The organism is Rhizobium sp. B21/90, from assembly GCF_019355815.1.
In the GTDB taxonomy this organism is placed as follows: Bacteria; Pseudomonadota; Alphaproteobacteria; order Rhizobiales; family Rhizobiaceae; genus Rhizobium; species Rhizobium rhododendri.
In genome coordinates this window covers 681,694-736,699 of the sequence record NZ_CP072162.1, presented here as the reverse complement: position 1 = coordinate 736,699, position 55,006 = coordinate 681,694, and the positions used below count along the sequence as shown (strand labels likewise).

Here is a 55,006-nt window from a genome sequence, read left to right as displayed (position 1 = left end):
CAGCTGCGTCTCGCTGCTCTATGCGAGGAACACGACCGGTCGAAGGCGCCGGCAGCGTTGCTGCTGGTCGACCTCGACGGCTTCGAGGCGGTCAACGATACCTATGGCCATGCCACTGGCGACGCCTGCCTGATCGAGGCGGCTGACCGGCTTCGCGCCGTCTGCAATTGTGCCCATCTGATTGCCCGCATCGGCGGCGACGAGTTTGCGGTTCTGCTGCTGCAGGACGCCGAACGCGGGACGGTGACCGATATCGCGAGCGACATCGTCCAGATCGTCCGCCGGCCGATGATCCTCGGCGATCTCCTCCTGAACATCGGCGCCTCCGTCGGCGTAGCACTTGCCGACGGGTCCAGCCCGTCCGAATTGTTCCAGCGGGCCGACACGGCGCTCTATGCCGCCAAAGCCGCCGGCCGCAACACCTTCAGCATCTTCGAGCCATCAGAGCGCCAGACGCTCTGCGCACCGCGCAGCGCCGCCTGAACCAGCCGAGACCAGATAGGCTAGGCGAGGAACCCGCCCTTGCGCAGCCAGGCTTCATACCAGGCCGGCCAGGCGGCGGATGGCGTACCGGCCTTGCCCATGCCGAAGCCGTGGCCGCCGGTCGCGAGGCGGTGCATATCGACAGGCACACCGGCGCTCTTGCAGGCAGCAGCCATGATCAGCGTGTTGTGCGGATCGGAAACAGTATCGTCCTCCGCCTGGACGAGGAACATCGACGGGCAATGGGACCGCACATGCGGCTGCACCGACCATTCGGCGCTTTCCTCGTCATTCGGATGCCGGCCGATCAGCACGGTCTTTGTCGAGGTGTGGTCGTAGGGCGGCTCGAGCGTGATGATCGGATAGATCAGCGCTGCAGCATTCGGCCGCGCCGATTGCTTGTCGGCCTCGTCGACGGCGCGATACGACCGGTAGGCCGAGCGCGCCGACGCCAGTCCCATCAGATGGCCGCCGGATGAAAAACCGAGCACGCCGATGCGATCGGGATGAACGTCGTATTCGACGCTTCTCGCCCGGATCAGCCGCAGGGCGCGCTGTGCATCCTGAAGCGGTGCCCGGGGACCTTCCCGCCAGCCCTCCGACGGCAGCCGGTAGGACAGCACGAAGGCGGTGATGCCGCGATCGTTCAGCCAAAGCGCTGCCGGATGCGCCTCGCTTTCCATCTCGATCCGCTTGTAGCCGCCGCCCGCCGCCACCAGCATGGCCGCGCCGTTGGGCTTGGCCGGGCGGAAGACCTCGATGGATGGCGTGGCGATATTGCTGACGGCGCCCTTGGCGTTGGTCTCGACCGGCCCTTTCGGACCACGCCCGCCCGGGGCTCCTGCTGGCCAGAGCGGGATGACCGCATTGGCCGCGCTTGCCTGCCGCGATGCCGCGAGCAGCAGGGCCGCGCCGCCGGCCATAAGCAATGTTCTGCGATCGATCATGACGGTAATTTCCCATTGGAGTGGCGTTCAGACAGGTGCGGCAAGGTAAGGGCAAAACTGAGGCAGAACAGCCTCAAAGTGCCGTCCGCAAGCCATCCGGTGACGTAAAACTGCAAATAATGATGATCATGTCATCATACCAGTTGACGACGTCAGCTCAATTTGACAGGTTCCGGCGACTTAAACGGGAGGAAATGCGGCACCACGGCGCGGGGAAAGCCTGTTTGCAGCGTGCAGACAGACAACGCACGCCGTCGCCCGCATCGGATGAGATCAACAGGAGCCATCTCCGTGAGGGAGGGCTTCGCGGGACAGGCGGCAGACCCTCTGCGGTGACAGCCCCTGCACTCGTCTTGGGAGGAAGACATGGACGCCACGACACATTCACAGAGCGCCGAACAGCAGGTGGAGGCATCGACGATCCGGAAGATCTCGTTCCGCATCGTGCCGTTTATCGCGCTGATGTTCTTCATCAATTTCCTTGACCGGACGGCCATCTCGTTTGCCGGGCCGAACGGCATGACCCAGGATCTCGGCATGACGGCCGCCCAGTTCGGCCTTGCCGCCGGCATTTTCTTCTTCGGCTACATCGTGCTCGAGATTCCGAGCAACCTGGCGCTTCACCAGTACGGCGCACGCCGTTGGCTGTCGCGCATCATGGTCACCTGGGGCATCGTCGCCATGCTGTTCACCTGGGTCAGCAGCATCAACGGGCTCTACGCCCTGCGCTTCTTCCTCGGCGTCGCAGAAGCCGGCTTCTTTCCGGGGGCCATCCTCTATCTCAGCACCTGGGTGCCCGGCCGCCACCGCGCCAAGATCCTGGCACTCTTCTATCTCGCACAGCCGCTGACCACCGTGATCGGCGCGCCACTGGCCTCCGCCCTTATCCAGGCCCATGGAGTCTTCGGCCTCGAGGGCTGGCGGGTGATGTTCCTCGGCGTGTCCATCCCGGCCATCGTCGTCGGCATCATCACCTGGTTCTACCTGCCGGACACCCCCGTGGGCGCCAAGTGGCTCACCCCGGCGGAAAAGTCCTGGCTCAACAGTGCGCTGGCAAAAGAAGAGTCGGAGAAGGTGACGGGACGCCGCCACATGACGCTGCAGGCGCTGAAGGACGGCCGCGTCTGGCTCCTCTCGATTATCTATTTCGGCCTGATCTACGGTCTCTATGCGCTTGCCTTCTTCCTGCCGACGATCATTGGCGGCTTCGAGGCCAAGTTCGGCACCAAATTCGATGTCTTCGAAAAGGGCATGATAATAGCCATCCCCTATCTGCCTGCCGCCTTCGCGCTCTACTTCTGGAGCCGGGATGCAAGCAAGCGTGGCGTCCGTCTCTGGCATGTCGGCATTCCGGCGCTGGTCGGCGCCATCAGCATCCCGCTGGCACTGCTGATGTCATCGCCCGAGACGACGGTCCTCGTCGTCACCGTGACCGCCTGTGCGATCTTTGCAGCCCTGCCGAACTTCTGGTCGCTGCCGACAAGGTTCCTGACCGGCGCCGGCGCTGCGGCAGGCATTGCGCTCATCAACACGGTCGGCAACATAGCCGGCTTTGCAGCGCCCTACATCACCGGCGCCGTCAAGGATGCGACAGGCCTCTACGAGATGCCGATGTTCATCGTCGGGGGCTTCATGCTGGTCTCGGCTATCGTCGCTTTCTCCCTCGGCAAGACCCTCAGGGACCCCGCCGCAACCTGAAACCCGCCCTCCCCGTCGCAGCCAATAGACCGCGACGGGGAGGGCTACGACGACGCGTTAACCCTTATTTAACTATAGAGTTGCAACTGCCGCTCGGACGGGCAACAACACGGGGCATGCCCCTCGTAGCTCAACGGTAGAGCAGCTGCCTCGTTTGCAGAAGACCCAGGTTCAAGTCCTCGGCAGGGGCTCCCGCCACAATCACCCGGCTGTCCGGCGGCTGCACGACTAAATTTACTTCGATTTAACGAAATACAACTACAGATCATCCCATGGCCTCGTGGCGGAGTGGAGACGCAAGGGGAGTGAATTCCCCACAGCTTGGTTCGAATCCAGGCGAGGCCTCCATATGAGCGCATGGCCGATCACCACCGCCTGCACCCGTTTTCCCGCCCTCAGCGTGTCTAGCGATACCCCTATTCCCCGCAGTGGGCGAGAATGACGTCAACAAGGGCCGACAGCGGCGCGGTGGCATCGATCGGCGTCGCATTGTGCGTATTGTATGGAATGTCTTCCTTTGTCGCATGCATTTGCATGACAAGTCTCCGTTCCGCCGGCTTGCCACCGAACTCGTCCGCGGGTCTGCTCGCCAGCCGCCTTTCTAGCGTGGCTCTATCGACATCGAGAACAAAGACCCCGTCGAACAGATCGATAAATTGATGGAAATTCCTCGAGCCGCCACAGAAGAAGGTGATGGGGTGGCTTAGATCGGCGATCAGATGTTTGACTTTGCCGACATCCCAGACATGGTGGCGGTGTCCGAAGGCAACATCCACTGGCCCTCCATACGTTGTCATATCGAGTGGCTCGCCGGTCTGTGGATCGCCTTTATAGGCCAATTCACGGTCGCCGTGGACGGTGTGATAGCCGCGCCGCTCCAACTCCGTGGCAACCGACGTCTTGCCGGTACCGGAAACGCCCTCGATCAGATAATTTTTCACGCCCATCCGGTTCTCCTGCGGTAGTCGCCGTGCACCGGCTTGGCAATTCGCTCATAGCGCCAGCGCGCCGGCAATGCTCATACCCTTTTGCCAGTGAACGGCGTTCCAACCGGAGGCACGCGCGGCCTGCACATTTTCCTCGGTGTCATCGATCAGGACGATACTTTCCGGAGCGACAGAAGTGGCTTGCGTGACGAGGGAGTAGAATTCGGGGCTCGGCTTCTGGTACCCAAGCGATGCGGAGTAGAAAATGCCATCGACTTTCTCCCGGAGCCCCATGTCTTCCATCAGGTATGCGGCGCGCATATGCTCCTGGTTTGTCGCGAGATAGACACGATCGCCGCGACATCTGATCTCCGAAACAGCATCGAGCACCGCGCTGTCGATCCGCGAGTCGTTGGCGAACCAGTAGTCGATAAAAGCATCGACGCTGACATCGGGCGCGATCTCGGCCAGAACTTCGGCAAGCTCCGGCACCAGAGGCTTGCGCCTGCTGACGATATCCTGCCAGCGCGGCACAAAAAACGCGCTTCGCAACGCATCGCGCGAAATCCCGAGGTCGGCACCGAGGTCAGTCCACCACTGCGCGCCATCCCCCGGACGACCGCACACCAACACTCCATCGACATCCAGCATGATAGTCCGCATTGCGTGATGCCTTTCGCCAAGCCTGCACAGGGTATTTTCCACAAGACTGTGACGGCTTCATTGCAGCGCATGGCGCGAGGAGAAGGCCGTTCGACAAAGGCGCATATTGGGGTGGGCGCCCCTGTCAGCAGCGCCTTTTCCGCACCACTCAAAATCCCCCTTCTGCCGAGCACCCACCGAGACCTCGGTAGCGGCCGTCTTCCGGAAGGAGGCAAGTGGTAAAGTAATCAAGATTGCAAACGCAACCAGATTACGGCAACCTTCACATTGAAAAACCTGTTACTTACTGCCACACCCTCTAAGGTCAAACCTCGCCTGGGACGCCCCCAAAACCCTCATTCCTGTGCCTGTCACAGGAATCCAGTCACGGCGCGTCTGCGACGTGGGAGGACTTTCTGTTGGCGAGGAAAGTATTTATCGCCCAAGGACTTGGGCGGCTGGATTCCTGTGACGAGCACAGGAATGAGGGAAGTTGGGGTCGCTTTTGACCTTCTCGCTGACCTCAGACTCACACCATCCACACACGCTCTCTCCTCTCTGGTTCCCTCATCCCCGCAGCACCTCATGGGGTAAACCGTTGGGATTTCCGTTTGGAAACAATGCCGGCATCATATTTTCATCCCCGTGCTTTCATCCCGATCTATAATCACCCCGTTCCGCCATTGGATACACCGGTCTGCGTTGCCGGCGAGGTGGGGTCGGGTCTTGGAGGGGTTGCCGTCTACGCAGGCACGTCTTCAAGGGTCCGCAGAAAGTGGATCCCTTCGGGCCCCTAGGCTCGGCGTGCCTGTGTGGCATAACTCCGGCAGCTTTTCCCCTCAAAGGGACCTGGGTCGGAAACAGAGGATCCGGAGTTGCGGATAAAAACTGTCGAACGGGGCACATCGCGTGTCACTTCACTAAAAAATCATCAGGCACACGATGTGCCCCGGCCATCAGAATTGTCATGATACGGACCGAACAGGCCGCGTGAACGGGGACATGTGACGGCGCGACAAGGCAAGCCTGCGGACAGGGGCAGAGAGACGATCCTGCTGCGGTCGAATGACGCGGGGCGGCCGGCGTGGTCGTCTCCCGCGTGCAAACGAAGACCTCTCGCCCTTGACTTCCAGCACCGATCGTCCGACTTCACTGAGACAGGACAAGGAACCCGACGATGACCGAAGCGGCTCAGAACACCACGGCAAAGACCACCATCGACCAGAGCGAAGTCGACCGCTTTTCGGCAATGGCGGCGGAATGGTGGAGCCCGACCGGCAAGTTCAAGCCACTGCACAAATTCAATCCCGTCCGGCTCGCCTACATCCGCGACCGCGCCGCCGAGAATTTTGGCCGCGACCCACGCAGCGCCCGCCCGCTGGAAGGCCTGCGCGTGCTCGATATCGGCTGTGGCGGCGGGCTTCTTTCCGAACCCATGGCCCGCATGGGCGCCGAAGTGGTGGGCGCAGATCCGTCCGAAAAGAACATCGGCATCGCCTCCACCCATGCCCGCCAGTCGGGCGTCGAGGTCGACTATCGCCCGGTCACCGCCGAACAACTGGCTGAGGCCGGCGAGACTTTCGACATCATCCTCAACATGGAGGTCGTCGAGCACGTTTCCGACGTTGAGTTCTTCCTGTCGACCTGCGCGAAGATGGTGCGGCCCGGCGGCATGATGTTCGTCGCCACCATCAACCGCACGATGAAGGCCGCTGCTCTTGCCATCTTTGCCGCCGAAAACGTTCTGCGCTGGCTGCCGCGCGGCACCCATCAATATGAAAAGCTGGTACGACCGGAAGAAGTGGAAAAGCCGCTGATCGCCAATGGCCTGATCTTCACCGCCCGCACCGGCGTGTTCTTCTCGCCGCTGCAGAACCAGTGGAACCTGTCGAAGGACATGGACGTGAATTACATGATGGTGGCAAAACGGCCGGCCTGAGCCGCGACGCGTCATCCTATGGCATTTCATGCTGCGCGGGAGGCGCGGGGTTATTAGACCGGTCGATGGGTCGGCGGAAAGGACAGCGTCAGTTGGCGTCGTCCGGCAATGTCGGAAGCGGGGCGATCTCGATGCCTTCCTCGATCAGCGAGCGTGCTTCGGCAGGCGTTGCCTGGCCGATGATGCCACGGGCGTCGGCCTCTCCGTAATGGATCTTGCGGGCCTCCTCCGGAAACTTGGGCCCGACATCTTCCGAATTCGCCTTGATGGCGGCAACGGCGTCCTTCAGCGTGGCGATTGCCTGCTTGCGGGCCGTGTCCATCGCCAGCGTCGTCAGCGCTTCCCGGGTCCGGGCCGTCGAAACGGACGGTGCCATCAGCATCTTGCCGATGGCCGAGGATCCGCAGGTCGGGCAGCTCAGCAACCCGCTTTCGACCTGTCGCTCGAAGTCGGCGCTTTGCGAAAACCAGCCCTCGAACTCGTGGCCGTGGTCGCAGCTGAGCGAATAGCGGATCACGCAGCGACACCCCCGGCCGTTGCGGCCTCGATCGTCTCCAGCGTAAACGCACGGCCGTTTTTCAGATTGGGGATCTTTTCGCGGGCAGCCTTGACTGCGGCAACGTCGATATCAGCCACCAGCACGGCCTCGCCGCTGCCGCCGGCAGAGGCCAGAACCTTTCCCCAGGGATCGACGATCATCGAATGGCCATATGTCTCGCGGCCGTCCTGATGGACGCCGGCCTGGGCTGCGGCGATGACGAACATGCCGTTCTCGATGGCCCGTGCCCTCAGGAGGATTTCCCAGTGAGCCTCGCCAGTCTGGCGGGTAAAGGCGGCAGGAATGCTCATCACTTCGGCGCCGGCAACGGCCTGGCTGCGGAAAAGCTCGGGAAAGCGGACATCGTAGCAGATCGAGAAGCCGAGTTTTGCAAACGGCAGCGACACCACCCGAGCCTCGGAGCCTGGACGATAGACGGCACTCTCGCGCCAGCTTTCGCCATTGTCGAGATCGACGTCGAACATGTGGATCTTGTCGTAGCGCGTCACCAGGCTGCCATCCGGACCGAACAGGAAACCGCGATTGGCGATCTTTCCATCGTCCAGCGAGATGGCCGTCGAGCCGATGTGCAGGTGGATGCCGAGTTCCGCCGCTATCCGCGACGCTGCGGCAACGACGAGATCATCGGCCTCGTTGCACAGGATAGCCCTCAGGCCGGGTCGGTCGCGCTGGATGGCACCGGTCATTTCAGGCGTCTGGATATAGACCGCACCACTCGACGCGGCGTCGCGCACCAGGCGCACCATATCGGCGACGTTCTTCTCCGGGTCGGTGCCCGAGCACATCTGGATAGCGGCGGCCTTGAAGCTCATGATTTATCCTCAGGCGGCAAGAAGCGGATCGAGCTTGCCCGCCCTGTCGAGCGCGTGCAGGTCGTCGCAGCCTCCGACATGCAGGCCGTCGATGAAGATTTGCGGAAAGGTCGTGCCGCCGTTCGATTTGGCGATCATTTCCTCGCGCATCTCGGGCGAATAGGTGGCATTGTGCTCGACAAAGGCGACGCCCTTGGCCCCAAGCAGCGATTTTGCCTTGGCGCAGTAGCCGCAGAACTCACGCGTGTAAATAACGACGGATGCCATGGTCACTCCGGGTTTGAACAGCTTTCCTGTCATATAGGCATGGCGAGCGCCCGCGCAAAGGTCAAGACGGTGACATCGGCGGCGCCCGCCTTTTTCAGCACCCGCGTCGCCGCCGCGACGGTCGCTCCCGTCGTGTAGACGTCGTCGATGAGCACGATGCGCCGGCCGAAGACATCGTTGTCGCGGTGGCGTGCGATTGCAAAGGCGCCCCGGACATTGTCTTGCCGGGCCCGGGCACCAAGCCCGACCTGCTGGCTGGTCCGCTTGATCCGGACAAGCGTCGCCGGCAGCAGCGGCTTGCCGGAGAGTGACGCCAGATGACGGGCAAGTTCGGCTGCCTGGTTGAACTTACGCGAAAACAGACGGGTGCGGTGGAGCGGCACCGGGATCAGCGCATCGCAACCGGCAACCGCACCGTCGCTGGCGCGCAGCATCCATTCGGCCATCATCCGCGCAAGGTCGATGCGGTCGCGATATTTGAGGCCGTGGACGAGATCGCGCACCACCCCGTCATGGATCGCTGCCGAGCGCAGCCGGTCGAACGGCGGAGGATCGGCAATCGCCTCGGCGCTGAGGATGCCGGCGCCGAGATCGTGGGTAAACGGGCTACCCATCACCTCGCAATAGGGCCGCTCGACGAAACGGATCGTCGACCAGCAGCGCGGGCAAAGGCTGCGATGGCTGCCGGTCGAGGCGCCACAGGCAGCACAGCCGGGCGGATAGAGCAGATCGGCCAGCATAAACCACGGCCGCAGCAGCCCGCGTCCGATGAGCGCAGCGGTGATTTCCGGTCGGCTTGTCCCCATATGCCCCATATGATTGACAATAGCCCGTTCCTCGCGCCATTGCGAAAGGAAAGTGCGGCAGGCTCTGGTGCCGCAACAGGACATGGAGTGCAGGAATAACGTATGGATATCGTATTCGACCAGGAGCTCATCTCCGCCAACCGCCGCCGCGCGCTGGCAAAGGGCGACGCCAAGGCCGCCTTCCTGCTCGACATCGCCGCCAACGAACTGGCCGAGCGATTGTCGCTGGTGGAACGCCGTTTCGAGGAGGCGGTGGAGATGCACGGCGCGACCGGCATCGCGGCACGTCTGGCGATGGCGTCCGGCAAGATCGGCCATATGACGCGCATCGAGACTGACGAACGGCCGGCCGTCGCCGGTGAGACCATCGTCGTCGCGCCGCCCGAACAGCTGCCGCTGGTTCCGGCCTCCGTCAATCTCGTGCTCTCGCCGCTGGGGCTGCACCTCACCAACGACACGCCGGGCGTTTTCATCCAGGTGCATCGCGCATTGCAGCCGGACGGGCTGTTCCTGGCAGCGATACCCGGCAACGGCACGCTGCAGGAATTGCGCGAGGTATTGCTGGCGACCGAGATCGAGATGTTCGGCGGCGCCAGTCCGCGCGTCATCCCCTTCCCCGATGTGCGCGATGTCGGGGGGCTGTTGCAGCGGGCGGGCTTTGCGCTGCCGGTCGTCGATGCCGAAAGCTATACGGTGCGATACGCCTCGCTGTTTCCGCTGATGCAGGACCTGCGCGCCATGGGCATGGGCAACCCGCTGGTCGACCGCAGCCGCCGACCGGTCGGACGCAGCTTCTTCCTGCGTGCCGCGGAATTATATGCCGAGCGCTTCGCCGATGCCGACGGACGGATTCGGGCGACATTCTCGATCATCTATGCATCGGGCTGGAAGCCGCATGAAAGCCAGCAGAAGCCATTGCGTCCGGGCTCCGCCAAGACGCGGCTGGCCGACGCGCTGAAGGTCGAGGAGCAGACCCTGAAGCCGTGATTACGGCGTGCTGACCTTGTTGGCAAAGAAGTTGAACATGTTCGAGAGATTGCTGCCGAGAAGACCGAGGCTGACGATCAGCGCAACGGCGATAAGGCCGGCAATCAGGCCGTATTCGATCGCTGTCGCGCCGATCTTGTCGTCAATGAGTTTCCGGACCACATGCATCGAAAATATCCTCTGATCTATACCGAAATCAGCGAACCCGATGCCCCCGGCACAGATCGGCTGCAAGCTGTTCAGCAGTTGCTATCGCTGCCATACCCCTGCACGACACAGACTGAACCGGGTTCGTTCTGCAGCACGCTGCGGCGGATCGTAAAGCGCTTGCCGCTTTCCGTCTTCGGAATGGAGCCCGTGGTGATGTTATCGAATTCGGGCGCGCTCGCAAGCACACTCGATTTCGACTTATCGGCCAGCATCGGCGTCAGGATCAGCGACAATGCAACTGCCGCCGTGCCGAAAAGCAGGGCAATATTCAGTGCGCCGGTCTTGCGAGACTGTGAAGTTGCCTGTTCTTTCTCGCGAACGGCCTTCCAGAAATCGTCGTCCATTGTGTCAAGCCTCGTTATGACCATGCCCATCGCTTGATTGAGGTCGATCTTTGCCAGAAGGTCTTAAACGATCTCTTAATATCCACAGGCAAAATGATCATAAAATCTTAAGTGAAGAAGTATTCACTAAATTAATGGCCTGTCACAGCAGGTCTTGCAGAAACGGGATCAGCGGTTCATCTGCAGGAGGCATGGGATAATCGCGAAGGGCCTGCGGCCGAACCCATTTCAGCCCCTGGCCCTCGCGGCCCTCGGGCGTGCCTTCGTAGCGGCGGCAGACATAGAGCGGCATCAGCAGGTGAAAACTGTCGTAGGTGTGGCTGGCAAAGGTTAACGGCGCGAGGCAGGCAATGCGCGTCGTGACGCCGAGCTCTTCCTCGAGTTCACGAATGAGACACTCTTCCGGCGTCTCGCCCGGCTCGACCTTGCCGCCCGGAAATTCCCACAGCCCGGCAAGGCTCTTGCCCTCGGGACGCTGCGCCAGGAGAATTCGGCCATCGGCATCGATCAGCGCGCATGCGGCCACCAGCAGGATCTTGCGCCCGACCGCGACGCTCACGACTGCGGCCTCCAGTAACGGTAACGGTAGGCCTCGCGAAATCCGATGCCGTCATAGAGCGCCAGCGCGGCATCGTTGCTGGCGGCGACCTGCAGCCAGGCAGTTTTTGCGCTGCGAGTCCGGGCCCAGCGGAGCGCCGAGGCGACGATCTCGATACCGAAGCCCTTGCGACGAAATGCCGGTGCCACCGACAACGACATCAGGCCCGCGAGGTCGTTGTCCTGCACACAAAGCGTCGTCGCCACCGGCCCGAGCTCCGGATCCTCGATGACGAAGAGGCCTGATGGCGGTTTGATGGAACTGACGACTTCGGCCAGCGCCGGCTTCAGCGCGGAATCGGAACCGTCGACCGAGAGGCTGGCATCGACATAGCGGCCGACATCGTGGCTCGGCAAATGGTCGAGCGTGTCGGGGAGGACGATATCCGCTAGATCGCAGGTCATTACGATCGTCTCTTCGAAGGCCTCCCAGTTTGTCTCGCGCAACAGCGTCATCAACACCGGTGGCGCCAGCGGCGTTTCACGCACCACCAGGGGGCGGCCATAGGCCTCGAACTTGCGCTGAGCCTTTTCCAGCCGGATCTCGACGTCGCGATGGTCGGAGGGGTCGAGCGGCACGATCGAGTTCAGTCGCTTCGAGGGATGCCCGGCCGTCAGTCGCACCTGCCAGCTGCCGTCGTATTGGATAGACGACGCCGGCCAGGCCCGAAAGCCAACGGCTTCGAGCCTGCGCACCAGCGGCAGGGGATTGGACAGGAATTGCAAGGGCATCAGACGCTATCAGCTCCGGTAGTCGCCGTTGATGGCAACATATTCCTTGGTGAGGTCGCAGGTCCAGACCGTGGCCCGGCCTTCCCCAAGTCCGAGCTCGACTTTGACCGGAATATCCTGGCGCTTCATGACTGCGGTCGCCGCATCTTCCGAATAGCCGGCATCGCGCTCGCCGTTGACGGCAACCCGGACATCGCCGAACCAGATGGCGAGCTTGTCGCGGTCTGCCATCTCGCCGGCCTTGCCGACGGCCATGACGATGCGGCCCCAGTTGGCATCTTCGCCGGCCGCAGCGGTCTTGACCAGTGGCGAGTTGGCGATGGACAGCGCAATGGTCTTGGCAGCGGCATCGCTCTCGGCACCGGTCACGGTGATTTCGAGCATCTTGGTTGCACCCTCGCCGTCCCGCACGACTTGCAGCGCGAGGTCCTTGAGCAGCGCATTCAGTGCCGTGCGGAAAGAGACGAGCCGCGGATCGCTGGCGGTCTCGACCCGCTTCTGGCCGTCGGCCGCAGTGGCGCCGGTCGCAAACAGCATCAGCGTATCGGAGGTCGACGTATCGCTGTCGACGGTCATCGAATTGAAGGTCGGGCCGACGCCATCTGACAGCAGTGCCTGCAGCGCCACCGGCGCGATATCTGCATCGGTGACGAGGAAGGACAGCATCGTCGCCATGTCGGGTGCGATCATCCCGGCGCCCTTGGCGATTCCGTTGATCGTGACCGCGATGCCGTCGATCTCGGCGCTCCGGGTAGCGACCTTCGGATAGGTATCGGTGGTCATGATCGCCTTGGCGGCTTCGAACCAGAAATCGCCCTTGGCATCGGACTGCATCTGGTCCAGCACGCCGGCAAATTTCGTGGCGTCCAGCGGTTCGCCGATGACGCCGGTCGAGGCCAGATAGACCTCGTTTTCGCTGCAGCCGACGGCGGATGCGGCCGATTTCGCGGTCAGCTCCGTCGCCTGGCGGCCCTTGACGCCGGTGAAGGCATTGGCGTTGCCGGAATTGACCACCACCGCGCGGGCGGTGCCGTGCGAGAGATTTTTACGGCAGAAATCGACGGGAGCAGACGGGCACTTCGACTTGGTGAAGACGCCGGCAACAGCGGCCGGTGCATCGAACACCATCATCAGCACATCGGTGCGGTTCTTGTACTTTATGCCGGCGGAGGCAGTCGCCATGCGCAGGCCGCGCAGCGCCGGCAGCGTGGCAAAGGTTGTCGGGGCAAGCGGGGATACGGAACCGGACATGGTGCACCTTTTTAGAATGGAAGACCCGGAATTACCGGGGCCATATGGATCGAGAGCTGCACTGCGTCCCGCCCGAAACACCCCTCATTCCTGTGCTTGTCACAGGAATCCAGCCATCGCGCGTCTGCGCGGTGAAAGGAGTCTTCTGCGTTCACGGACGTGAACGCACTGGATCCCCGCCACGAGGGCGAGGGTGAGGGAATGAGAACTCCCGTCACAATCACCCTTTGAACGAAGGTTAGCACGGCTTCGCTCTTTCATCAAAAATCAGGGCCCGGATGAACCGGGCCCTGATCGCAATGTATGTGTCTTACTGCTTGGGCGCGTCAGCGGCCGGCGCATCAGCTGCAGGTGCGTCGGGAGTGGCAGGTGCCGCATCCGGCTGCTGCTGCTGCTTGTCCGCATCGGCATAGGCCTTGGCCAGCGCCGGATCGGAGATCTCGACCTTGGAAGCTGCCTTGGCAGTCTTCAGCAGTTCGAGATACTTGTCACGCATGACCAGCTGCTTGACCTGGTCCTTCACCTGGTCGAAGGGCGGAGGAGGCGCATCGCGCTTGTCTTCAACCTTGATGACGTGATAGCCGAAATCGGTCTTCACAGGTGTCTTCGAATAGGTGCCGACCGGCATCGAGAAGGCTGCGTCGTCAAATTCCTTGACCATGCGGCCGCGCTGGAAATAGCCAAGATCGCCGCCGTCCGACTTGTTCGGATCGGTCGACTTTTCCTTCGCCACTTCAGCGAAATCCTTACCGGCGTCGAGTTCCTTGATGACTTCCTTGGCCTCGTCCTCGGTCTTCACCAGGATGTGGCGGGCGTGCACTTCTTCCTGCTTCGGCAGGGCAGCGACTTCCTTGTCGTAGCGCGCCTTGACTTCGGCATCCGTCACGACGTCGACGACGTGCTTCTTGAAGTAGGCATTATGCAGTTCGCGGTCCTGGAGATAGGCCATGCGGGTCTTGAAGTCAGGAGTGTCCTGCAGCTTCTCGGCAAGCGCATCCTTGGCCAGCAGCTTGACGTCGATGGCGGCCGAAAGTGCGGCGACCTTCTTCTGGTCGTCTGGCAACTGGGCCAGCTGCGGGTCGAGGTTGGAGATGGCAAGGTCGAGTTCGGACTGGTGGATCTCGAGGTCGCCTACCTTGGCAACGACGGCGTCTGCAGCAAAGGCCGGGGCCTGGAAAGCAACGATCGCAGCAAAGGCGACAGCTGCAGCAAGTTTATGGTATCGCGACATGAAATTACCCTTTTGAAGTTCCCACCGGCTTCAGCATGCGCGAATCCGGCCTGAAAGTAGCCTTCACCATCAGAATGTGGCCTTTGTGTATCGGCCAATCCCGTTGACATCAATCGACCCCCCTCTTATCTGTCACGCAACCTTGCGTCCAGAACAGTTTCCGGCCGTTTCGGGTCAATCGGCCGATTTTTTTGGGACGGCGATTGCAGAAACGGCGGGATGTAAATTCAGAAAGGGCCAGTCATATGGTCAGCTTTGGTGGAATTGCCCGAAAGTTGTTTGGCTCGTCGAACGAGCGGCGTGTCCGCGTGTTCACGCCAAATGTTGCGGCGATCAACGCGCTCGAAGAGGGCATGCGCAAGCTGTCCGACGAAGAGCTTGCCGCCAAGACGGTGGAGTTCCGCCAACAACTCGCAAATGGCAAGACGCTCGATGATCTCCTCGTTCCGGCATTCGCCGTTGCCCGCGAAGCATCGCGCCGCGTGCTCGGCATGCGCCCGTTCGACGTCCAGCTGATCGGCGGCATGATCCTGCATTCCAACGCCATCGCCGAGATGAAGACGGGCGAAGGCAAGACGCTCGTCGGCACGTTGCCGGTCTATCTGAATGCGTTGCTCGGCAAGGGCGTGCATGTCGTCACCGTCAACGACTACCTCGCCCAGCGCGATAGCGCGACCATGGCGCGGCTCTACAGCTTCCTCGGCCTCACCACCGGCGTGATCGTTCACGGCATGTCGGATGAGGAACGCAAGGAAGCTTACGCCTGCGACATCACCTACGCCACCAACAATGAGCTCGGCTTCGACTATCTGCGCGACAACATGAAGTACGAGCGCGCCCAGATGGTCCAGCGCGAACATTATTACGCCATCGTCGACGAAGTCGACTCGATTCTGGTTGATGAAGCGCGCACCCCGCTGATCATCTCCGGACCGCTCGACGACCGCTCGGACCTCTACACCACCATCGACGCCTTCATTCCGCAGCTCTCCGAAGAAGACTACGAAATCGACGAGAAGCAGCGCTCGGCCAATTTCTCCGAAGTCGGCACAGAGAAGCTCGAAAATCTCCTTCGCGAAGCCGGCCTGCTGAAGGGCAATGCGCTTTACGACATCGAAAACGTGGCGATCGTCCACCACATCAACAATGCGCTGAAAGCCTACAAGCTGTTCAGCCGCGACAAGGACTACATCGTCCGCAACGACGAAGTTGTCATCATCGACGAATTCACCGGCCGCATGATGCCGGGCCGCCGCTATTCGGACGGCCAGCACCAGGCGCTCGAAGCCAAGGAACGGGTCAAGATCCAGCCTGAAAACCAGACGCTGGCGCAGATCACCTTCCAGAACTATTTCCGCATGTACGACAAGCTCGCCGGCATGACCGGTACGGCGCAGACGGAAGCCGAGGAATTCGGCAACATCTACAACCTCGAAGTCATCGAAGTCCCGACCAACCTGCCGATCAAGCGCATCGACCAGGACGACGAGGTCTACCGGACGTTCGAGGAAAAGTTCAACGCCATCACCGCCGATATCATCGAGGCGCACAAGCGCGGCCAGCCGGTGCTGGTCGGCACGACGTCGATCGAGAAGTCGGAGCTGCTGGCCGAGCGGATGCGCAGCCAGGGCTTCACCCAGTTCCACATCCTCAACGCCCGTTACCATGAACAGGAAGCCTATATCGTCGCCCAGGCCGGCGTTCCCGGCGGCGTGACGATCGCTACCAACATGGCTGGCCGCGGCACCGACATCCAGCTCGGCGGCAACCTCGAGATGCGCGTCGAGCGCGAGCTTGGCGACATGGAGCCCGGCCCCGAAAAGGACGCCGCCATCCAGGCCATCGCCGAGGAGATCAAGGTCCTGAAGCAGAAGGCCATCGACGCCGGCGGCCTCTACGTCATCGCTACCGAACGCCACGAAAGCCGTCGCATCGACAACCAGCTGCGCGGCCGCTCTGGCCGCCAGGGCGACCCGGGCCGCTCGAAGTTCTACCTGTCGCTCCAGGACGACCTGATGCGCATCTTCGGCTCCGACCGGATGGACGGCATGCTGCAGAAGCTCGGCCTGAAAGAGGGAGAGGCGATTGTCCACCCCTGGATCAACAAGGCCCTGGAACGCGCCCAGAAGAAGGTCGAAGCCCGCAACTTCGACATCCGCAAGAACCTCCTGAAGTATGACGACGTGCTCAACGATCAGCGCAAGGTGATCTTCGAACAGCGCGTCGAACTGATGGAAGCGACGAATATCTCCGAAACCATCGCCGACATGCGCCACGAGGCCATCGAGGAGCTGGTTGCCAAGCACATCCCCGAGCGCGCTTATGCCGAGCAGTGGGACATGGCCGGCCTGAAGGTCGAGATTGCCAACCTGCTCGATCTGGACCTGCCCGTCGAGGAATGGGCCAAGGAAGAAGGTATCGGCGAGGACGACATCCGCGAACGCCTGATCGAGATCGCCGACAAGGCTGCTGCCGAAAAGGCGGAGCGCTTCGGCCCCGAGATCATGCACTACGTGGAACGCTCGATCATCCTGCAGACGCTGGATGGCCTGTGGCGCGAGCATATCGTCAATCTCGACCACCTGCGCTCGGTCGTCGGATTCCGCGGATATGCCCAGCGCGACCCGCTGCAGGAATACAAGTCGGAATCGTTCGAGCTTTTCCAGTCGCTTCTCAACAACCTGCGCCAGGCAGTCACGGCACAGCTGTCGCGCGTCGAGCTTGTACAGCAGCCACGCGAGCCGGAACCGATGCTGATGGAAGCCCATCACATCGACGCGACGACGGGAGAAGACGAATTTGCCCGCCTGCAGCCGCCGACAGACGTTGTCGTGCCGCCTGAAAACCGCGATCCGGACAACCCTGCCACTTGGGGCCGCGTTGGCCGCAACGAGCTCTGCCCTTGCGGCTCCGGGCGCAAGTACAAGCATTGCCACGGCGCCTTCGAATCGCAGTCGGACGAGGCGACCATCGTCTGACACCGGAATGCCGCCCACGGGCGGCATTTTCATATCGAGGCAGTTTCAATTCTTGCCACAACCTTTCCTTGCTTTCGCCCCATCCAAACCAACGCAATTGGGGAAAACGTCGGCCTGTTGCACTGTTTCTTAACCCTGTCAGGGTGAGAATGATGATCGTCTAAAACGGTATCCCGAGTATTGCGTGTGATCATGCCTGTCGTTGAAACAGCAGAAAAAATGCTGCCTGTGGACGTGCGGACAAGATTGTCCTCGGCGCTCCAGCAGCTTGCTGCTGTTCTGTCCGGCCGTGGCGAAAAAGATGCCTCCCGCCGCATGGCGATGGTCGCCTTCGTCATCCGCATTCTGAGCGCCGCGCTCGCCTTCGTCTCGCAGATCATCCTTGCCCGCATCATGGGCGAGTTCGAATACGGGATCTTCGTTTTTGTCTGGGTGCTGGTGGTGATCGCCGGCAACCTCTCCTGCATCGGCTTCCACACCGCTGTCATCCGCTTTCTCCCGCAGTACAAGGTCTCGGGCGACGATGCGCTGATCCGCGGCCTCACCAGCACGGCGCGCCGCTTTGCGCTGGCATCGGCCGGGGGATTGGCACTGGCCGGCATGATCGCGCTGCACTTCGGCGCCGGCTCGATTGCGCCCTATTACGCCATCCCGCTTTTCCTTGGATTGCTGATCATGCCGCTGATCGCGCTCGGCGACGTCCTCGACGGCACGTCGCGCGCCAATCACTGGCCCGTCATGGCGCTCAGCCCGACCTTCCTCGTCCGCCCGACGCTGATCCTAGTCTTCATGGTCGGCGGCGTCCTTCTGGGCGCACCCCACAGCGCCGTGACGGCCGCCGAGGCAGCGCTCGCCGCCACCTTCGTCACCACGGTCGGTCAATACCTCGCCGTCACCATCCGCCTGCGCCGCCATGTTCCGGCCGGCCCCCGGGAAATCCGCTTTTCGGCCTGGATGGCGGTCGCCTTTCCGATCTTCCTGATCGAGGGCGTCGGCTATCTCCTCACCAATTCCGATGTCATCGTCGTCGGCCTGTTCCTCGAGCCAGAGCAGGTCGCGATCTACTTTGCCGCGGCAAAGACCATGGCGCTGGTGCATTTCGTCTATTTCTCCGTCAAGGCCGCGGCCGGCCCCAGGTTTTCGGCGATCATCGCAGAGGGCGACAAGGCGAAGCTTGCCGCCTTTGCCACGGAGGCCACCCGCTGGGCATTCTGGCCGGCGCTGATCGTCGGTCTTTGTGTGCTGGCAGCCGGCAGCGAGTTGCTGTCGCTGTTCGGCACGGCGTTTACGGCAGGCCAGGTCGTCATGGCGATCCTGTTCGCCGGCATTCTCGCCAAGGCGCTGGTTGGGCCCGGCGAGGTGCTTCTGATGATGGCAGGCCATCAACGCCTGTGTGCTGCGCTTTACGGCATTGCGCTGGCCGCAAATGTCTGTCTCAATGTGGGACTAATACCGCGCCTCGGAATCGAGGGCGCGGCCATCGCTACGGCCTCGGCCATGGGCGTCGAGGCTGTATTGCTGCATCTGGCGGTTCGCTGGAAGCTCGGTATCGTACTGTTCGCCTTTGCCCGACCAACCAGAACAATGATTGTGAAGGCATTCCCCTGATGGCGCGTCCCCCGCTCAACGATGTCACCGACGGCAAGGTCAATCCGATGATGCACGAGCTCGCCTCGTTGCACTTCGACAACCTGCCGCGCCCGGACGCCCGCACCGATGTTGGCCGCCCCGGCCGCGAACTATGTCTTTATCCGGCTAAGCTTGGCTACGACCTGCAGGACGAGCTCGATTTCCTCTCCAACCGCGCCATGGAGCCGAACGTCTTTTTCTCGGCCCGTTTCCTGGCGCCAGCCATGCCTCGCATCGATGAACGGCAGATCCGGATGGCGCTCATTCGCGACAACAAGGGCACGAGCAGCAGGATGCGCTTGCTCATGCCGTTTTCCGTCGACAAGCCGGGCTTTGCCGTCGGTCCGTCGATCATCCGCGTCTGGGCCAACAATTTCGGCCCGCTCGGCACGCCGCTGGTGGATGGAGAAGAGGCGGCGGAGACGCTCGACAACCTGTTCGAAGGCCTGCTCCAGCACGCGCTGCAGCTGCCGACCACACTGGTGCTGCCAGACGTCAGGCTGAACGGACCCTTTGTCCGCCTGGCGAAGGCGGTTGCCATCGGCCGCAACCTGCCGGTCACCGTTGCCAACGCCTATGAGCGTCCGATGCTGCAAAGCACCGAGGACGCGCTGGATTATCTGGCGGCGGCGATTTCACCCGCTCACTTGCGGGAAATGCGCCGTCAGTGGCGGCAACTCGAAAGCCTCGGCGAACTCGTCTACAACGTCGCCCGCCAACCGTCCGATATCCACCGTCGGATGGAAGAATTCATGGCTCTGGAAGCCGGCGGCTGGAAGGGCAAGAAGCGCAGCGCCATGGTGCTCGACCGCCACCACGCGGCCTTTGCCCGCGAGGCGATCTCCAATCTCGCTAGCGTCGACGCTGTCCGGATCCATACCATTGACCTCGACGGCAAGGCCATTGCCTCGATGATCGTGCTGATGATGGGCGGCGAGGCCTACACATGGAAAACCGCGTTCGACGAAAGCTATGCGCGTTATTCGCCCGGCAAGCTGCTGATGGGCGAGCTCACCGAATTTCAGCTGGACGACCCCAACACCGTCCGCTCCGACTCCTGCGCCGTCGCCGATCATCCGATCATGAGCCGCTTCTGGCGGGAACGCGAAGAGATGGGCACGCTGGTCATCGGCCTCACCCAGAACAGCGACCGTGACGTCCGCCAAGCCGCCGCTCAATTGCACATGTATCGCAGCACCCGCAACATGGCCAAGGCCCTGCGCGACCGGATTTTGTCGCTGACACGGCGGTAGGCGGCGGGCGCGGCGACGTCATAAACCGCTCAAACATCGTCCTGAATATCGAAGCGGATTACCTTGCCGCTTTCGATCCGGAAAATGTGCATTACAGTCTTGTCCCTGAGCCCATGCGTTTGCCCCTGGAGCGGCTGGCCGTCGAGATCGAACACCGACTGGATCACCTCGACTGCAACAGCACCATTTTCCTGCTCCGAAAATTTCAAGGGCTCGACATGCGGGCTGACGACGGCCCATTGGGCTGTCCAATAGGCGCGCAGTCCCTCGTGACCGTGGACGTGACCCCCATTCATGCCGTTGGCCCAGGCAACGTTCCCGGCAAGCTTGCCAAGGACACCGTCGATATCCCGGGCGTTGAAACGATCGTAAAGGCCCCTGATCAGGTCGGCGTTGTTGTCTGACATCGTCATTTCCCCCGGAACGGTTTGAAGTGCTCGCAGGGCTCGTCAATCGATATTGCCGACAGCCCACTAAGGAGATATATACGTGCATATTTATCTGGGTCAAGCAAGGTCAGGAAATCAACGACATGGATGAAAAAGTATTGTCGACGCCGGGGCATCTCATCGGCCTTGCGGCACGCGCCTTTGCGCGGCTGAGCGAAACCCGGCTGAAACCGCTGGGCTTTGGCGTCGGCCATTTGCCGGTACTGGTCGCGCTGCGGGATGGCAAGGCGCATACCCAGCGTGACCTCGCCCGCTTCGCGAGGATCGAACAACCGCCCATGGCGCAGATGCTGGCCCGTATGGAGCGCGATGGCTTGATCGAACGCACCCGCGACCCGGCGGACGGGCGGAGCAGCCACATCGTGCTGACGAGCGACGCGCAAAAGCGGATGCCCGCAGCCATCGAGACGCTGTTTCAGGGAAACCGCGAGGCGCTGGCCGGCTTCACCCCGGCTGAAACAGCACAATTCGTCCACCTGCTGACCCGGCTCATCGAAAACCTGAACCAAATCACCAACCACGAACCACCTTCGGGGACATCGTAGGTACAGGTGGAGTGCTTTGCGTTGAAAGTCCTGGGTGAAGGCATGCGCGACCCGGCGAGCCGGCTTGTTGTCGCAGCGAAGGTCAAGCTAGCCGCACGCCCCTGCAGCAAGACTAGTTGAGGGAGGGAGAAGAGATTTGACGCCGGAACGTTTGCTGCGCGCGCACCAGCGTAAGCTTGAGACGGCGGCAGTAGAGATCGACCTCGTCTAAACGCGATAAATTGCAATAACCAAAAATTGTTTCAGACAGATCTTCCTTCTTGTCGCGTCTCTCGGCACGATGTGAATTCAATCGCTCGGGAGGAGCAAATGCGTGCGTTCTTGCTGATCCTCTTTGCCACGATTGCCGGTTTGCTCGCATCTCCATGCTATGCCATTTGCTTTCAATATCTTTCTATTCCTGACGATGCCGGACGACCCATCGAAATCGGTATTTGGTATCCCAGCACATCTTTGGCAGGTCCGATCACTGTCGGCATGATCGCTCAGAACGCTGCACTTGATGGAGAGATCGATGGCAGCGGTTTGCCGGTGGTGATTTTCTCGCATGGTAGCGCGGGATGGTTCGGAGACAGATCCGAAACGGCACAATTACTCGCCCAACAGGGTATGCTCGCCGTGTCGCTGACCTATCCCGGAGATAATTACAAGGACAGCAGCGACAAAGTTATTCGGAAGCTGACAAGCCGCCCCGTGGTCACCAGCCGCGTTATTGATTATTTGTTGAATGGTTGGAGCGGCAAAGATCATCTCGACGAGTCAAAAATAGGATTCTACGGCTTTTCAGCGGGCGGCTTCACGGGCCTTGTTGAACTCGGCGGCGTGCCGAATTGGACACTCTTCTCGCAGCATTGCACTGCCGATCCTACCGAGCCCGTCTGCACACAGGGTGGCGCAGCTTTTCTGTCGGGGCCCAAAGCTGCAGCAATGCCAAACTCGACTTGGCACCACGACTCCCGAATCAAGGCGGCTTTTCTCGTATCGCCGGGCTACAGCTTCGCGTTTGAGGCATCATCGCTGCAGAAAATGAAGCCGCCCGTCGAACTTTGGGGAGGCAGCAACGATGAGTTCGTGCCGTTTTCAACCAATGTGCATTACCTGATAGAACATATGCCTGATGTTCTACAGACACGTGAGGTCGAGAACGCCAGACACTATTCCTTCCTTCGCCCCTGCAGCGCTGCAATGCAGGCAAAAAATCCCGAAATATGTTCCGATTTACCGGGGTTTGACCGCCTCGCATTTCAGCAAGATCTAAATTCCGAGCTGGTTCGTTTCTTCCAATCCGAACTCGTAAAAAAGGGTCACAATTAGGCAACAAGCTGCTAGCGCCGCCACCGCCTCTTGTTCCCCGTCGCATCGCCTGAAACATTCGCTTTTCTTGGGCTGAGAAGCCGCGATTGGCCTTACCCTGTCTGGAACCCTTGACGATGGCAGAAACTCCGCCGCTGACGTTTGTGACACCGCGTTTGACATTGCGAGGTGCCCGCGCCGAGGACGCCGGCTCGCTGTTTGAGGAATATACGGGAAGAGCAGAGGCATCTCGATATCTGCAACGCAAGGCGCATCGCTCACAAGCTCATACAGTGTCCATCATTGATGCCTGCGGAGAGAATAACTGGGCGGCAACGCGTCGCTTCGGCTGGAGCGTTATCCCCCATGATTGCAAGAGGGCCATCGGACTATTTTACCTTTTCGTCGATAGCGGAGATGCCGAAATACACTACGGCATCGGACCTGCCTTCTGGGGCCAGGGGCTGGCAACGGAGGCCGGGATTGCGATCATGGATTGGGTCGTCGATCGCTCTTCTCTGACCGAAGTGTCCACCTCCTGCGCCACGGACCACCTTGCCAGCCTCCGCGTTCTCGAAAAGATAGGTCTTCGTCGCATCAAGCTGCTTCTAGGCGGACTTCTGCTCGGATCGACCGGCAAGCCTGCGGATGCGTGGCTCTATGCATGGTCACGGTCCTGATGCCTTCCCCTCAATTCTGCGTGACCGCACTATCCCCTGGCAGCCCTACGGCCTAGCTTTTGCAGCAACGTTGGCCTGCCGCCAGATCGTCGGGCCCGTACAAGCACCGCAGGAGCAAAGCCATGGACTATGTCAAATTCGGCCCGACCGGCCTCGAGGTATCGCGCATCTGTCTCGGCTGCATGACCTATGGCGAGCCGGACCGGGGCAACCATGCGTGGACGCTGAGCGAGGAGGGGAGCCGTCCGCTGCTGCGCCAGGCCGTCGAGCTCGGGATCAATTTCTGGGATACGGCCAACGCCTATTCGGACGGCAGTTCGGAAGAGATTGTCGGACGCGCGATCAAGGATTTCTCCCGGCGCGAGGACATCGTGCTGGCGACAAAGGTGTTCAACCGCATGCGTCCGGGCCCGAACGGCGCCGGCCTGTCGCGCAAGGCGATCTTCGACGAGATCGACAACAGTCTGCGCCGGCTCGGCACCGATTACGTCGATCTCTACCAGATCCACCGTTTCGACCATGCCACGCCCATCGAGGAAACGCTGGAGGCGCTGCACGATGTGGTGAAGGCCGGCAAGGCCCGTTATATCGGCGCCTCCTCGATGCACGCCTGGGAATTCGCCAAAGCGGTATACACCTCGCGGCTGCACGGCTGGACCCAGTTTGTCAGCATGCAAGATCACCTCAACCTGCTCTACCGCGAGGAGGAGCGCGAGATGCTGCCCTTCTGCGAGGACCAGAAAATCGCCGTCATCCCCTGGAGCCCGCTGGCGCGCGGCCGCCTCACCCGCGACTGGAACGAGAGCACGTCCCGCCAGGAGAGCGACCAGTTCGGCAAGACGCTCTATAACCAGGCAGTCGAGAGCGACAGGCAGATCATCGATGCCGTCGGCGCACTCGCCAAGGCACGTGGCGTCTCCCGCGCCCAGATCGGCATCGCCTGGATCGCCCAGAAGAGCGCAGTCACCGCGCCCATCGTCGGCGCATCCAAACCGCACCATCTGACGGACGCCGTGGCCGCCCTTTCGGTGAAGCTGACGGCAGAAGAAATCGCTACACTGGAGGCTCCATATGTGCCGCGCGGTATTGCCGGGTTCGCCTGAGATTTCTTCGAGAGGGCCGCGCTTGCTCCTGCGTCGGCTTCGCTGGCGATTTCCAACTCAGCTAGATTGGATGAACGGGGCATGGCAAGAAATCATTGGCTTAGCCCGAGGTAAGGTCTCTCCGGCAAAGGCCACCTGCCCGCTCGAGGGCAGATGTCATGAAACGCCAGATGGCGATCGGCTATAGTGGATCGTCACGTCTTGTCCCGGCATCCAAGGATCTCCCCATGTCCACCGTCCCCTTCGAGGCCCGCCGCTTCCAGTCCACGGCCGAGTATTACCTGCGCTACCGCGTTCCCTATCCGGACACGCTGATTGCCCGCGTCGCCAACCGTTGCGGCCTGCAGATCGGAGATCCGCTGCTCGATCTCGGCTGCGGACCGGCCCAGCTCGGCATCGCCTTTGCTCACCTGGGCGCCAGGGTGACGGCGATGGATCCGGAGCCGGAAATGCTGTCTGCTGCGACAGAAGGCGCCCGGGAAGCCGGCGTCGAGATGACCGTGCAGCAGGGCTCTTCCTACGACCTCGGCCCGGATATCGGTCCCCTCAAGCTTGCGGTGATGGGCCGCTCCTTCCACTGGATGGATCGACCTGCGACGCTGGAAGCGCTCGACCGGCTGATCGTGCCGGGCGGCGCGGTCGTGCTGTTCCACGCCACCCATCTCGCCATGGTCCCGGACGGCCGCAAGATCATCCAGCAGCTTGCCGAAAAATTCTCGCCGGAGCGCAGCGCCGACAGCGCCATCCGGCAGAGCAGCGAATGGCCGCGGCACGAAAGCATCCTGCTCCGCTCCACCTTCAACAATCTCAAGAGCATCGGTATCATCCGTGAGCGCAACATCGGCATCGACGATCTCGTCGGCCGCGCTCTTTCCATGTCCACCACCTCGCCCCAGGCGCTTGGCGAAAAAGCCGGTGCCTTCGAGGCAGCGGCGCGTACCGCGCTGACGGAGGCTGCACCCGATGGCAAATTTACCGAGATCGTCGAATCGACCGCCCTGCTCGCCTTTCGCGATTGACCGGCGGGAGCAACAACTAGACCTGCTGGCGTGACAGTTGCCGGTGGGTAGCCGCCAGAAACTCGTCGGCCATCGCCCCGTCGTCCATGGTGCGCGCCAGGATGACCGCACCCATCATCGCTGCAAGCGTGCTCAGCGCATTTGCGCGACGCGCCTCTGGCGTCTCGCCTGCAACGATCTCGGCCAGCACATCGACCAGATCCGTCAGGCCGCCTGAAAAGGTCGATTGCAAGCCGGCGCCCTGGCGGCTGACCTCCTGCGTCAACGAGGCGAAGACGCAGGCGCGGCTCTGCAGATTGCGGCGCGACAGGTAATGTTGCAGCAAAGCCTCCAGCGGATCGCCCTCTGCCTTCTCGACGATCTGCCGCCAGCGATCCCGGGTCTTTTCGACCAGTATCCTGCTTGCCTCGAAGGCCAGCTTCTCCTTCGATTCGAAGTGCCCGTAGAAACCGCCATGGGTCAGCCCCGCAGCCTTCATGATATCGGCAACGCCGATCCCGTCGAAACCCTTCTCTCGAAACAGGTCGCAGGCAGCCTCCAGGATCAAGGCCCGGTTTTCAGCAAATTTTTCGCGGCTCACGCGCATCGGCCTGCCTCATTAAAATCGTTGCTTGACAATTTACATGACGACCATCATCAATGCAAGATACATGATGCCCGTCATGTAAAGCGCAGGTCGCAGGCTTGCTGGACTTTGCCTCGGAGACGGGTGAAATAGTCGCAGACACGGTCGCGCCGCAAACGCTTCGACCACCCGATCACTGGAACAGTCCCATGGTGTCCACTGCCCTAGCCTCGACGCTTGCACGCCGCAACATCCATTACGGATGGGTGGTGGTGGGCGCCACCTTCCTCACCATGCTGGTGACCGCCGGCGCCATGGGCGCACCGGGCGTCCTCATCAAGCCGCTGCAGGACGAATTCGGCTGGAGCACATCGTCGATTTCCTCGGCGCTGGCCATCCGCCTTCTGCTGTTCGGGCTGATGGGCCCCTTTGCCGCCGCCTTCATGAACCGCTTCGGCGTGCGCAATGTCATCATTTTCGCGCTCGTCACCGTCGCCATCGGCTTCATCGGCTCGCTCTACATGACGCAACTCTGGCAGCTGCTGCTCTTCTGGGGGATCATCGTCGGCTTCGGCACGGGGCTGACGGCGATGGTGCTGGCCGCCACGGTCTCGGCCCGCTGGTTCAGCAAAAATCGCGGCCTCGTGGTCGGCATGCTGTCGGCAAGCTCCGCCACCGGCCAGCTGGTCTTCCTGCCGCTGATGGCGGAGCTGACCCAGCGCTATGGCTGGCGCACCACCGTCGTCTTCGTCTGCGCCATGCTCGCCGTCGCGGCCCTGGTCGTCATGGCGCTGATGCGCGACCGCCCGGCCGACCTTGGCCTGCCCGTCTTCGGCGAGGACAAGGTGACGCCCGTCCCGAAGATCGACAGGAGCCTGGCTGCCATGCTGATGTCGCCGCTGCTGGTGCTGAAGGAAGTCTCGCGGAGCTCGACCTTCTGGATCCTGTTCACCACCTTTTTCATCTGCGGGCTCAGCACCAATGGGCTGATCCAGACGCATTTCGTCACCCTCTGCGGCGATTACGGCATCCTGCCTGTCGCAGCCGCCAGCGTGCTGGCCGTCATGGGGATTTTCGATTTCTTCGGCACGATCGGCTCGGGCTGGCTGTCCGACCGCTTCGACAATCGCTGGCTGCTGTTCTGGTACTACGGCCTGCGCGGCCTCGCCCTGCTGTTCCTGCCGTTCAGCCAGTTCGGCTTCTACGGCCTGTCGATCTTCGCGGTCTTCTACGGGCTGGACTGGATCGCCACCGTGCCGCCGACGGTCAAGATCGCCGCCGACCGCTTTGGCCCGGAAAAGGCCGGCATGGTGTTCGGCTGGGTCTTCACCGGCCACCAGCTGGGTGCTGCCACTGCCGCCTTCGGCGCCGGCCTGTCGCGCACCGAACTCGACAGCTACCTGCCGGCATTCTTCGTCGCCGGCGCCTTCTGCCTGCTGGCCGCAATCCTGGCAATCACGCTGAGCAAACCCGGCATCACGCTTCGCCGCACAGCCGCTGCCCACTGACACACACGAGCCAACGTTTACCCGGGCCCGCAAGGCCCGCCGGCAAACGCCCACCGACGGAAATTGCCGACGAGCCCCCACGCCGTCTTGCGCCTGCGCCCACTCGCATGTTAGAGACCCGCCTCGTCGGTATCCGTTGCCCCATTGGCGGAATTGGTAGACGCGCTCGACTCAAAATCGAGTTTCGCAAGAAGTGCTGGTTCGACTCCGGCATGGGGCACCACAGACCAGCCGAGACCGACTGGAAACATTGAAATCGTTGAGCTAATTCGTCCTACGGGTACTGAGCAAGGTACTGATCGAGGACCAATCTATGAAGACCGTTCGCTTGAGATACGTCACCAGAACGAAGACCGGCAGTTACGAATATCGCAGACAAGTTCCCAAGGCTCTCCGCGAGAGGGTGGGGAAATTCGAGATCAAGAAAGTTCTTGGCTTCTCAGAAGCACAGGCAATACGCGGATATTCAGCATTTCACGAGCAAGTCGAAAGATTGTTGGCAGCAGCCAAGCTTCCTGAGATCAACCTTACGACACTTGGAAATAGCCCCAAAACAGCCATGGATAACTACAGGGAGGCTTTGGCGCGTCTCAAGGCCGTTTCTATTGACCCGACCGAACCGCTCTACAGCGAGCCCGGGGAAGTCACGCAAGCCGACTTGCTGGCTGATCACTGGGTCGTCAATGACACTGCTGATAGTGTTGCCATACGGATGCTTACGAGCGTTGGGAACGTGAAGCCCCCTGTGGCAACATTCATGGATGCCTCCCGCCTATACGTGACAACAAAAATCGAGGGCAAACCGGATGAACATCGAAAGCGCCTGAGGAACGGGCGCGTCAGCGGGTTTGTTACTACTGCCCTTGGCAAAGACCCCAAGCTCACCGACATGACACGCACCCACGCCCGCGAGGTCGTTGCGGAAATGCTAGCTTCCGGGGCGAAACCTGAAACGGTTGACCGATATTGCAACGACATCCGTGCTATCATCAATTTCGGCATCACAGAGTTTGAGCTTGAACGTCAAGCGATCAATCCTTTCGTGAAGATCGACATCAAAGGGTTGAAGGCTGACAACGAAACCGACCGCGACGAGCGTAGCCCTTTCACGAAGGCACAACTCAAGGCAACGCGGGCCTACATTCTCGATCACGCCGGATCCGAATTGAAGCTGATTTGGCGCTTACTTGAGGGCACGGGGATGCGCTTGAGCGAGGCCTCGGGCCTTGAGGTTCACGACATAGCTCTTGATGGCGACACACCGCACCTCGATCTACGGTTCAACCGCATCAGGCGACTGAAGAACAAGTCTAGCGTTCGGCTGGTCCCGCTTGTCGGCGATGCGTACGCATCCGAGCTGAACCGGATTGCGGATTTGAGTGATCGTGTGGATGCTCTGTCTATATAGACGGCAATATAGACGGTGCTTTCATGGACATCACAAGCGATCACTCGGGGCGTTTCAGCCGGATGGAGATTGTCGATAGCGGGCGTCGGCGGCGTTTCACGGATGAAGCGAAGCTGGCGATCGTGGCTGAGAGTTATGCTGGCCCGCGGCAGGTAACAGTCACGGCGCAGCGTCACGGGATCACGCGTTGGCAGTTGAATGCCTGGCGCAGGGCCGTGCGGGAAGGACGCCTTGTCCACCGCTCGACGAACGAGTTTGTTCCGGCGATTGTCGTTGCTGCCGAGCCTGTTTTTGCGAGCACGCCTCCTGCGGAAACTGTCGCGGTGCCGTCTCCCATCACCGACCGGGGTCGCATAGAGGTGGTGAGTGCGAACGGCCGGCGTGTGATCATGGGCCAGGATATCGATGTGGACGTTTTGCTACGGATCATGCGTGGTTTGGAGACATTGCGATGAATCCGTTTCCGATGGGGGCGGAGATCAAGGTGTGGCTGTCGACCGGACATACCGACATGCGGTGTGGCTTTCCATCCTTGGCCCTTCGGGTGCAGGAAGTTTTAAAGCATGATCCGCTGGGCGGTCATTTGTTCTGCTTCAGGGGCCGCCGCGGTGACCTGATAAAGTTGATCTGGCATGATGGCCAGGGCGCATGCCTGTTCACGAAAAAATTAGAACGCGGCCGGTTTATCTGGCCGAATGTGCAGGGTGGCGCGGTGGCGATCACACCGGCGCAGCTTTCCTATTTGCTCTCTGGAATTGACTGGCGAGCTCCTCAGGAAACTTGGCGTCCAACACGCGTTTGAGTTTCTTCATCATTGAATTTGTTGAAGAAATATGCTCTTATTCTGGCATGTCGTTACCACCGCTTTCCTTTCCTGACGATCTTGCCAGCGCCCACGCCGCGCTGCTGATAGAACGCGAGGCACGGTTGCGGGCCGAGGCGGAAGCCACCAGCGCCAAGGCAAAACTTTCCAGCATCGAGGCGCTCAACGCCCATCTGCAATTGCTGATCGCCAAGCTGGAACGCGACAAACACGGTCCAAGCCGGGAGCGCACCCAGCGGCTGATCGACCAGATGGAATTGCAACTCGAGGAGCTGGTTGCCGATGCCACCGAGGACGAGCTCGCTTCACAAGTGTCTGCCGCCAAAACCCAAGTCGTGCGTGCCTTCACCCGCAAGCGGCCAGTGCGCAAGCCTTGGCCAGAGACTATCGAGCGCGAGCGCGTCGTCATCGACGCGCCCAGTGCCTGCGATCACTGCGGCAGCGAACGCCTGTCGAAGCTCGGTGAGGACACCACCGAGACGCTGGAGGAGATCCCGCGCCGCTTCAAGGTCGTCGAGACCGTGCGGGAGAAGTTCACGTGCCGGGACTGCGGCTGCATCAGCCAATCGCCCGCACCCTTCCATGCAACGCCACGTGGCTTTCTCGGCCCCAAGCTACTCGCCACCATCGTCTTCGACAAATTCTCTGAGCATCAGCCGCTCAACCGCCAGAGCCGTCGCTTTCGCAGTGAAGGGATCGATCTGTCCACCCAGACGCTTGCCGACCAGGTTGGCTACGTCAGCGCCGCCGTCACACCGCTGTTCGATCTCATTGAGACCCATGTGTTTGCGGCCGAGCGGTTGCACGGCGACGACACCACCATCCCGATCCTCGCCAAGGGCCAATGCACGACGGGGCGCATATGGACCTACGTTTGCGACGACAGGCCGTTTGGTGGGCTATCACCGCCGGCGGCCGTCTTCTACGCCTCCAGTGATAGGCGGGGTGAGCATCCGCAACGACACCTGGCCGAGTTCACCGGTATCCTGCAGGCTGATTGCTACAATGGCTTCAATCCGCTCTTCGATCGGACCAAGAAACAGATCCCGGTGACGCCGGCCTTCTGTTTTGCCCACGCGCGCCGAAAGTTCTTCGAGTTGGCAGATGTCTCGCGAAGTGCCCGGCGGGGCAAAGGGGCAAAGCCTGTCTCTGCGACGGCGTTGGAGGCGGTCAAGCGTATCGATGCGCTGTTTGACATCGAGCGCGACATTAACGGCCAGAGCGCCGGTGAGCGACTTGCCGTGCGCCAGGAAATGAGCAAACCGCTGCTCGAAGAGCTGGAGACCTGGTTGCGGCAGGAGCGCGAAGGTTTGTCGCGATCCTCACCGGTGCTTGAGCCGATCAACTACATGCTGTCGCGCTGGCAGGACTTTGCCAGATACGCCGATGACGGCAGGATCTGCATGACGAACAACGCGGCGGAAAGAGCTCTGCGCGGCGTGGCTTGCGGAAGGAAAAACTGGAACTTCGCCGGGTCCGATCGCGGCGCAGACCGGGCTGCCATCATGCTGACCCTTATCACCACGGCCCGTCTCAACGATATCGATCCGAAGGCCTGGCTGGCGGACGTGCTGGCTCGCATCGCCGATCTGCCCGTCTCCCGCCTGCACGAATTGTTGCCATGGGAATGGAAGAGGATCAAGGCGGCGGAGATTGCGGTTGCTGCGTAAATAACTGCCGGAAAAGCTCTTCCGATCGGCGTAGACCCTCATCCGTCAGCACCAGCGACTTCGACTTGTTCACCGGATCGCCAATCAAGCCTTTCTGATGCAACCGATCCGTCGTAGCCCAGTCAAAACCCTTCCAGGCGCAACGCTCGTTGTGAAGCGTCAGCCATAGCAGCGCCAGCACAGCATCGTCGATTTTGCCTTCGTCGATCTCCATCCCGCCAATTTACCACGCGCAAAAGCAAAAATCCTGCGGTTCACCTCGGATGGATACGGCGATGCGCTTGATGCCGCCCGTGAGGCTCTTGATGGTCGTTCGGGTAGTACCGAGGCAGTCTTCAGTAAGTATGGCAAGCCGGGTGGTGGCAACGTCGCCAGTGCGGCACTGATGAAGAACCTTAGGAAAGTCGTGAAGGATCCTAAGGTGACCGTGCACTCCTTGCGCCACACGCTACAGGACAGGATGATCGTCGCAGGCATCAGCGAGCATGATAGGCACATCATACTGGGTCACAGTGTAACCGGCGAGGCGAACCGGTATGGTTCGAAAGAGGCTAGGCTCGTGGCGACAACAGAAGCAATGAGGTTGCTGCTACCGTCCAAGAACGCACAGAAGGCGTAAACGACAAGAAGGCGTTCAAAGGCCCTAACAGCGCAGATAGTGCGTCACTCAACCAATGTATACCAGTAGTCATTGAGCAATTGGTTGGCTGTAAGAGTTCCGAAATACCGATCGAGCAACAGGCTGGACTGCCCCGGCAAACTGAGGGAAACGGAAATACGCTGTATGACAGCTTCGGTATTCGACGCTGACATATTGTAAGTCGTACCGAAGGCGGCTTTGAATGGCCCTTCCTGCTCAAGGCGCAGCAGTTGCATATTCATGTCACCATAAGAGAAGCCAAGGTAGACGATGCGCTGAGCCTCGCTAATCAAGCCACGCATTCGCGACAGCATCGCCTCGTCCTCAACTCTTTCTGTGAATGTCCGTATCTGAGCAGCGTATTTTCCGAGGTCCTGAGACCTGTGAAGGTCGCCATAGTTGACTGAAGGTTGCGGCCCCGGCTGCCATGGGAGTTTCCCAACCTGCCCATAAGGGTGGATGACGGTTAGCTTGTTCGTTAGCAGCTGAGCCACATCCAGCGGTATCTGCATGTAGTTCGCTATCCAGTGGGACAGATAGTGTTCGATGCAACGGTCATAGTTGAACGTGACTATGCTGACATTCTCAAACATCGTTTCAAGGTCTGTCTTCCTCAAACCCTCGCATATCATCTTGCAGAACGTGTTGAGCCAAATGTTTGGATAGGTCGCGAATTCGATGCCCCCATTCCGCTCTTGCAATTGGATTGTGCTTTTGTTCTCGGCTTCCAGAATTGAGGCTGCGATACCAAGCTTACCAGCGAGCACAATGTCTGGATCGTCGGAGTGGGTATGCAGAAAGTTGTCTATCGAAATCGCCTGCGGCATAGCAGCGGCTATCACGCGTCCGGCAGTACACAGCGGATTAATATCCCGTTCCCCGCGCTGCTCGACAATAGCTCGGATTGCACCCAAGATGCCCCTGTCACCCCGTGACAAGTCGTATCCATTTTCAAAGCGTAGGTCGAGTTTGCTACTAAGCACCGCCTTGAGTTGATCACCCACGGGCAATCCCATTTCGCTGCTTGCGCCGGCCCCGACCACAAGAACCGTCTTCCTTTTGAACATACCCGCCTCACACGAAGCCCATCTCACGCCATCACTGGAACCAAGCGGGAACATGGTCAAGGTATGAATGAGAGCGCCAACAATATTCCGAACACAGCCCGAAATTTTTGCCGCAAATTTCCTGAATGGCATGATACTGGTGGATCACGCGGCGAACCCCCGGTGCCCCCCCTCGAAACTAATAGGGCCACCGGGGTACAAGGCGGCATCAGTTGAACCTCCTGTTCCTCGAAGGTGCGCTTGATGCTAGACTACCTCCTTGACGAAACACCCATCGTTGCACAGCATGATGCCATCATCGCCGCAAACGTGGACCTACGGGACCACCTATCGATGATTAACGCCGCCCTCGATTGCCTCTCGCGTCTACCTGAGGCTTTGCGGGAAAGAGACAGCGACGAGCTAACAATGCTTCGTCTGTCGATACGGTGCTTCAACAGCGGTGCGGCAGCGCTGCGTCTGTTGCGCTGTGGCTATTTTCAGCCCTGCCTCACCATGGTTCGTGATCTCATTGAGGTCTACTTCCTCATGGATTTGTTCAACCGCGACAGAGACAGCTTGACCAGATGGCATTCCTCACCTGAAAAGGTTCGGAAGAGGGACTTCAAGCCGGTTAAGGTGCGGGAGCGACTGGACGCTCTTGACGGCTACAAAGATCAGCGCAGGGCTAAAGCCTATGCACTCCTCTCGACATACGGTGCGCACCCATCTCCCGATGGCTTTTCGTTAATATCGCCCGACAACCTTACTCAAATTGGACCTTTCCCTGATCAAACTCGTCTGCGGGCACTCCTTGAAGAGCTTGCTCAGCATCTTGCGTATGCTGCGGATGTCGTGGTTACTTTCGCCCAAGAGGACAGCGGAGCAGTGGCCGCCGTGGCGGTCAGGTATCGGCAGGCGCTGAACCATTGGAGGAAGCGTTACCTGCCCACGGAACAATCGCACTGGCCGGGGAACTAGTGGATGGAATCTAACGCTTGGTGCCCGCGTTTAACGGCGGCGATGATTTTGTCGGGATCGGCGGTCCAAGTGAAGGGCTTTGGCTTTTTGTTGTGCTCAACGAGGAAACGGTTGATGGCGGCCTGGAGATCGACGACGGAATGGAAAACGCCGCGTTTCAGACGCCGCTTCGACAGCCTGGCGAAGAAACCCTCCACCGCGTTGAGCCATGAGCTTGAAGTCGGAGTGAAGTGGAAGGTGAAACGCTCGTGACGGTCGAGCCAGGCTCTCACCTTGGGATGCTTGTGGGCAGCATAGTTGTCGAGGATGACGTGGACGGCCTTGTCGTCCGGCACCTGGGCGTTAATGGCGTTGAGGAAGCGGATGAACTCCTGATGACGATGACGCTGCATGTTGCGACCGATGACGGTGCCGTCGAGCACGTTGAGGGCGGCAAACAGCGTGGTTGTGCCGTGCCGCTTGTAGTCGTGGGTCATGGTGCCGAGCCGACCCTTCTTCATCGGCAGGCCCGGCTGGGTGCGGTCGAGCGCCTGGATTTGGCTTTTCTCATCGACCGACAACACGACGGCGTGGGCTGGCGGATCAACATAGAGGCCGACAACGTCTCGCAGCTTGTCGACGAATTTCGGGTCGTTGGACAATTTGAACTGCCGCCACCGATGAGGTGCGAGGCCATGCGCTTTCCAGATACGCCTGACTGCGCTGGCGCTGATGCCGGCGGCCGTCGCCATCATGTCGGCCGTCCAGTGCGTCGTCTCGCCCGGCGGATCAGCCAGCGTCAGGGCCACCACACGCTCGGCGACATCGGGTCCGAGCCGCACAATACGCGACGGCCGCGTCTTGTCGCGCAGGAGACCCTCGACGCCTTCTGTGGCGAAGCGCTCTTGCCAGCGCCATACGCAGGTCTTCGATTTGCCGGTCTGGCGCATAATCTCGACAGTCCCGACGCCATCGGCACTCAGCAGGATGATCTCGGCCCGCCAGACGTGCTTTTGGGGCGCATTGCGATCCCTGGTCAAGGCCATCAGGCGTTGGTGATCTGTTGGCGAAACGGTGAACGATATTCCTGTGCGCATGCGCCAGACTCGCATGCCAACCAAGCAAATGGAATCCCATACAGGACTCTTATGTCAGGCGGTAACCACTAGCGAGAGAGCGGGAAGCTGCTGAAGGAAGCGGCAGATCAGCTGCCAGCACTTGATCAGTTGAGTATTACATCTTCAGCTTCTCGACGGGAACGCACTAGTAATCCCTATTCACACCTCCAGCCACTCACCAAACGCAGCCGCGCAAGCCGTTTCGCACTTGTCCTTGTCGGAGTAGGTAGCGACTTTGCCGGAGTAAACTAGTGTTGGTCCCATCGTGACCATAACGATTAACACGAATGTACTCATAGAAAATCCCCGTTTTAGCCTTGCCGCTGCTCGTTGCATCATCGATACTGCACCTCAATTGGAGATTGAGGGATAACCTATGAAATATGACGAGCTGATTACTTTTTTGCAACAGACGCTGAAGCACGAAGAGGGTTTGTTAGAGGGCATAGTCAAGATTAATGACCGGGAGATCCCACGGGCTGAAACCCAAGGTCGGATTGACGCGCTACTCATTCACATTGCTCGCCTCCAGGAAACAAACGAGTAATATTCAGGAGACGCAAAGTGCCACCGGGCACAGGTAGTCCCCCGCCTTCGAGAAAGTTTCTCCCAGACTAAGACAAACAACTCTTCCGAACGGCCAAAGCCTATTAGGGTGTTGGCATATACCTGCACCCACCGTTCCTCGCTGGTGGCCTGTCAATGACCAAGCTGAACAATCCAATCAACGGAATGAACCTCTTCATCATGGGGCAGGTTTTCTTCCTCTTTATCGCCCTGCTGTTGGCACCCTTCCTCGCCCTTGCCCTATCGAGCATCGTTTGCGCCACCGCTTGGTCGTACTGCACATCCACTGCTTTCTCGCCATTGCCCCGCGCAGGCTCCCTGATCCAAGGCATTGCTTTCCTTTATGTGGTGGCCGAAGAAGTGTGGAACCTGACCGGCAATGTTGGCTCCGCGATAGAGGCCAACTTCGCCGACTTACATGCTGATGAGCAACCCTCCTCAAAGCCGGCGCTCGAAAAGTACAGGACAATCGCGGCATGGACGCTGATAGCGCATAAGGTGTTTCGGCGCGGTGTCGAAGGGACACTGATCATCGGCGGGACAATCATCAATGCGGCAGGGGATTTGATTGCGGCACGTTTTAGCGAGGTGATGGGCATTCACTGAATGCTCTCCCCGGCGACGTCTTCTAAAGCTGGCCTTATCACCAGTTAACACTCACAACGAACGTTGACATTAGATAAACGACCGATTAGTGCTAGTTACATGCACAACGGGTCTATTAAGACAAATGCTTCAATATGTTCGTTACACACGGGTTTCGACAGCACGTCAGGGACAAAGCGGCCTTGGGCTGGAGGCTCAAGACCTCGACATTGACGTTTACCTGAAGAACTACAGCGACATGCCCTACGAGGTCAAAGGCAGCTTTAAGGACATCGAGAGCGGCACAAACGACGACCGGCTAGAGCTTCAAAAGGCACTAAACCTATGCAGGAAGACCGGCGCTGTATTGCTGGTGGCTAAGCTCGACAGGCTCAGCCGAAAGGTTGCCCGCATCGCCACGCTCATGGAAGACAAGCGGGTGAAGTTCGCTGTCGCCAATCTCCCGAGGACCGACAAGGCAATGCTCCACATGTATGCGGTCATGGCGGAAATGGAACGCGACTTCATCTCAGCACGTACCAAGGCGGCACTGGCCGTGGCCAAGACCCGGGGCTCGAAGCTTGGCGGTCTCCGCGACAAGACCATGAAGCGCAACGAGGCAATTCAGGACAAGGCTGCAGGAGAGGCCAAGAAGCTCATGACGACCATAGGGCCCATGCGTGACGGCGGGGCCACCCTCGCCCAAATCGCAGCATCGCTCAACAGTACCGGCGTCAAGACCTCCCGTGGCGGCGTATGGACAGCGACACAGGTGTCTCGGGTGATCGAGCGTGGCCGTGGGTATCTCATGGCCACTCGGGAGGCCTAAATGCGTACGTCCGCTATGCCGAGGTGGGCCGGGGCAATGCGTTCGAACTTGAGCCCTTTGGCCAAACATTGAATATGAATTCCGCGCCGTTCTGCGAGATACTCGCGTAGTCTCCCGCCTTGTTGTACATGATACCGTCTTTGATCGTGACGTTCTTTTCTAGAAATTGATCCATTCCTTGGGTATTCCAACTACCGCTTCCGCCCTTTTGACGTCCGTCGGCATAGTAATAGTCAGTCTCAGTCATAGTGGACGTGACGCCCATTGTTGCCATGTCTGTTTTCTGAATGCCACCACTCGCCGCCGCCGCTAAGAAGGCCTTCCCTCGGTCAGCCTGCGGACCTGTTCCACTTGCGGCCTCCGTGGCCTGTGCGATTGCGCTTTTCATCATCTCGGCTTCAGTGGCGACCGTACCGGTTCCCGTCAAAGTCTCGCTGTACTCTCCATCCGCGGCGTAGGCCCTTTGAGCATTTTTCATATCAAAAAGCTTGTCGGATTGGCTCATCCCAGAGACGATCTCGATGATCTTACCGATAGCGCCACCCGTCTTCATAGCATCGTCGGTGTGGCCGGTTGCCGCTACCGGCTGGGTCTGAGACGCAGGCGTCACGTCCGTAGCTTGTGCGGTAGGCGAACTGAAAAGAACCGAGATTGCGCTGCTGGCGATAGCTGAAATAGATGTCACGCGATGTTCCCCCACAGAAACAAGCCTTCCTCGTCCACATACATCGGCAGCGTCGAAAAGCGCTCAGGGAGCATCATGCTCAGGAGCAGTCTATCCCGGCAGTTCCTAACTACAAGTAAAAAACGCCTCAAGGTTGTGCAACTTGTCCTCCCACCTCACAATCTTCGCCCGTGGCAGACCAACCTCAAGGCTTAGATAGTCTACCGCAGCGCTTCTCTCAGCCGGTTTGAGGCCTCTTTGAAAGCGCTTGCTGACAAGGCAAGGCAGAAGACACCCGACGAAACGCCCACGTCGCGGAGTTGCTAAAAGGGTGGCAAGAGCTGGACCGACGTGCAGGCCATGACGGGGTCAGTCGCATGACGGTAGCTAAGGTGGCCAAGAGGATTAGGGAGGGGGCGGAGTAGCCAATGGTTGGGGGCGCTTTCAGAATTCCACACGCTGCATCATGTCCTCAAATCTAATTAACAGCTGATTGCAGTCTACGTTTCTGAAGCTTTCTTTGGCTTCCTTGAGGGCGGCTGTGGCGGCATCACTGCGGTTTTCTACAAATCTCCGCCTAAGGCTTTCGCCCTTTGCTGTGAGGTCAGTCGCTGTATTGCAATAGTCCTCTACAGCATCAACCGCCCCCATCCTATGTATTTCATCTGGGGACAGCGGTGCGGAAACCGTGGGACGCCATGTCGTGTGGGTCAGCGCCCAGAACTGGTCACATAGGCACCAACAAACCAACAGACCAAAGCTCACGGCGGCTACCGAAAAGATCTTCCTCAAACGCATCATGTCAAAGCCGTTCAATAGGGGTGGGTCTGTCAAAGTTCGCACGGCATTGATGCACAAGGAAAGGCACGTGAGGCAACCCTCGCCACATCTATTGCATTCCTCCGTCGCCTTCATCCGAAAAAAGATTGTCTCAAGATTGTCCCAGTTTGCCCGGCAAGCCTTTGAACCACCTGCAGCCACACCAGATTACGTCTACCAAGTGCATGATTTCGTTGAATTTCCTTGTTGACGGGTACATGTTGTGCCGCCATATGGACCCCGCCTGACAGGTCTGTGGACACACCCACGGCGCAGGGGACGCACCAAGTAGCCCCGTACAGCGGAACCAAAGACACCAAATCTGGAACGGTCGAGGCCGTAAGCAGTGGCAAGGCGGACGGGGTGGCCCGGACGTTGAACAGAGCGGTGTAGGGATTGGCCGGGAAGCAACCCGAGCCCCCTGAGAGAGACCACAGAGCGCCATAGATCACCTTAGTCCACCCAAGCGGCACCGCCGTCAACGGCGTTACGAGACCACCACAGCGCCTACGGGCACCCCACATTAGAACATAAGACTACTCAAATACGTCCTGCCCCCGTGCCTCAGGGTCCCGGTACGGAGTGGCCGTGCAGCGTGTACTGCATGAACGGGGAGCCATGCTCCTCGCCTTGACCAATCCAACAAAAGAGAACCCACATATACATGAGAACATGCAAGGCTGACGGATGCACCAAGCCGGTCGATGGCTACAGCTCCCTATGCGAACGCCACAAGAGGACTAAGGCTCGCCATGGTCATCCTCTTCAGGTTGGCGTCAAGAAGACGGACCTCAAACCCTACATTAGGGAAATCGAAAGCTACCTGAGCACCGTTTCCGCGACCACCGCCTACGACAGCATGAACGACATCTGGAACCGTACCGTGGCGGCGGCACAGGCCGACATCGGGGCAGCACAGCGGGGCGTTCCGTTCAACGTGCATCGGCTCCAGGCATCCGGGGCAATCGTCTCGTTGTCTGAGGAGGTCGATAGCGTTACCATCGTGAAACTGGTGATGGCCATGGGCTTCTGGTACGAGGACGACAAGCGCCACTGGAAACATGACGACGGTTTCCGCTTCCAGACCGTGCGCATGCTGCTACGCCTCAATCCACGCGAGGCGGTCTACAAGTGGTCTGGCAACACCATGACCCGCAGCACCTTCAAGGAGGTCCCACCGAGGACGACTGAGGCACTCTGGTCGATTGTCGATGCCTCGAAGCTCGTTTCCTATGGGGCTGAGATCGCCAGACGGAAGGCCAAGGGCCTTGAGGCTGCTAGGAACAGGGTCCGTGCAGAGCGTGACGCCATCCTTGGGCCAGAGTTGACCGGAGGTGCAGCATGAGCGTCGCGCTGGTTTCCGAAGGTGTACCGAAGCCCCCTTTGAAGGGCATCACGGCAGCACAGTTGCTCCGGAGGAACTTTCCACCAAGAGAGTTTGCTATCGACCCTTGGCTGCGGACCGGTGAGAGCGCCTTGATCTGGGCCGCGACCGGAGTGGGTAAAACATGGCTTACCCTGTCCTTGGCACTAGCGATGGCCGGGGGTGGCCGTGTGTGGGAATGGGCAGCCCCTAAGCCGCGCAAGGTACTGATCCTCGAAGGTGAGATGAACGTGCAAGATCTACAAGAGCGTATCAATCACCTCATAGGCAGCGGCGCGGTTGATGGCTTGGATCGACAGGCAATGGGGGCGAACCTTCTCCTGATGCCGCGCCAATTCCAAGACCCTCGCGCTCAGTTCTACGACATTACCGACGCCGCGTCTCAGGAGCGTATTCTTGCTGAGATGGAAACTAGCGGTGCTGAGGTCATCATCATCGACAATCTCACCACCTGTGCTGACGGCCTCGCAGACGAAAACGACGCCACGGCTTTCAGGTCCATCATGGGCTTCTTGCTGATGATGAAGCAGGCGGGAAAGACCGCCATTGTCGTCCACCACGCCAACAAGTCCGGCAAGGATGCTCGTGGCTCGACGGCACTTGAGGCAACCTTCGAGGTCAAGTTGGGTCTCGAAAGGCCTCCCGTGGAAAAACCCGGGGAAGCATCGTTCATCACTCAATTCGGCAAGTTCCGAGGCCGGGGGAACGACAGCATCAGGCCGCGAGTGTGGACCCTTAGGGAGGCCGGATGGGACGTTCAGGACGACACGGGTAGCAACGATGAGCGCGTTCTGAATGCCGTGAAGTCACTGAAGTTCGTCAATCAGCTTCAAGTGGCGAAGGCGCTTGGCATGTCTCAGGGCTCTGTTTCGAAGGCACTGAAGCGTTGCGTCATTCTCAACACGGCGAAACAAGATGAGATCGACAGACTGTTCATCAATGCACGGTCGCTGTCTGGTGGGGCTCAGGACCCGGCGGAACAAGAGGACACCGTAGTAACCAAGGAAGCCGCCAACGATTTCTAGGGATACCTCGGGTGGCACTGCGGGGGAGGCTCTAGCCCCTCCGCTACACTCGCAGTCCTATTCCCTATTCCTTTCTTACTAGCTGGGAATACGGAATATGGCCTCAAATCGAGCTGGGCGACCCCCCGCATCCCTAACGACAACGACACGAAAGGAGACCGATGCCTACAGAGCTACAACTATTGAAAGAGAGAATTGCCGACCTGCGCAAGATGATGAAGGAAGAGGCCACCAAGCGGACATCCGCTAAGGCCAACCGCTGCGCCTACGCCGTCCATTGTGCTGCGGATCGCCAACTACATAAAGCTGCGGCAAGAGAAAGAACACTCGCAGCACGCATTGTAGAAATACAGGGCCTGCTGGCTACGGGCAATTTCAGGACTATCGAGCAGCTTGCCAGGGCGGTGAGGAAAACTGTGCCGCAGGTTCAGTGGGCGCTTTTCCACGGGAAGCAGCGCGGAAGCATCCCCAACGCTGTCGATTTCGACCAAATCGGCCCGCAGTAACGAGGCCACAAACAACTCCATCTCCAACCTAATTTCAACGTTCTAGCCAAGGGGCCTGAGCGGACAACTCGTCGCGCTTTCGTCCAACTCGCAATCCGAAAATCGAAAGAGATACCATGTCCAACTTTGGCAATGCATTCAGAGCCGCCCGCAATTCCGGCGCGAAGACCTTCACCTTCAACGGCAAGTCCTACACTACAAAGCTGAAGTCCGAGGTCAACAGCGCAGCCAAGACACCCAAGATGGGTCCTATGCCAACGCCCCGTCCTTCAGACCGTAACCCTTCCGTCGCCCCGAGTGCCACCTCGTCAACCACAGAAAGCAAGACTAGTAAGGCTGCGACACCAGTCCCATCGAAGGCTGGCTATGCCGGTGACGGCGTCAAGCGACCAACACCTACCGCAACCCCGGTGACAGCATCAGGCTACGCTGGTGACGGCATCAAACGGCCCGGCGCAGCACCAAAACCCGCAGCCGCACAACCAGCCACCACAGACGCTACCGACGCTGCCGACACACTGAGCGACCGGCTTCAGAAGGCTAAGGCCCGTGCCGCCGCTACGCTTGCCGCAAAGGCAGCATCAGCGAAGCCTGGATATGCTGGAGATGGTGTCAAGCGCCCCACGCCTACGGCAGATGACAAGCCCGTTAAGAGGTTGGTGAGGGGCCGCAATGGCCTAGTCGTCAGATGATTTAGTACGTCGCAACTTCAACCATTGATCACGGGCCGATGCAGCCCAAGGTGGACCGCAGACAACAACACGGTCCCTTTGAATACTGAAGATATTCGAGGGTGGGGCTCAGGTGGCCCCGCCTTCACTATCTCATCTCGACAACAATCATCTCCCTCCTCCCATTTGGCGCGAAGGACAGTTGCATGAACAACGAGACGTCGGTCTTCGGCTTCAAAGGCCACGAGATAAGAACTATGATGATCGACAGTGAACCGTGGTGTTGGTTTCCACGCAGAACTGAGCCGGTTAGGCGCATAATTTCCATTGAGAATTGAGCCATGTGAACCTTCCCCCAACGCGGCGAGCGACGGGGGCAACGGAGTGATCCACATGGGACTTTTAAACATCATCCGTCGGATGGCGCTGCGTGAGAAGCAGTCGATCCGGGAGATCAGCCGGCGCACCGGGTTGTCACGCAACACGATCGCGAAGTATTTGAATGCGGGCACGATTGAGCCGACGTTCACGGTACCGGAACGACCGAGCAAGCTTGATCCTTTTGCCGATAAACTATCTGGCTGGCTGAAGACCGAGGCCGGGAGGTCGCGCAAGCAGCGCCGAACCTTGAAGCAGCTTCATGCCGATCTGATGGCTCTCGGATTTACCGGCTCCTATGGTCGGGTTGCCGCGTTCGCCCGTGACTGGCGGACTGAGCAGCAGACAGCGGGCCGCGGCATATTCATTCCTCTGTCTTTCCGCCCAGGCGAAGCGTTCCAATTCGATTGGAGCGAAGATTATGCCGTGATAGGCGGCGAGCGCACGAAGCTGCAGGTCGCCCATATCAAACTATCACACAGCCGGGCATTTCTGGTCAGGGCCTATCTACTGCAAACGCACGAGATGCTCTTCGACGCCCACTGGCACGGGTTCCGTGTGTTCGGCGGCGTGCCTGGCCGCGGCATTTACGATAACATGAAGACAGCGGTCGATCGTGTCGGTCGTGGCAAGGAACGGCAGGTCAATATCCGTTTCCTCGCGATGACGAACCACTACGTCTTTGCGCCCGAGTTCTGCAATCCCGCCGCGGGTTGGGAGAAGGGTCAGGTCGAGAAGAATGTCCAGGATGCCCGACCGCGGCTGTGGCAACAGATGCCGGACTTTCCGGATCTGGCGGCATTGAATGCCTGGCTGGAACAGCATTGCCAGGACCTGTGGCGCGACACAGCGCACGGCACCTTACCCGGCACGATCGCGGATGTCTGGGCTGATGAGCGGGCAGCATTGATGTCGCTCCCCGCCATGTTTGATGGCTTCGTCGAGCAGAGCAAGCGCGTCTCGCCGACATGCCTGATCACCTTCGAGCGGAATCGTTACAGCGTGCCAGCATCGTTTGCGAACCGGCCCGTCAGCCTGCGAATCTATCCCGAGAGACTAGTCGTTGCGGCCGAGGGCAATATCCTATGCGAGCATGAGCGCGTCATTGAGCGCAGCCACGACAAGCCGCCGCGAACGATTTACGACTGGCGACATTACCTTGCCGTCATCCAGCGCAAACCCGGTGCCCTGCGCAACGGTGCACCCTTTCTGGAACTGCCGGTGGCCTTCAGACAGTTGCAAGATCAGATGCTTCGCCGCCCCGGCGGTGATCGTGAGATGGCCGATATTCTGGCCCTTGTCCTTCATCACGACGAACAGGTCGTCCTCAGGGCTGTGGAACTGGCCCTGGATGCGGGGGTGGCGACCAAGACGCATGTGCTGAACCTGCTGCATCGGCTGATCGACGGCAAGACAATCGATGGTCCCGACATCGATACGCCACAGGCGCTGACCTTGGTGCGTGAACCCGAGGCCAATGTCGAACGCTATGATGGCCTACGCGCCAGGATCGTAGGGGGTCGCCATGCGTCATGACCCCGCAAGTGCTGCCGTCGTCATCATGCTACGGAGCCTGAAGATGTATGGCATGGCCCAAGCCGTTACAGACCTTATCGAGCAAGGGGCTCCTGCCTTTGATGCGGCCGTGCCCATCCTGTCACAGTTGCTGAAGGCCGAGATGGCCGAGCGCGAGGTCCGCTCCATCGCCTATCATATGAAGGCCGCTCGCTTTCCTGCGTACAAAGACATCTCCGGCTTCGACTTCGCTGCCAGCGAGATCAACGAGGCCACCGTGCGCCAACTGCACCGATGCGAGTATATGGATGGGGCGCAGAACGTTGTCCTAATCGGTGGCCCTGGCACTGGAAAAACGCATGTTGCGACCGGTCTTGGAATCCAAGCGATCGAGCATCATCGCCGAAAGGTCCGCTTCTTCTCGTGCGGGTTTCACAAAGTCCCGGACAAAGATTTCAGTAAGTCGCGGACACCGAATTCAGAAAGTTCGGGACAGCAAATTCAGTAAGTCGCGGACAGAAGGGACAGCGGATTTAGATCGAATCTCGTGAGCGCCGATCTGGCAATTTGTTCTCGTGTTTTAAGCGAGGATCTAATGCCTAGACGGAAGCAAGCGAGACATACTGATGTGAAAGACATTCGATCGATACTGCGGCTGACGTTCGAGCAGGAATTGTCGATACGCGCCGTTTCTGAGCGGCTGAAGATGAGCAAGACGTCGGTCTCAACGTATCTGCTGCGGGCGCGGGAGGCGGGGCTTGCAGCATGGCCACTTCCACCCGGTCTGGATGATGACGAGCTCCTGGAGCAGCGACTATTCCGGCGGATGGGGCGACCTCCTCGAGACAGCGAGGAACCGAACTGGCCGAAAGTGGCCAGCGAGTTGAAACGCAAAGGCGTGACGCTCAACCTGCTATGGCAGGAATACCGGGAGGTCCATCCGGATGGATACGGCTACACCTGGTTCTGCTGCCGATTTGCTGATTATGAGAGCCGCGCCAAACCCACCTATCGCAGTCGTCATGTGGCTGGTGTCGCGATGGAATGCGACTATGCCGGCCATACGATCCCGATCATCGATCCGTCTTCTGGCGAGATCCGGGCAGCACAGATTTATGTGGCCGTGCTGAGTGCATCGCAATTGGTGTTCTCCTATGCCAGCTTCAGTCAGAAGCTGCCGGATTGGATCGAGGCGAACCAGCGAGCCTTCAGTTACTTCGGTGGGGTGACGAAGACAACGATCTGCGACAACCTCAAATCCGCGATTGCCAAGGCTCTCTGGTTCGAACCGACGTTGAACGCGACATTTGCTGCCTTCGCCGAACACTACGATACGACCGTATTGCCAGCACGGCCGCGGCGTCCTCGGGATAAACCATCCGCGGAGGGATCGGTTTTAATCGTCGAGAGGTGGGTTCTGGCCAGACTTCGAAACGACCGTTTCTTCAGCCTTGTCGATCTCAATATCCGCATCAGCGCTCTGATCGAGGACCTTAACACCCGTACGATGCGTCGGTATGGAAAATCCCGGCGAGCCCTGTTCGATGAGGTCGAGCGCTCCCAGCTCAAGCCACTGCCGCCAACGCCGTTTGAATACGCGGAATGGAAGGTCGCCAAGGTTCATCCCGATTACCATGTCGACGTCGACAAGACGTTCTATTCCGTGCCGCACGGTCTGATCGGCAGGAAGGTCGATATCAGGCTGACGTATCGAGCGGTCGAGATCTTCTTTGACCACAAGCGGGTCGCCAGCCACATCCGAAGCTCCCAGCGTTCCGGCCATATCACTGTCAATGAGCATATGCCGAAAGCTCACCAGCGCTATGCAAACACGACGCCTCACACGTTGCGCAAGGAAGCGGCGAAGGTTGGGGCCAATACTGCGATATTTATCGAGCGTCTGCTTAGCGATCGGCCGCACCCGGAGCAAGGCTACAGATCCGCTCAGGGCATTCTCTCCCTGGCGCGTCGTTACGAAACCGATCGGCTGGAATTGGCCTGTGAGCGTGCGTTGGTCATCAATGCGCTGACCTATTCGTCTGTCGCCAACATTCTCAGATCTGGTCTCGATCAGGCTCCTGCCGCAAGCGAGACCGTGAAGCCGGCACCGCCGCACGGCAATATCCGCGGCAAAACCTACTACCAATGAAAGGACATCTAATGCTGACACATCCAACACTGGACCAGATGAGTGCGCTTGGTCTTGCCGGAATGGCAACCGCCTATCGCGAACTTATCGAGCAAGTTCATGGAAATGATCTTAGCTTTGACGAACGGCTTGGCCTGATGCTCGACCGCGAGATCGCACTACGAACCGACCGACGGCTGACCAATCGGCTCGCCACAGCAAAGCTTCGATTTGCCAATGCCTCGATCGAAGACATCGATTTTAGATCTCACCGCGGCCTTGATCGTCGCAATGTCTTGTCCTTGGCGCAGGGCGCATGGCTGAAGGCAAACGAGAACCTGATCCTGACAGGCCAAACGGGCACTGGAAAAACTTGGATCGCCTGCGCCTTTGCGAGACAGGCGGCCCGCCTCGACTACTCTGTCCTCTACGTTCGTATGCCGCGGCTCTTCGAGGATCTCGCACTTGCCAGGCTCGATGGACGCTTTCCGCGCCTCATCGACAAGCTGGCACGTGTTCAGTTGCTGGTGTTGGATGACTGGGGAACCCATACCCTGAATGACCGACAGCGCCTCGATTTGCTCGAAATCTTCGAGGAGCGATATCGAAGGAAATCGACCCTGATCACAGCTCAGCTTCCGGTGGCCGCCTGGCACGAAATGATTGGAGAAGCCACTTTGGCCGATGCGATTTTGGATCGCATTGTTCACAACGCCCACCGCATCACTCTCGAAGGCGACAGCATGCGCAAACGAAAAACGCCGACGCTCTTGACCGGCGACGAAATAACCGAACACAATCACGCGTAACAGCAACAAGGCAACCGGGATTCGATCGCATCCGTTGTCCGCGACTTAGCGAAACGCTTGTCCGCGACTTGCTGAAACCGCTGTCCCGATTTAGCGAAATCCGCATCTTCTCGACCATCGAACTGGTCAATGCTCTCGAGCAGGAGAAGGCCAAGGGCAAGGCGGGCCAGATCGCGGAGACCCTGGTGCGCCTCGATCTGCTCATCCTGGACGAGTTGGGATACCTGCCGTTCAGCGCCTCAGGCGGAGCGCTGCTCTTCCACCTGTTGAGCAAGCTCTACGAACGCACCAGCGTCATCATCACCACCAACCTCAGCTTCAGCGAATGGGCAACAGTCTTCGGCGACGCCAAGATGACCACGGCTCTGCTCGACCGTCTGACCCACCGTTGCCATATCCTGGAAACAGGAAATGACAGCTTCCGCTTCAAGGCCAGCTCGGCTGCAGCAGCGCAGAAGAAAGGAGAAAAAGCCAACCCCTTGACCAAACCCTGATCAAAAAACCATACTCAGAGGTGGCTCACTTCTCGGTGGAAAAACCGGCTCAGTTCCGCGTGAAAACCAACACCGTGGTTCATCGCAGGCGACCTATGCGCAGCGCTGGGTTTGCCTACAGGTTCCGGCTCCGGTCGTTGGCTTCTGGGACACGGGCCCATCCAAAAAAAGCCGGTGTTTCGTAAGTCTAATCCAGAGTTGTTCTCAAACTCGAAATCTCAATCAGCTACACTTATCTCAAAAGACAGCCTGTACAAAATACTTAGGCGTTCAAGCAGCCCAGAGGCAAAGCCATTACTTAACTGGATCAGGCGGGTTGTGATGCCAGCAATTAAGATTGCCCAGGCATCGACTGCCGCTGCTGAGGCTGTCAGCACAAGCACCCCAACGGACGACGAATTGATATTGAAGGTCGTTGAGGTGATGACGCGCAGGGTGGATCGCCTATCCGCTGAGAAAGCAAAAGCTCAGGCAGTTATCGATCTACTTTTGAGTTGCGCATCGATTGCCGAGTAGCTTGAGCCGTGGCTATCGCAATTTGATCGTCCTTGGGGAGACTTGAACAAAAAAGCGAGCTAGGCTCGAAGTGCGCCGCTCTGACTGCACCAAGAACTGTGATGATGTTTCTGACAGTGGGAAGCTTGCAGTAGTGCAACTAAATATCTGATTTACAACAATTTTTTCGCTTGCTCTTGCCCGCCGAAGCACTTAGCAAAGTGTGATCACCGCAATCACGCAGGTGTCTCACGGGGACAAGCTAATGCTCATCAAAACACGCCGCCTCGAAATCGAATTGTCGCTCGGCTCGCTGTTCTTTGAAGTCCAAGCTTTCGGGAAAATTTGCGCCTTCCATTGGGATCGCGTCGGTGACATGCGGTCTTTCGACTGGATGATCCCGAACCCCGCTCATGTCTCTAGCAAAGCCTAACAAAAGCGCTCTTGGAGGCGATAGCGGGGTACTGTTGCCAACATCCTTGAGGTACTGTAGGGTCGCGCTATCCCAACAGGCGGATTAGCTCTATCGCTCTGATCTAACAGTGAAAAAGACGTTTCCAGACAGGGTTCGATACTGGGCAGACTAGCCCGGCATGGGGCACCACCACTGTTTTTTGACGTTGAAAAGATTGATCTTTTTGGCATTAACCGTCCAGAAAACTTACACTAGGCCGAAAAACTGGACACTTTTGTTCGGCCTTTGATCCTCAGTCTTCGTGATTTTCGCTGTTCAGAAGACCTATGGCACCATCCGCAAGCCACCGCTGATTGGCGGCTTTTGTGTACCTGGTGACTTCCTTCGATGTGGTATGGCCTGTGATTGACATGATCTGTCGTTCGGTGGCTCCGCGATCGGCCATGCGGGTATTCGAATCTAAATTTTGCTCAGCTCGCGCAGGAAAATATCAAAGAGCACGGAACTCTTTCCTCGCTTTCCAAGGCTCAAAACAACGCGGCTACGGCTGACGCGATGGGCGTGTTTCTGATTGGGGTTCCGGCTTCAAGCTTAACGGGCGGCGACAAAGAGGGTGATATTTCTGTATCTAAGGGCAAGGTCATTGCCATTGAGTCCGCGAGCAAGGTCAAAGGCTGCAGTTAAAGCTTCAAAGCATCTAAGGCAATCGAAGCACGGACCGTTTCCTTACCGATTGAATGGATAGAAGCGGGACGGACAGTGATCAAAAATCCTGTCCGTCCCGCAGAAGGTGGGTTTTGACGAAGCCTTCGCCGTTCGGGACGGGGGGGCGCCTTGCTTACTGAGCGAGATCTCGATCCGGCAGAGGCGCACTGCGCCTAGTCGAATATGGTAATCCCTGCATTCCTCAAGTGGCCAATTAGCGAATTGATGTCGCTTTTGCCTCCATACAAATCAAGCTTTGCGCCCTGTTCTGAGAAGGGTTGAAAAGACGCCGATAGCTGCGGGTAAGACCAAAGGAGCGCATCTACAGCATTCTTTGTAAATTGAAAGTTTTCTTTTGAATATGATAAAATTACAGACAGTGTATCCGGCATTTCTAGCCAATCTGGCGAAAGCCCATGACGTCTACGGAGTTTAAGAATACTATTTATAGAATTCGAGGTTCCCAAACTTTCATCGGTATCATTCGGTATCTTCGCATAGTTCAACAGGCCAAGCGCTGCTTCTTGATCTTTATCGCTTCTAGCGATCTCACGCGCTTCGGTAATAGAACCCGTTGATACATCGATATTCAAATGTTCTTTGGCTAGTTTCAAAAAGCGCTCTACGGAATACATGTGAAATGCATCGACATCGGAATGCGCTTTGATTTCTGATACAAGCTCTGGACGTGGCCCTAATGTTTTGCCACTCGAAATATTCCACCAATCAGGCTTAGAGTCGTCTGTCACAAAAATAATAGACTGCAAATTTTTTTCTTTGGCGTAATCTAGTATCTGCTTCCATAGTATCAGATCACCATATATTCCAATATATTGAACGCCATAGTCCGTATAAAATAGATCTTTTTTACCCTCTTCATCCGCAAAGCCTGGCGGCTGCTTGAATTTATACCTAAACTTCCCTTCGCTTACGATAGCATCTATGTATTTTTGATCTGGTCGGCCACCAACTTTCCCCTCCAGAAGTGAATCAATGCGTCCAAGCAACTCATCAGGCTCACGCACGTCATGTTGGATGTCTTGCATGTCGCTGATTTCGAGGACTACATCATCAATGGTCTTCTTTATGGTATTTAAAATTGCTGAGAGATCGATGTGGGCATGGCGTTTCTCGATTTTCGTAAAACTGGCCTCCAAGCCGGTATACGCCTGGTGAATTGCTTTTTGGACTATGTCGAAGCGACCCTTTTGATCCTTGATTACAGCAAGCCGATTTCTCTGAAACTCCATCGCTGCTTGGTACGGCATCCATAGTCGGTTCTTGACCGCGCTCAAAACCCTGAGCAAATCTTCCCGTGAGGTTTCCTGATAGCGATACAAATTTAGGAGCACATTTGCATCAATGACAAAGATGCAATCCTTCCAAATCGCGAAGATCTGATCGTCGGACAATTTATAAAAATGAGGAAACGCGTCGCGCATGGAAACTTCTTTCAACCCAAGCTTGTATTGAATATACCATGCACAGCCCTTGCTTGCCGTCCACATAAATCAGTAAAAGGTCGAAGAAAAATTTGGTGAGCCACGTAGGCATCACTGACGTGTCAGGTCCCTCGCCGGAAAGAGCCGGCGAGGGCAATGTTCAGTGAAACGTTGACTTGAAAAGGTTGATTGTTCTGGAAGCTTCCCAAGCTGAATATATTCAGAACCTGTTCGCAAGCGCCGCTCGCTCAGTGTCGATCGACGCGACGAAGCGTCTTAAAAAAGATCCCCTCGGTGGTGCCATAGCCTGTGACTATTATTCGAGAGCCGGGAAGAAGCCCCTCTCGCAATGCCTCGTCATGGATACAAAGGGTATCCAGCCCAATTGGTAGATCCTCAAGTCCAATTCCTGATGAGCAAGCCTTGCCCCCGGATCGTGTGGGCGTGGACACAGTGTAGGGAATTTCGACTTGATGCCCCAACAACAAGGCGGCCAGCAAGGGAACGATGCCAATGAACATCACGCGCCCGACGACGAAAGCCAAGCATGGCATAATGATGGGTGCGAAAAATGCTTGAAATGCATTTACTCTGTCACGGGTCGCGATGGCGGCCCAGATGCCAAGGACGGCAAAAACAGTTCCGCAATATATGGACGCCGTGCGGACGGTTAAGGCCCAGGATGGGGATACCAAGAATGTATGCGTGCCCGCGGCGATAACGAACAAGAAGAGTTCGAGAGCGAAAATGATCACAACAGCCAGGACAACTGCGGCCTTCAATCGCCTGTACTTAACGCCGGAAGGACTGCTACTTTTTAAAGGAGCGCTAGGAGGACCTTCTTGAGATTTCATCTCGCTCACGTAGCCCGCTATTCAAAGACCAATCGTATGGGTGGGTACCGGCGTAGGCATCTTAGCCTTTCTCGCGTGGGACACGCAAAATAAAAACCTTATTGATTCTGCGCAACGGGACTTTAATGAATCGTCATATCGGCTGGACACTTTTCAAAGAAGAGTAAATTAGCTACGCGACGCTGAAGTGTCCAGGCGCACGCTGAGCAGTTGGTCGAAATCATTATTGCCATCCCGGCATAGGCACCACCACTCATAGCGGAAAATTTGTTGAATTTCCGGCACTCCATGTCACATCACCTGACAACCGTCATTTCCATATTGATAGAACTGCATGACCGAGAGATGTTTGTTGTCGACGGTGGGCTGATCTTGCTGTAACGCCGCCGCATGCTCCGAACAGTCATTATGTATTATTTGATCTCTTGTCTCAGTGCTGCAGCATTTGGAGGGCTGGCTTATTATCTGTACCTTAAGGGTGCCGATAATTATCGCACCTCGATCGACGAACCCGTCAATACGAAGCCTGTCGCGAAAAAAGGCGACCGCCTGAAGCCATCGGATGTAGTGCCGCCGGGCCGGCCGGGTTTGTAGGCAGCACTGGAAAGAATTCGGTTGGCACGTATCGAACCCCAACCTCTCCCCCACCCTATAATTTTTGCCTTACGACAACTTGCAGCGTCGGCTTTCATAAAGCTTCAATCTTTCCGTCTGCTAAATCAAAGCCACGAACTCTGCTCCAGGATGCCCGTCTTGCAAAATAGAGAACACGTTCGATCGCGGTCGTTCCTCGGGGCAAAAATTGTCCTGGAAGGCGGATATTCCGTCTTCGATTGCATCGTCAGGGACATTTCGCCGGCGGGTGCGCGGTTGAAGGTGCAGAACGCCGTCTCAATACCGGATACCTTCAAGCTGCTGCTGTCCGATGGACGCAGCTTCGATGCCACCGTCAAATGGCGTCGCATCGATTCCGTCGGCGTCAGCTTCCCGGTGCCCGACACCGACTAACCAGACAAATCCAACCCCCACCTCAGCCAAGCGGCCAGTAGACGTCCGAGCGGAAATCGTCGGGGATGCGCTCCAGCCGCGCCAGCGTTTCTGCGGCAAAGGCGATCTGCATCTGGAGATAGCGCAGCGCCTTCGGCATTGCGGCGCCCGTGGCGAATTCGCGGATGCGCCACGTGTCGTAGCCGGCCATTCCGATGCGCCGCATGGCTTCGGCATGAACATCGGCGGCAGTCGGCCGCACGGTCGGTGCCGTCAGCCGCGCTGCATTCCTGCCACCCTCGATCACCAGAAGCTTCATGGCCTGCTCCGCAGAATCGCTTTGCAACGAGTGTGCGCCGTAACAGTGGATTTGCAATGCAGCAGACACGAAGCTGCCGCTCGCTGCAGCGCGATTGGGTCCGGCGTGACAAGTTTGCGACAGCGCCGGGGCTGAACGCCATCACGAAAATTTTGCACAGGGCGGGTAGAAGCCGGCGCCGGCGCCATTTACAGCCCCGGTCGAGCCCCCTAAAGCTCTTGCACTGCAACCGGGAAAGGGAACGCATGCTGCGCAGACTGTACGACTGGACCATGTCGCTCGCCGGCCGGCCCTCGGCTGAAATCTGGCTTGCCGTCATCGCCTTCGTCGAAAGCTCGGTCTTCCTTGTGCCGGCCGACGTGATGCTGCTGCCGATGACGCTCGCCAAGCCCCACCGAGCCTATCGGTATGCGCTGATTGCCACCGTCGCCTCGGTGCTCGGCGGCATCGCCGGCTGGGCCATCGGCTATTACGCCTTCGAGACCGTCGCCAAGCCGATCCTCGAATTCTACGGCAAGCTCGAAGCCTTCGACAAGCTGCGCAACGGCATCACTTACGAGACCGTCGTCCTCCTGCTGGTGACCTCGGGCCTCGCCCATCTGCCGCCGATCAAGGTGGTGACCATACTGTCGGGCGTTGCCAACATCAATCTCGGCCTGTTCATCATCTCCGCCATCGTTGCCCGTGGCGCCCGGTTCTTCTTTCTCGCCTGGCTGCTGCAGCGCTACGGCGAACCGATCCGCCATTTCATCGAAAAACGTCTGGGCCTGATTGCCGGCGCCGTCGCGGCTGTGCTGATCCTGCTTTATATCGCCCTGCATTTCCTGACGCACTGAACGACCCCGGAGCCATACGATGACCGAGACGATCAACCCCGCCCGCCCCGCCTTCGGTTACGCCGCGCTGCTGGCACTCGGCATGGCGGCCACCGTCGGCTCGGCGCTCGGTTTCCAGTATATCGGCGGCTATACCCCTTGCGAGCTCTGCCTGATGCAGCGCCTGCCCTACTACTACGGCATCCCTGTCGCCATTCTCGCAGCGCTGAGCGCGTTGTTCGGCATGCCTGCCTGGCTCACCCGCGGGCTGCTTGCCGTGGCCGGCATCATGATGCTGGTGGGCGGCGGCATGGGCGTCTATCACGCCGGCGTCGAATGGAACTTCTGGGAAGGGCCGTCTTCCTGCACCGGGCCGGCCTTCTCGTCCACGACCCCCGCAAGCGGTGGCGTGCTCGGCAGCCTCAACAAGGTGCATGGTCCGTCGTGCTCGGTGGCTGCACTGCGCGTGCTCGGCCTGTCCATGGCCGGCTGGAATGTCATTGCCAGCCTCATCCTCGCCGCCATCGCCGTTGCCGGCTTCCGCAAGGCGGCGTAGGCGAACCGCAGCCGTCAGGGCTGCAGTTCGGTATCCCAGTAGAGATAGTCGAGCCAGCTTTCGTGCAGATAGTTCGGCGGAAACAACCGGCCGTTATTGTGCAGGTCCTGCACGGTCGGCTGGTACGGCTTCTGCGCCGGGAACATCTGTGCCTGCTTCGGCAGCTTGCTGCCCTTGCGCAGATTGCAGGGCGAGCAGGCGGCAACGACATTCTGCCACGTCGTTTCGCCACCATGGGCGCGCGGGATGACGTGGTCGAAGGTCAGATCGTCATGGGCGCCGCAATACTGGCATTCGAAGCGATCGCGCAGGAAAACGTTGAAGCGCGTAAAGGCCGGATTGCGGGACGGCTGGACATAGCTCTTCAGGCAAACGACGCTGGGCAGGCGCATGGAGAAGCTCGGCGAAGAGACCGAGTGGTCGTATTCCGCGATGATATTCACGCGGTCTAGGAAGACGGCCTTGATCGCGTCCTGCCAGGACCACAACGACAAGGGATAATAACTCAGTGGCCGGTAGTCGGCGTTCAGGACGAGCGCCGGCAAGGCCTGGGGCGAAACTGCAATCGTCAAGGAAATCCTCCCGGTCGATTCATCTGCAGCACCATATTAGGCCTGTTGTTACAGGAATGTGAAGTCCAATAAATTCAGTGCAGAGCAGCATTTTTGGCATCCATTGGCCGATCACCCGACGGGCAGAGCGACATGCGCCGTGCGAACCGCGTAAAATGCCCAGAAAAGCCGCGCCGCCACCGACCGCCACGGCGCCCACGCCGTCGCCACCTCAGCCACTTGCCTCGCCGATGGGCGCGCTTCCATCCCGAAAGCCATGCCGACTGCTGCCTGCAGCGCGATGTCGCCGGACGGAAACAGATCGGCATGGCCACAGCAGAACATCAGGTAGACCTCCGCCGTCCACGGGCCGAT

At 59.1% G+C, this 55,006-nt stretch carries 56 protein-coding genes, 3 tRNA genes and 4 pseudogenes (2 of these 63 running past the window's edge); 39 read left to right on the top strand and 24 right to left on the bottom strand.

What is annotated here, in order from left to right:
• Window positions 1-483, top strand: the end of a protein-coding gene (locus tag J5278_RS03540; RefSeq protein WP_219258309.1) for a sensor domain-containing diguanylate cyclase. 579 nt of this gene lie to the left of the window's left edge; only the last 483 of its 1,062 coding nucleotides appear in the window; the start codon falls outside the window, past its left edge; the stop codon is at window positions 481-483.
• A gap of 20 nt (window positions 484-503) precedes the next feature.
• Here J5278_RS03540 and J5278_RS03535 read toward each other — a convergent pair whose 3' ends face one another.
• Window positions 504-1,430, bottom strand: a complete 927-nt coding sequence (locus J5278_RS03535) for an alpha/beta hydrolase (RefSeq protein ID WP_209185045.1) — start codon at window positions 1,428-1,430, stop codon at window positions 504-506.
• A gap of 366 nt (window positions 1,431-1,796) precedes the next feature.
• On the opposite strand from J5278_RS03535, the gene J5278_RS03530 reads away from it, so the two are divergent.
• The 3 genes from J5278_RS03530 (at window position 1,797) to J5278_RS03520 (ending at window position 3,476) form a co-directional block, all read left to right on the top strand.
• Window positions 1,797-3,128, top strand: coding sequence for an MFS transporter (locus J5278_RS03530; protein ID WP_219258308.1), 1,332 nt, complete (start codon window positions 1,797-1,799; stop codon window positions 3,126-3,128).
• 118 nt (window positions 3,129-3,246) lie between these two features.
• Window positions 3,247-3,319 (top strand) — tRNA-Thr (locus J5278_RS03525).
• An 83-nt stretch (window positions 3,320-3,402) separates the two neighbouring features.
• Window positions 3,403-3,476: transfer RNA gene (locus J5278_RS03520), tRNA-OTHER, on the top strand.
• A 68-nt stretch (window positions 3,477-3,544) separates the two neighbouring features.
• On the opposite strand, the gene J5278_RS03515 is transcribed toward J5278_RS03520, so the two are convergent.
• Both J5278_RS03515 and J5278_RS03510 read right to left on the bottom strand, forming a co-directional pair.
• Complete coding sequence (locus J5278_RS03515) at window positions 3,545-4,075, bottom strand: nucleoside kinase (RefSeq protein WP_209185047.1); 531 nt, start codon at window positions 4,073-4,075, stop codon at window positions 3,545-3,547.
• Between the two features lie 45 nt (window positions 4,076-4,120).
• Window positions 4,121-4,717: an HAD-IA family hydrolase gene (locus J5278_RS03510; RefSeq protein WP_209185048.1), complete on the bottom strand. Its 597-nt coding sequence runs from the start codon at window positions 4,715-4,717 to the stop codon at window positions 4,121-4,123.
• 1,156 nt (window positions 4,718-5,873) lie between these two features.
• Between J5278_RS03510 and ubiG the strand changes: the two genes are divergently transcribed.
• On the top strand, window positions 5,874-6,635 hold the full coding sequence (ubiG, locus tag J5278_RS03505; RefSeq protein ID WP_209185049.1) for a bifunctional 2-polyprenyl-6-hydroxyphenol methylase/3-demethylubiquinol 3-O-methyltransferase UbiG: 762 nt from the start codon (window positions 5,874-5,876) through the stop codon (window positions 6,633-6,635).
• 88 nt (window positions 6,636-6,723) lie between these two features.
• On the opposite strand, the gene J5278_RS03500 is transcribed toward ubiG, so the two are convergent.
• The 4 genes from J5278_RS03500 to J5278_RS03485 are packed head-to-tail and all read right to left on the bottom strand — an operon-like array spanning window position 6,724 to window position 9,079.
• Window positions 6,724-7,152 carry a DUF1178 family protein gene (locus tag J5278_RS03500; protein WP_209185050.1) on the bottom strand — a complete coding sequence of 143 codons (429 nt, stop codon included), beginning with the start codon at window positions 7,150-7,152 and terminating at the stop codon, window positions 6,724-6,726.
• A complete protein-coding gene (locus J5278_RS03495; protein ID WP_209185051.1) occupies window positions 7,149-8,006 on the bottom strand; it encodes a carbon-nitrogen hydrolase family protein in 858 nt (285 codons plus the stop codon). Before J5278_RS03495 ends, J5278_RS03500 begins: the two co-directional genes overlap by 4 nt.
• Before the next feature lie 9 nt (window positions 8,007-8,015).
• A complete protein-coding gene (gene grxC, locus J5278_RS03490) occupies window positions 8,016-8,273 on the bottom strand; it encodes a glutaredoxin 3 (protein WP_209185052.1) in 258 nt (85 codons plus the stop codon).
• A 29-nt stretch (window positions 8,274-8,302) separates the two neighbouring features.
• A complete protein-coding gene (locus J5278_RS03485) occupies window positions 8,303-9,079 on the bottom strand; it encodes a ComF family protein (RefSeq protein ID WP_247749213.1) in 777 nt (258 codons plus the stop codon).
• 102 nt (window positions 9,080-9,181) lie between these two features.
• On the opposite strand from J5278_RS03485, the gene J5278_RS03480 reads away from it, so the two are divergent.
• Window positions 9,182-10,066, top strand: coding sequence for a class I SAM-dependent methyltransferase (locus J5278_RS03480; protein ID WP_209185054.1), 885 nt, complete (start codon window positions 9,182-9,184; stop codon window positions 10,064-10,066).
• Here J5278_RS03480 and J5278_RS03475 read toward each other — a convergent pair whose 3' ends face one another.
• The 6 genes and pseudogenes from J5278_RS03475 to J5278_RS03450 form a co-directional block, all read right to left on the bottom strand.
• Window positions 10,067-10,234, bottom strand: coding sequence for a Flp family type IVb pilin (locus J5278_RS03475; protein WP_142824817.1), 168 nt, complete (start codon window positions 10,232-10,234; stop codon window positions 10,067-10,069).
• Window positions 10,235-10,305: 71 nt separating this feature from the next.
• A complete protein-coding gene (locus J5278_RS03470) occupies window positions 10,306-10,620 on the bottom strand; it encodes a hypothetical protein (protein ID WP_142828803.1) in 315 nt (104 codons plus the stop codon).
• A 142-nt stretch (window positions 10,621-10,762) separates the two neighbouring features.
• Window positions 10,763-11,179, bottom strand: coding sequence for an 8-oxo-dGTP diphosphatase MutT (mutT, locus tag J5278_RS03465; RefSeq protein WP_209185055.1), 417 nt, complete (start codon window positions 11,177-11,179; stop codon window positions 10,763-10,765).
• Window positions 11,176-11,990: pseudogene (locus tag J5278_RS03460) on the bottom strand (GNAT family N-acetyltransferase). The gene mutT and the pseudogene J5278_RS03460 overlap by 4 nt, the downstream one beginning before the upstream one ends.
• Window positions 11,959-13,200, bottom strand: a complete 1,242-nt coding sequence (argJ, locus tag J5278_RS03455; RefSeq protein ID WP_209185057.1) for a bifunctional glutamate N-acetyltransferase/amino-acid acetyltransferase ArgJ — start codon at window positions 13,198-13,200, stop codon at window positions 11,959-11,961. Before argJ ends, J5278_RS03460 begins: the two are co-directional and overlap by 32 nt.
• Before the next feature lie 310 nt (window positions 13,201-13,510).
• Window positions 13,511-14,431, bottom strand: coding sequence for a peptidylprolyl isomerase (locus J5278_RS03450; protein ID WP_209185058.1), 921 nt, complete (start codon window positions 14,429-14,431; stop codon window positions 13,511-13,513).
• Window positions 14,432-14,676: 245 nt separating this feature from the next.
• On the opposite strand from J5278_RS03450, the gene secA reads away from it, so the two are divergent.
• The 3 genes from secA to J5278_RS03435 all read left to right on the top strand — a co-directional run bounded on the left by secA (window position 14,677) and on the right by J5278_RS03435 (window position 20,291).
• Window positions 14,677-17,409, top strand: a complete 2,733-nt coding sequence (gene secA, locus J5278_RS03445) for a preprotein translocase subunit SecA (protein ID WP_142824811.1) — start codon at window positions 14,677-14,679, stop codon at window positions 17,407-17,409.
• A gap of 192 nt (window positions 17,410-17,601) precedes the next feature.
• Window positions 17,602-19,017 (top strand): lipopolysaccharide biosynthesis protein, encoded by a 1,416-nt coding sequence (locus J5278_RS03440; protein WP_209185059.1) that lies wholly within the window; start codon window positions 17,602-17,604, stop codon window positions 19,015-19,017.
• Window positions 19,017-20,291: a GNAT family N-acetyltransferase gene (locus tag J5278_RS03435; protein ID WP_374108255.1), complete on the top strand. Its 1,275-nt coding sequence runs from the start codon at window positions 19,017-19,019 to the stop codon at window positions 20,289-20,291. The genes J5278_RS03440 and J5278_RS03435 overlap by 1 nt, the downstream gene beginning before the upstream one ends.
• Window positions 20,292-20,320: 29 nt before the next feature.
• Here J5278_RS03435 and J5278_RS03430 read toward each other — a convergent pair whose 3' ends face one another.
• Window positions 20,321-20,698: a nuclear transport factor 2 family protein gene (locus J5278_RS03430; protein WP_209185060.1), complete on the bottom strand. Its 378-nt coding sequence runs from the start codon at window positions 20,696-20,698 to the stop codon at window positions 20,321-20,323.
• Window positions 20,699-20,823: 125 nt separating this feature from the next.
• On the opposite strand from J5278_RS03430, the gene J5278_RS03425 reads away from it, so the two are divergent.
• From J5278_RS03425 to J5278_RS03405, 5 genes are all read left to right on the top strand, one after another.
• Window positions 20,824-21,285 (top strand): MarR family winged helix-turn-helix transcriptional regulator, encoded by a 462-nt coding sequence (locus J5278_RS03425; RefSeq protein WP_209185061.1) that lies wholly within the window; start codon window positions 20,824-20,826, stop codon window positions 21,283-21,285.
• A 309-nt stretch (window positions 21,286-21,594) separates the two neighbouring features.
• Window positions 21,595-22,599: a hypothetical protein gene (locus J5278_RS03420; protein WP_209185062.1), complete on the top strand. Its 1,005-nt coding sequence runs from the start codon at window positions 21,595-21,597 to the stop codon at window positions 22,597-22,599.
• Between the two features lie 116 nt (window positions 22,600-22,715).
• On the top strand, window positions 22,716-23,258 hold the full coding sequence (locus J5278_RS03415; RefSeq protein WP_209185063.1) for a GNAT family N-acetyltransferase: 543 nt from the start codon (window positions 22,716-22,718) through the stop codon (window positions 23,256-23,258).
• Window positions 23,259-23,380: 122 nt separating this feature from the next.
• Complete coding sequence (locus J5278_RS03410; protein WP_209185064.1) at window positions 23,381-24,361, top strand: aldo/keto reductase; 981 nt, start codon at window positions 23,381-23,383, stop codon at window positions 24,359-24,361.
• 227 nt (window positions 24,362-24,588) lie between these two features.
• Window positions 24,589-25,380, top strand: coding sequence for a class I SAM-dependent methyltransferase (locus J5278_RS03405; protein ID WP_209185120.1), 792 nt, complete (start codon window positions 24,589-24,591; stop codon window positions 25,378-25,380).
• A 16-nt stretch (window positions 25,381-25,396) separates the two neighbouring features.
• Here the strand turns inward: J5278_RS03405 and J5278_RS03400 are convergent, their stop codons facing one another.
• Window positions 25,397-25,966, bottom strand: coding sequence for a TetR/AcrR family transcriptional regulator (locus J5278_RS03400; RefSeq protein WP_209185065.1), 570 nt, complete (start codon window positions 25,964-25,966; stop codon window positions 25,397-25,399).
• A gap of 188 nt (window positions 25,967-26,154) precedes the next feature.
• Between J5278_RS03400 and J5278_RS03395 the strand changes: the two genes are divergently transcribed.
• The 6 genes from J5278_RS03395 to J5278_RS03370 all read left to right on the top strand — a co-directional run bounded on the left by J5278_RS03395 (window position 26,155) and on the right by J5278_RS03370 (window position 31,354).
• Entirely contained in the window at window positions 26,155-27,453 is a 1,299-nt protein-coding gene (locus J5278_RS03395) for an MFS transporter (protein ID WP_209185066.1), read from the top strand.
• 138 nt (window positions 27,454-27,591) lie between these two features.
• A tRNA-Leu gene (locus J5278_RS03390) sits at window positions 27,592-27,676 on the top strand.
• A gap of 90 nt (window positions 27,677-27,766) precedes the next feature.
• Entirely contained in the window at window positions 27,767-28,861 is a 1,095-nt protein-coding gene (locus J5278_RS03385) for a tyrosine-type recombinase/integrase (protein ID WP_209185118.1), read from the top strand.
• A gap of 23 nt (window positions 28,862-28,884) precedes the next feature.
• Window positions 28,885-29,316: a transposase gene (locus tag J5278_RS03380; RefSeq protein ID WP_142832636.1), complete on the top strand. Its 432-nt coding sequence runs from the start codon at window positions 28,885-28,887 to the stop codon at window positions 29,314-29,316.
• The gene (tnpB, locus tag J5278_RS03375; RefSeq protein WP_143122947.1) at window positions 29,313-29,663 is read left to right on the top strand and encodes an IS66 family insertion sequence element accessory protein TnpB; all 351 of its coding nucleotides are present in this window, start codon (window positions 29,313-29,315) and stop codon (window positions 29,661-29,663) included. Before J5278_RS03380 ends, tnpB begins: the two co-directional genes overlap by 4 nt.
• Before the next feature lie 47 nt (window positions 29,664-29,710).
• Entirely contained in the window at window positions 29,711-31,354 is a 1,644-nt protein-coding gene (locus J5278_RS03370; RefSeq protein ID WP_209187034.1) for an IS66 family transposase, read from the top strand.
• Here J5278_RS03370 and J5278_RS03365 read toward each other — a convergent pair.
• Together J5278_RS03365 and J5278_RS03360 are read right to left on the bottom strand one after the other, a co-directional pair.
• A complete protein-coding gene (locus J5278_RS03365) occupies window positions 31,323-31,568 on the bottom strand; it encodes a DUF6429 family protein (protein WP_142832635.1) in 246 nt (81 codons plus the stop codon). The genes J5278_RS03370 and J5278_RS03365 overlap by 32 nt on opposite strands.
• A 449-nt stretch (window positions 31,569-32,017) precedes the next feature.
• Window positions 32,018-33,061, bottom strand: a complete 1,044-nt coding sequence (locus tag J5278_RS03360; RefSeq protein WP_209187036.1) for a hypothetical protein — start codon at window positions 33,059-33,061, stop codon at window positions 32,018-32,020.
• Between the two features lie 243 nt (window positions 33,062-33,304).
• On the opposite strand from J5278_RS03360, the gene J5278_RS03355 reads away from it, so the two are divergent.
• Window positions 33,305-34,021, top strand: coding sequence for a hypothetical protein (locus tag J5278_RS03355; RefSeq protein WP_209187037.1), 717 nt, complete (start codon window positions 33,305-33,307; stop codon window positions 34,019-34,021).
• Here the strand turns inward: J5278_RS03355 and J5278_RS03350 are convergent.
• On the bottom strand, window positions 34,018-35,097 hold the full coding sequence (locus J5278_RS03350) for an IS630 family transposase (protein WP_111223089.1): 1,080 nt from the start codon (window positions 35,095-35,097) through the stop codon (window positions 34,018-34,020). The two genes, J5278_RS03355 and J5278_RS03350, sit on opposite strands and share 4 nt — an antisense overlap.
• 397 nt (window positions 35,098-35,494) lie before the next feature.
• On the opposite strand from J5278_RS03350, the gene J5278_RS03345 reads away from it, so the two are divergent.
• From J5278_RS03345 to J5278_RS03335, 3 genes are all read left to right on the top strand, one after another.
• Window positions 35,495-35,665, top strand: coding sequence for a hypothetical protein (locus J5278_RS03345; protein ID WP_209186965.1), 171 nt, complete (start codon window positions 35,495-35,497; stop codon window positions 35,663-35,665).
• Between the two features lie 155 nt (window positions 35,666-35,820).
• Window positions 35,821-36,291 carry a hypothetical protein gene (locus tag J5278_RS03340; RefSeq protein WP_209186966.1) on the top strand — a complete coding sequence of 157 codons (471 nt, stop codon included), beginning with the start codon at window positions 35,821-35,823 and terminating at the stop codon, window positions 36,289-36,291.
• A 124-nt stretch (window positions 36,292-36,415) separates the two neighbouring features.
• The gene (locus J5278_RS03335; protein ID WP_219258307.1) at window positions 36,416-37,099 is read left to right on the top strand and encodes a recombinase family protein; all 684 of its coding nucleotides are present in this window, start codon (window positions 36,416-36,418) and stop codon (window positions 37,097-37,099) included.
• 13 nt (window positions 37,100-37,112) lie between these two features.
• On the opposite strand, the gene J5278_RS03330 is transcribed toward J5278_RS03335, so the two are convergent.
• Window positions 37,113-37,784 carry a hypothetical protein gene (locus J5278_RS03330; RefSeq protein ID WP_209186968.1) on the bottom strand — a complete coding sequence of 224 codons (672 nt, stop codon included), beginning with the start codon at window positions 37,782-37,784 and terminating at the stop codon, window positions 37,113-37,115.
• Window positions 37,785-39,246: 1,462 nt separating this feature from the next.
• Here J5278_RS03330 and J5278_RS03325 point away from each other — a divergent pair.
• The 12 genes and pseudogenes from J5278_RS03325 (at window position 39,247) to J5278_RS03275 (ending at window position 48,420) form a co-directional block, all read left to right on the top strand.
• Entirely contained in the window at window positions 39,247-39,927 is a 681-nt protein-coding gene (locus J5278_RS03325; protein ID WP_209186969.1) for a hypothetical protein, read from the top strand.
• Window positions 39,924-40,991 carry an AAA family ATPase gene (locus J5278_RS03320; RefSeq protein ID WP_209186970.1) on the top strand — a complete coding sequence of 356 codons (1,068 nt, stop codon included), beginning with the start codon at window positions 39,924-39,926 and terminating at the stop codon, window positions 40,989-40,991. Before J5278_RS03325 ends, J5278_RS03320 begins: the two co-directional genes overlap by 4 nt.
• A gap of 182 nt (window positions 40,992-41,173) precedes the next feature.
• Window positions 41,174-41,497, top strand: coding sequence for a hypothetical protein (locus tag J5278_RS03315; RefSeq protein ID WP_219258306.1), 324 nt, complete (start codon window positions 41,174-41,176; stop codon window positions 41,495-41,497).
• Between the two features lie 116 nt (window positions 41,498-41,613).
• Window positions 41,614-42,189, top strand: a complete 576-nt coding sequence (locus J5278_RS03310) for a hypothetical protein (protein ID WP_209186972.1) — start codon at window positions 41,614-41,616, stop codon at window positions 42,187-42,189.
• A gap of 372 nt (window positions 42,190-42,561) precedes the next feature.
• Window positions 42,562-44,082 carry an IS21 family transposase gene (gene istA, locus J5278_RS03305; RefSeq protein ID WP_209187055.1) on the top strand — a complete coding sequence of 507 codons (1,521 nt, stop codon included), beginning with the start codon at window positions 42,562-42,564 and terminating at the stop codon, window positions 44,080-44,082.
• A pseudogene (locus tag J5278_RS03300) lies at window positions 44,072-44,485 on the top strand (ATP-binding protein); the annotation flags it as partial. The gene istA (J5278_RS03305) and the pseudogene J5278_RS03300, both read left to right, overlap by 11 nt.
• 171 nt (window positions 44,486-44,656) lie before the next feature.
• Window positions 44,657-46,210, top strand: a complete 1,554-nt coding sequence (gene istA / locus J5278_RS03295; RefSeq protein WP_111221723.1) for an IS21 family transposase — start codon at window positions 44,657-44,659, stop codon at window positions 46,208-46,210.
• Between the two features lie 11 nt (window positions 46,211-46,221).
• Window positions 46,222-46,998: an IS21-like element helper ATPase IstB gene (gene istB / locus J5278_RS03290; protein WP_111221724.1), complete on the top strand. Its 777-nt coding sequence runs from the start codon at window positions 46,222-46,224 to the stop codon at window positions 46,996-46,998.
• Between the two features lie 98 nt (window positions 46,999-47,096).
• Window positions 47,097-47,492 (top strand): annotated as a pseudogene (locus J5278_RS03285) (ATP-binding protein); the annotation flags it as partial.
• Window positions 47,493-47,603: 111 nt separating this feature from the next.
• A pseudogene (locus J5278_RS31570) lies at window positions 47,604-47,759 on the top strand (hypothetical protein); the annotation flags it as partial.
• 54 nt (window positions 47,760-47,813) lie between these two features.
• Window positions 47,814-48,008, top strand: coding sequence for a hypothetical protein (locus J5278_RS30860; RefSeq protein WP_247749932.1), 195 nt, complete (start codon window positions 47,814-47,816; stop codon window positions 48,006-48,008).
• Between the two features lie 244 nt (window positions 48,009-48,252).
• On the top strand, window positions 48,253-48,420 hold the full coding sequence (locus J5278_RS03275) for a hypothetical protein (RefSeq protein WP_209187059.1): 168 nt from the start codon (window positions 48,253-48,255) through the stop codon (window positions 48,418-48,420).
• Window positions 48,421-49,280: 860 nt separating this feature from the next.
• On the opposite strand, the gene J5278_RS03270 is transcribed toward J5278_RS03275, so the two are convergent.
• Both J5278_RS03270 and J5278_RS03265 read right to left on the bottom strand, forming a co-directional pair.
• Entirely contained in the window at window positions 49,281-50,549 is a 1,269-nt protein-coding gene (locus J5278_RS03270; RefSeq protein ID WP_209185125.1) for a PIN-like domain-containing protein, read from the bottom strand.
• A 248-nt stretch (window positions 50,550-50,797) separates the two neighbouring features.
• Entirely contained in the window at window positions 50,798-51,403 is a 606-nt protein-coding gene (locus J5278_RS03265) for a hypothetical protein (protein ID WP_209187609.1), read from the bottom strand.
• A gap of 753 nt (window positions 51,404-52,156) precedes the next feature.
• On the opposite strand from J5278_RS03265, the gene J5278_RS03260 reads away from it, so the two are divergent.
• Window positions 52,157-52,411, top strand: coding sequence for a PilZ domain-containing protein (locus tag J5278_RS03260; RefSeq protein WP_247749217.1), 255 nt, complete (start codon window positions 52,157-52,159; stop codon window positions 52,409-52,411).
• Between the two features lie 22 nt (window positions 52,412-52,433).
• On the opposite strand, the gene J5278_RS03255 is transcribed toward J5278_RS03260, so the two are convergent.
• Window positions 52,434-52,709, bottom strand: coding sequence for a hypothetical protein (locus J5278_RS03255; RefSeq protein WP_209185128.1), 276 nt, complete (start codon window positions 52,707-52,709; stop codon window positions 52,434-52,436).
• Window positions 52,710-52,954: 245 nt separating this feature from the next.
• On the opposite strand from J5278_RS03255, the gene J5278_RS03250 reads away from it, so the two are divergent.
• Both J5278_RS03250 and J5278_RS03245 read left to right on the top strand, forming a co-directional pair.
• Window positions 52,955-53,545: a YqaA family protein gene (locus J5278_RS03250; protein WP_142824797.1), complete on the top strand. Its 591-nt coding sequence runs from the start codon at window positions 52,955-52,957 to the stop codon at window positions 53,543-53,545.
• Between the two features lie 19 nt (window positions 53,546-53,564).
• Window positions 53,565-54,080 (top strand): disulfide bond formation protein B, encoded by a 516-nt coding sequence (locus tag J5278_RS03245; protein WP_209185129.1) that lies wholly within the window; start codon window positions 53,565-53,567, stop codon window positions 54,078-54,080.
• Window positions 54,081-54,094: 14 nt separating this feature from the next.
• On the opposite strand, the gene J5278_RS03240 is transcribed toward J5278_RS03245, so the two are convergent.
• Window positions 54,095-54,652 carry an HNH endonuclease gene (locus tag J5278_RS03240; RefSeq protein ID WP_111219936.1) on the bottom strand — a complete coding sequence of 186 codons (558 nt, stop codon included), beginning with the start codon at window positions 54,650-54,652 and terminating at the stop codon, window positions 54,095-54,097.
• Between the two features lie 111 nt (window positions 54,653-54,763).
• On the bottom strand, window positions 54,764-55,006 hold the end of the coding sequence (locus J5278_RS03235; RefSeq protein ID WP_209185130.1) for a DNA-3-methyladenine glycosylase. The gene runs 402 nt beyond the window's last position; the window shows 243 of its 645 coding nt (coding positions 403-645); the start codon falls outside the window, past its right edge; the stop codon is at window positions 54,764-54,766.

Excerpts from the sequence above, each read along its gene's own strand:
- J5278_RS03250 (WP_142824797.1), top strand. The coding sequence starts at position 52,955 with ATGCTGCGCAGACTGTACGACTGGACCATGTCGCTCGCCGGCCGGCCC.
- J5278_RS03410 (WP_209185064.1), top strand. The coding sequence starts at position 23,381 with ATGGACTATGTCAAATTCGGCCCGACCGGCCTCGAGGTATCGCGCATC.
- J5278_RS03255 (WP_209185128.1), bottom strand. The coding sequence starts at position 52,709 with ATGAAGCTTCTGGTGATCGAGGGTGGCAGGAATGCAGCGCGGCTGACG.
- J5278_RS03345 (WP_209186965.1), top strand. The coding sequence starts at position 35,495 with ATGAAATATGACGAGCTGATTACTTTTTTGCAACAGACGCTGAAGCAC.
- J5278_RS03395 (WP_209185066.1), top strand. The coding sequence starts at position 26,155 with ATGGTGTCCACTGCCCTAGCCTCGACGCTTGCACGCCGCAACATCCAT.
- J5278_RS03400 (WP_209185065.1), bottom strand. The coding sequence starts at position 25,966 with ATGCGCGTGAGCCGCGAAAAATTTGCTGAAAACCGGGCCTTGATCCTG.
- grxC (WP_209185052.1), bottom strand. The coding sequence starts at position 8,273 with ATGGCATCCGTCGTTATTTACACGCGTGAGTTCTGCGGCTACTGCGCC.
- J5278_RS03405 (WP_209185120.1), top strand. The coding sequence starts at position 24,589 with ATGTCCACCGTCCCCTTCGAGGCCCGCCGCTTCCAGTCCACGGCCGAG.
- istB (WP_111221724.1), top strand. The coding sequence starts at position 46,222 with ATGCTGACACATCCAACACTGGACCAGATGAGTGCGCTTGGTCTTGCC.
- J5278_RS03475 (WP_142824817.1), bottom strand. The coding sequence starts at position 10,234 with ATGCATGTGGTCCGGAAACTCATTGACGACAAGATCGGCGCGACAGCG.
- J5278_RS03385 (WP_209185118.1), top strand. The coding sequence starts at position 27,767 with ATGAAGACCGTTCGCTTGAGATACGTCACCAGAACGAAGACCGGCAGT.
- secA (WP_142824811.1), top strand. The coding sequence starts at position 14,677 with ATGGTCAGCTTTGGTGGAATTGCCCGAAAGTTGTTTGGCTCGTCGAAC.
- J5278_RS03515 (WP_209185047.1), bottom strand. The coding sequence starts at position 4,075 with ATGGGCGTGAAAAATTATCTGATCGAGGGCGTTTCCGGTACCGGCAAG.
- J5278_RS03425 (WP_209185061.1), top strand. The coding sequence starts at position 20,824 with ATGGATGAAAAAGTATTGTCGACGCCGGGGCATCTCATCGGCCTTGCG.
- J5278_RS03415 (WP_209185063.1), top strand. The coding sequence starts at position 22,716 with ATGGCAGAAACTCCGCCGCTGACGTTTGTGACACCGCGTTTGACATTG.
- J5278_RS03365 (WP_142832635.1), bottom strand. The coding sequence starts at position 31,568 with ATGGAGATCGACGAAGGCAAAATCGACGATGCTGTGCTGGCGCTGCTA.
- ubiG (WP_209185049.1), top strand. The coding sequence starts at position 5,874 with ATGACCGAAGCGGCTCAGAACACCACGGCAAAGACCACCATCGACCAG.
- J5278_RS03265 (WP_209187609.1), bottom strand. The coding sequence starts at position 51,403 with ATGAAATCTCAAGAAGGTCCTCCTAGCGCTCCTTTAAAAAGTAGCAGT.
- J5278_RS03380 (WP_142832636.1), top strand. The coding sequence starts at position 28,885 with ATGGACATCACAAGCGATCACTCGGGGCGTTTCAGCCGGATGGAGATT.
- J5278_RS03485 (WP_247749213.1), bottom strand. The coding sequence starts at position 9,079 with ATGGGGACAAGCCGACCGGAAATCACCGCTGCGCTCATCGGACGCGGG.
- J5278_RS03440 (WP_209185059.1), top strand. The coding sequence starts at position 17,602 with ATGCCTGTCGTTGAAACAGCAGAAAAAATGCTGCCTGTGGACGTGCGG.
- J5278_RS30860 (WP_247749932.1), top strand. The coding sequence starts at position 47,814 with ATGCCAGCAATTAAGATTGCCCAGGCATCGACTGCCGCTGCTGAGGCT.
- J5278_RS03420 (WP_209185062.1), top strand. The coding sequence starts at position 21,595 with ATGCGTGCGTTCTTGCTGATCCTCTTTGCCACGATTGCCGGTTTGCTC.
- J5278_RS03325 (WP_209186969.1), top strand. The coding sequence starts at position 39,247 with ATGAGAACATGCAAGGCTGACGGATGCACCAAGCCGGTCGATGGCTAC.
- J5278_RS03275 (WP_209187059.1), top strand. The coding sequence starts at position 48,253 with ATGCTCATCAAAACACGCCGCCTCGAAATCGAATTGTCGCTCGGCTCG.
- J5278_RS03355 (WP_209187037.1), top strand. The coding sequence starts at position 33,305 with ATGCTAGACTACCTCCTTGACGAAACACCCATCGTTGCACAGCATGAT.
- J5278_RS03435 (WP_374108255.1), top strand. The coding sequence starts at position 19,017 with ATGGCGCGTCCCCCGCTCAACGATGTCACCGACGGCAAGGTCAATCCG.
- J5278_RS03335 (WP_219258307.1), top strand. The coding sequence starts at position 36,416 with ATGCTTCAATATGTTCGTTACACACGGGTTTCGACAGCACGTCAGGGA.
- J5278_RS03370 (WP_209187034.1), top strand. The coding sequence starts at position 29,711 with ATGTCGTTACCACCGCTTTCCTTTCCTGACGATCTTGCCAGCGCCCAC.
- J5278_RS03495 (WP_209185051.1), bottom strand. The coding sequence starts at position 8,006 with ATGAGCTTCAAGGCCGCCGCTATCCAGATGTGCTCGGGCACCGACCCG.
- J5278_RS03340 (WP_209186966.1), top strand. The coding sequence starts at position 35,821 with ATGACCAAGCTGAACAATCCAATCAACGGAATGAACCTCTTCATCATG.
- J5278_RS03430 (WP_209185060.1), bottom strand. The coding sequence starts at position 20,698 with ATGTCAGACAACAACGCCGACCTGATCAGGGGCCTTTACGATCGTTTC.
- J5278_RS03510 (WP_209185048.1), bottom strand. The coding sequence starts at position 4,717 with ATGCGGACTATCATGCTGGATGTCGATGGAGTGTTGGTGTGCGGTCGT.
- J5278_RS03535 (WP_209185045.1), bottom strand. The coding sequence starts at position 1,430 with ATGATCGATCGCAGAACATTGCTTATGGCCGGCGGCGCGGCCCTGCTG.
- J5278_RS03245 (WP_209185129.1), top strand. The coding sequence starts at position 53,565 with ATGACCGAGACGATCAACCCCGCCCGCCCCGCCTTCGGTTACGCCGCG.
- J5278_RS03470 (WP_142828803.1), bottom strand. The coding sequence starts at position 10,620 with ATGGACGACGATTTCTGGAAGGCCGTTCGCGAGAAAGAACAGGCAACT.
- istA (WP_209187055.1), top strand. The coding sequence starts at position 42,562 with ATGGGACTTTTAAACATCATCCGTCGGATGGCGCTGCGTGAGAAGCAG.
- istA (WP_111221723.1), top strand. The coding sequence starts at position 44,657 with ATGCCTAGACGGAAGCAAGCGAGACATACTGATGTGAAAGACATTCGA.
- J5278_RS03320 (WP_209186970.1), top strand. The coding sequence starts at position 39,924 with ATGAGCGTCGCGCTGGTTTCCGAAGGTGTACCGAAGCCCCCTTTGAAG.
- J5278_RS03530 (WP_219258308.1), top strand. The coding sequence starts at position 1,797 with ATGGACGCCACGACACATTCACAGAGCGCCGAACAGCAGGTGGAGGCA.
- argJ (WP_209185057.1), bottom strand. The coding sequence starts at position 13,200 with ATGTCCGGTTCCGTATCCCCGCTTGCCCCGACAACCTTTGCCACGCTG.
- J5278_RS03450 (WP_209185058.1), bottom strand. The coding sequence starts at position 14,431 with ATGTCGCGATACCATAAACTTGCTGCAGCTGTCGCCTTTGCTGCGATC.
- tnpB (WP_143122947.1), top strand. The coding sequence starts at position 29,313 with ATGAATCCGTTTCCGATGGGGGCGGAGATCAAGGTGTGGCTGTCGACC.
- J5278_RS03480 (WP_209185054.1), top strand. The coding sequence starts at position 9,182 with ATGGATATCGTATTCGACCAGGAGCTCATCTCCGCCAACCGCCGCCGC.
- J5278_RS03270 (WP_209185125.1), bottom strand. The coding sequence starts at position 50,549 with ATGCGCGACGCGTTTCCTCATTTTTATAAATTGTCCGACGATCAGATC.
- J5278_RS03350 (WP_111223089.1), bottom strand. The coding sequence starts at position 35,097 with ATGCGCACAGGAATATCGTTCACCGTTTCGCCAACAGATCACCAACGC.
- J5278_RS03310 (WP_209186972.1), top strand. The coding sequence starts at position 41,614 with ATGTCCAACTTTGGCAATGCATTCAGAGCCGCCCGCAATTCCGGCGCG.
- J5278_RS03360 (WP_209187036.1), bottom strand. The coding sequence starts at position 33,061 with ATGTTCAAAAGGAAGACGGTTCTTGTGGTCGGGGCCGGCGCAAGCAGC.